Origin of the sequence: Parabacteroides sp. CH2-D42-20 (assembly GCF_003670185.1) — a bacterium.
GTDB lineage: Bacteria > Bacteroidota > Bacteroidia > Bacteroidales > Tannerellaceae > Parabacteroides > Parabacteroides distasonis.
In genome coordinates, this window is the sequence record NZ_RAYG01000007.1 from 57,672 (window position 1) to 115,342 (window position 57,671).

A 57,671-nucleotide genomic window follows, 5' to 3' on the forward strand; every position below is an offset into this window, starting at 1 on the left:
GAGTTCTTACGTGACGCTACGATGGAGATGCTGAACGAGGTAAAAGCGGATGTCAGCGCAGAGGATTACATGCGTGCCGAATATGTTATCGAGGAAATCCAACGTGTACTCGACGTATGTGCCGCTTTGGAGAAAGGCGACTATGAGACTGTCGGCGAAAAGATGTACGGCACGCATCAAGGTATGAGCAAGCTTTATGAAGTTAGCTGCGAGGAACTGGATTTCTTGAACGATATCGCCAAGGAATGTGGTGTAACGGGTTCTCGTGTCATGGGTGGAGGATTCGGCGGTTGTACGATCAACTTGGTTAAGGATGAGTTGTACGACGATTTCGTGAAGAAAGCCTTCTCCGCTTATAAAGAGAAGTTTGGCCGTGAACCTAAATTATATAATGTAGTAATCAGCGACGGAGCACGCAAGCTCTGTTAATCTTTAAAATCCATAAAACGATGTCAGCAGCTTTTTATCAAGACGAAGTAAAATTCTATGTTGCCGTAGATTGTATCATTCTAGGGTTTAACAATAAGGAGTTGAATGTTTTATTATACAAACGTTCGTTCGAGCCGATGAAAGGACAGTGGTCTCTTATGGGAGGCTTCGTGAAATCCGGGGAAAGCGTGGATGAAGCAGCATCACGGGTATTAACCGATTGCACGGGCATCGAGCATCTTTTTATGGAACAAATAGGGGCTTACGGAGATGTATCGCGTGACTTAGGGGAACGGGTTATCTCCGTAGCTTACTATTCCTTGGTGAATATGAATGATTTTAGTCCCGAGATCTTGGAAAACCATAACGCTACTTGGACCAAGATATCCGAGCTTCCTGACTTGATTTTCGACCATAACCAAATGATAAACGATACGTTGTCCGTCCTTAAAAAGAAAGCGGCAAGCCGCCCTATCGGTTTCAATTTGCTTCCCGAGCAATTTACCTTGCCCCAACTACAGACATTGTATGAGGCCATCTACCAAACCCTTTTAGACAAACGGAACTTCCGCAAAAAGCTAAACGCCATGGATATTCTGGAAAAACTGGATATCAAAGACAAGAAAAGTTCTAAACGAGGAGCTTTCCTCTACAAATTCAACGAGAAAAAATACAACAAATGGGTTGAACAGGGTTTCGACTTCTCGCTCTAATCCGAATGATGTATACCCGCAAGAATAAGGCGCTCAGCGGGCTATCTTAAATATCTCTCAATTTATCAAAAATATAAGAAGATAGGAACCTTTACCGAAAAGGAATTGTTTGATTGATATAACGGCTCTTACAAAGAGTTTGATTATCTTTGCAGTCAAATAAATAATTCATCTGATAAAATGAACGATATTCAAGTAATGAACAAAGCAGCTGATAACATCCGTATACTGGCTGCGTCAATGGTGGAGAAAGCGAACTCCGGGCACCCGGGTGGCGCTATGGGTGGTGCAGACTTTGTTAACGTACTGTTCTCAGAGTTCTTAATATACGATCCCAAGAATCCCAAATGGGAAGGACGCGATCGTTTCTTCCTTGACCCGGGGCATATGTCTCCGATGCTTTATTCCGTACTGGCTTTAAGCGGCAAATTCACATTGGATGAACTTCAACAGTTCCGCCAATGGGGAAGCGTTACTCCGGGACATCCTGAGGTAGACGTTATGCGTGGTATCGAAAACACGTCCGGCCCGTTGGGACAAGGACATACTTATGCGGTAGGTGCGGCTATCGCGGCTAAATTCTTGAAAGCACGTCTGGGTGAGGAAGTAATGAACCAGACTATTTACGCATATATTTCCGATGGAGGTATCCAAGAGGAAATCTCCCAAGGTGCCGGACGTATCGCCGGAACTTTAGGACTGGATAACTTGATCATGTTCTACGACGCTAACAACGTGCAGCTATCTACCAAGGTAGAAGACGTCGATGCGGAGAACGTAGCCATGAAATACGAGGCTTGGGGCTGGAAAGTCATTCAAATAAACGGTAACGACGTAAACGAGATCCGCAAGGCTTTAAAAGAGGCTAAGGCAGAGATCTCCAAACCGACTTTGATCATCGGTAACACCGTTATGGGGAAAGGTGCTGTCGGCGCTGATAACAGCTGTTACGAGAATAAGGTATCTACTCACGGACAACCTTTATCCGCGGCAGGAGCTTCCATCGCAGATACGATCAAGAACCTAGGAGGCGATCCGGAACATCCGTTCGCAATCCTTCCTGAGGTAGCCGAATTATATGCCAAACGTGCGAAAGAACTGGAAGTAATCGTCGCCGAGCGTTACGCCGTGAAAGACGTCTGGGCGAAAGCTCACCCGGACTTAGCGGCTAAGATGGAGCAATGGTTCTCCGGTAAGGCTCCTAAAATCGACTGGGCCGCAATCGAGCAGAAAGCGAACCAAGCGACCCGTGCCGCTTCCGCTACCGTATTAGGTATGCTTGCTACCCATGTAGAAAACATGATCGTAGCTTCCGCCGACCTTTCCAATTCCGATAAGACAGACGGCTTCTTGAAAAAGACCCATGCTTTCGTGAAAGGCGACTTTAGCGGAGCTTTCTTCCAAGCGGGTGTAGCCGAGCTTTCTATGGCTTGTATCTGTATCGGTATGTCTTTACATGGTGGCGTGATCGCCGCTTGCGGTACTTTCTTCGTATTCTCCGATTACATGAAGCCTGCGTTACGTATGGCCGCATTGATGGAGCAGCCCGTTAAGTTCATCTGGACACACGACGCTTTCCGTGTTGGAGAAGACGGACCTACGCACGAGCCGGTAGAGCAAGAAGCTCAAGTTCGTTTATTAGAGAAATTGAAGAATCATAAGGGACACAACTCCATGTTGGTACTTCGTCCGGCAGACGTTGTGGAGACAACAGTCGCATGGAAACTAGCGATGGAGAACGTTTACACTCCTACCGCATTGATTCTTTCCCGTCAGAATATCACAGATCTTCCCGCTAAGGAAAACCGCTATCAAGAGGCTTTGCAAGCAGAGAAGGGTGCCTATATCGTCAATGAAGACGCAAACGCGGATGTAATTCTTTTGGCTTCCGGTTCCGAGGTATCGACTTTGGTCGAGGGCGCTGCCCTGCTTCGTGCCGATGGCATAAAGGTTCGTATCGTTTCCGTTCCTTCCGAAGGTCTATTCCGTTCACAAAGCAAAGAGTACCAAGAATCCATTCTTCCCGCAGGAAGCAAGATTTTCGGCTTAACCGCTGGTCTTCCGGTTAATCTGGAAGGGTTGGTAGGTCCTAACGGCAAGGTATGGGGACTTGAATCCTTCGGTTTCTCCGCCCCTTACAAAGTATTGGACGAGAAATTAGGTTTCACGGCTAAGAACGTTTATAACCAAGTAAAAGAATTATTAGCATAAAGATGGGTATAGTAGGTTTGTGTAGCGATCACGCTGGTTTTGAGTTAAAAGAATATATAAAGACAATCCTCGATGAAAGGGGATTGTCTTATAAAGATTTTGGAACTTATTCCTCTGACAGTTGCGATTATCCGGATTTTGCCCATCTGATGGGCAAGGCCGTAGAAGCTGGTGAGGTTTATCCGGGAATAGCTGTCTGCGGTACAGGGAATGGCATTAGTATGACCTTGAACAAACATCGGGGTGTCCGTGCCGCCTTATGCTGGCGAGAGGATATCGCGAAACTGGCACGTGAGCATAACGACGCGAACGTGTTATCAATGCCCGGTCGTTTTATCAGCAAGGAAGAGGCTAAGAAAATCGTTGAGATATTCTTGGATACACCTTTTGAGGGTGGTCGCCACCAACGTCGTATAGACAAGATCCCTTTGTAAAGTCCGCGAAAAAGTCACTTTATAAAATAAAGAAGGCTCTCCCATGGTTCGCTTACCATTCGGAGAGCCTTTTCGTATCACCGTTTAAACGGCAACGTACATATAATAGATGACGGATGCCAAATTTGAAGACTTTCTACTATTAAACATTCGATCTCGCTTTTTGTTCTTTCCATTTAGTTAAAAATGTACGGGCTACCGTCGGGAATAACTCCAGCAACAGTATTTCTTTCTCATTCTCAGCCAATAACACATCCAAATCCTCCAATACAGGATTCTCTTGCATCACGTAATGGGAACCGTCGTAAGGCACCTCATTTTGTACGCCGGTGATTTTCAACCGAAACGCCGGATCTACCGGAATCGGCGTCTTGCCATACTCTCCTTTTACCAAGGCGATAAACTGGTTGGAAGGATTACTATACATCGGGCGGCCTTTCAGCTCATCCAGCGCACAGGAAACCGCTTGCGCCCCGATAATCTGGCTCGTAGGCGTCACCAACGGAGGTAAGCCGGCATCCATCCGTACTTGCGGAATGAGCGACATCGCCTTCTCCAACAAGTCGATCTGCCCCAATTGCTTCAACTGGGCAACCATATTTGTGTACATACCTCCCGGGATCTGCGCTTTTTTCACCAACTCGTTCGGCTCGGGGAAATCAAAATACTCCTCGATCGCACGGCAATAAAGCAGCAAATCGTCCTCCTTATCTTTCCGAGCGGCCTCGATGGCATCGTTGAAGAAGCGGTCGATCTCGGCGGGGAAACTATCCTCTACGGGATTAAAGGGTCTCGGGAATTTCTTAGCGGTATCGAATGCGGAAAGTTCCTTGCGGATCGTCAATAATTCCTTGTTGATCTTAGCGATCGCATCCATATCAAGATCCAGTTCTATACCCAATTTCTTGCAGAAGATATAGACCAGTTCCACAGCGGGAGCGGCTGGTCCTCCGGCGAAATTCCAGATATTCGTATCAACGATATCCACCCCATTGATAATGGCGGATACGACCGACGCCAATCCGTAACCGGGCGTACAATGCGTATGGAAATCCACCGGTACTTTCAAGCTCTTCTTGAACAATCGCACCAATTCCGCCGTACGAGCCGGAGGTATCAAACCACTCATATCCTTCAGGGTGATCATATCAGCGCCCAGCGACTCCAGTTGAAGGGCCTTGTTTAAGAAATACTCATTCGTAAAAACAGGCTTATGCAAGGGCCGTCCATGCAAGGCGGCTTTTATACGTTCTACCGGGGAATGGTGAGGATCTATCGTATAACAGATGGCACAGTCGGCCTTTCCCCCGAATTTCTTCACATAACGGATCGTGGATTTCACGTTATCCACGTCGTTCAAAGCATCGAAAATACGCATGATATCGATACCGGAACGAATCGAGTTCCGGCAAAAGCCTTCTATAATCTCGTCGGGATAAGGATTATAACCGAATAAATTACGCCCACGGGAAAGAGCGGATAGCTTTGAGGAATTACCTATTTCCGCTTTGATGATCTCTAAACGATCCCACGGATTCTCACCTAAATAACGCATCACGGAATCGGGAACCGCCCCACCCCATACTTCCATGGCATAAAAGCCTGCGTCTTTGTAGTAAGGAAGTACACGGTCTATTTGCGCTTGAGACATTCTTGTAGCGAATGCCGATTGCTGACCATCGCGAAGAGTCAAATCACGAATCAATAATTTACGTATCATACCAAATTTGTTTAGATCGTTTTAGTCAATATTCTGATTATATAACAGGATCTAAACAAATTTGATAAAGATTACGGGGTTAATAATAACCAATTTTTCTAAAACCTCAGTCTTTTACTTCCACAACGATCATTACGGGAAAGTGGTCGGAAGGAGTGCGGGCCTCGTATTTGCTCAATGACACCTCTTTCGGGAAATTACCGTTTTGCTCCTTCTGGGCGCTTTCTTTCACCTCGGAGCGATAGGTATCCGTTAAGATTCCATACTTCTTCACCTCAAACTCCTTGGTCAAGAAAAGATGGTCGATACGGCTATCGGTCTTGCGGTCCGGATGGAAACCGTTGAAGGTACCATTCGGGGCATAGCGGAAATCTGCGATCTCATAAGAGTCACGCATGATACCGGAACCATCTAACAACTTATACGACTCACTTGTTTGATCAACATTGAAATCTCCGGTCAGGATAGCGGGAAGTCTCTTCGGGAATTCCTTGATCTTCTTCAAGATCAACTTAGCGCTCTCGGCACGGGCTTGTACGCCGACATGGTCCATATGAAGGTTGAAGAACAAGAAAGTGAAGCCGGTCTGTTTGTCCCGAAACTCGCCCCACGTACAGATACGGGGCAGAACGGCGTCCCAGCCTTTGTTCGGACGGTCGGTGATCTCGGATAGCCAGAAATCACCATGTTCCAAGACCTCGAACTTATCCGTGCGGTAAAAGATAGCCGAATGCTCTCCCGCCTGCTTACCATCGTCACGTCCCACGCCGATATAATCATATCCGGGCATGGCTTGCTTTAAGTCCTGCAATTGCGGATATTTGCCCTCTTGGGTACCAAAGATATCGAACCCGTGAAACTGTACGATCTGGGCGATGTAAGGATAGCGTTGTCCCCAACCGTTACCGTTCGTGGAATCGCTACCGTTGGCGTTTCGCAAGTTATAGGTGGCCACCACCATCGTCTCCGCCTGTAACGTCATCAAGGCGCAAAAGATAAAAGCAAAAGTATAAAAGAATTTCTTCATGGTTTATATATTTAAAATGCGTGACAAAGATAACGTTTATGCCTCAAAAACACCTCACCTCGGTTTGCCAAATCGGGGTTATCGCTCGAATACTTTCAATAACGCCAGCCTATCCTCCTCCTTTTTCACCCGAAGATAATTCCGGTAACCACTGAAGCCTGCCATAAGTACCAGTTCCATATTAGTCTTGCCTGCATTCGCGGGAGATACCCGCAAGCGGTCGAGAGCCATCAGACGGCAACGGTTTATCAAGCGGCAGAAATTCATGCCATACTCCTTGTTGATAAAAGTCGACAGGTAGCTACGGTTGGTACTTAGCCCGGCGGCGAGGTCGGTGATCCGCAACTTGGGGTCCAGATAAGGTTTCTTCTCACGTAGGTAGCGTTCTAGGCGTTTACGGTCTAGAGCCGGGAGATTGGGAGGCATATCCTCCACTTTCAACGCCTCGGGCTGGACGATGAGATAATTCTTGTCGAGCATGTTATAACAGAGCATCATATAAAACACGAACGTTGGCAACACCCCCAGCCACACGAAATAGGAAAAGGAGAAAGTCTCCATATCGAGCAACAATCCCGCCAGCGGAACGGGTACGCAAGCCAAGATAAAAACTTGCACGGCCGCCAGCCAATCCAAGGAGATACGTTGCGCCTCCGACGAGTAATCTACGATGAACCGCCTGTAACGGTATATGTTCCGGAGGTTTAGCGCCGGGTAAAGCGTATTGTAGATAAAAAACACGAGACTTACCAGTATACCGCCCTCGAACGAGGCCCCCATAAGGAAGACAGGCACCACCCAGTGCCATCGATTCAGCCTCCGCCGCTCGCCGGTATCCGTTATCATGGATACCACCCAGAAAAACATCACCTGATCCAGCATCAACGTCAATAAAAAGACGGGATGGTAATACGAGAAAGCGCACGGGGCGACCGAATAAAGCACCAACCCGAGCCAACCCAGCGACGTCACCAAGTAAGTCAGCGCCAAGAGCGCCCTCAACCGCCTTTCCTGCCCGCCCCTTCCGTACCGGCAGGCGTCCAGCAACATCAATACCATACATACCATGGCGCAGACGATGGGAAGACTGAAAGCGAAAGCCTCCATAAGACCAAGGCTCATCATGCCGTGCCTCCTTCCTCCTTGGGCTCCCGCTTCCCGGCGGCCGCTTCCCGCTCGGCGACGACGGCACGGGAATAGGTACGGAAATCCTTGAAACCTACCTGCCCGATCAGCGAGCTCACGCTCTTGCCTTGGTTGGCGGGATGCGAGCGGAGCCTATCCAACTCCCTCAAGCGGAAACGGTTCAGGTAACGATTGAAGTTCATGCCATACGTCTGGTTGATAAAGGCAGATAGCACCGTGCGGTTCACGTCCAAGTCCTCCACCAGATCAGTCATCTTATAACCCGGCCTCAAAAAAGGCTTGTGTTCCCGGAAAAAACGCTCGAAACGTCTCTGGGTCAATTTCCCGGAATGGCTACGGCGGAGGCGCACGTCTCCCGCATCCGTTTCCCCGGAGGAAGAAGGCGGGGATTCACGGCGCAAGACGTAGAGGCAGTATTCCCGCCGTATGACATGGTACGATAGCAAAACGTGTTGGAGGGCGATGCCGCAAGACACGACTGCCGTCCAAAGGGAATAGTAGAACCGGCTCCGTGGTATGAACGTAGGCAGGACCGATGAGAGCAGCGAGGCGATGGACACACCTACCAAGAAGATCACCCAGCCCGCCGGCCCGCGAACCAGCGTATCCTTCCCTCTCGCCCTCTTATAATAAGATACCAGCAGCGCCAGCGTAAGGATATAATACAAGAGGCCAAAAACAACCCTCAGCAGGGGCTTGAGGGTAAAAAAGCGGGTATACCACTCGTACCCCGCGGGAATCACCTCCGCTTTCCCCCTCACGATCTCCAGCCGCACGTCGAAAGGCACGAAGCACGACCAGACCAACATCGCCAGCGCCAGCAGCCCGGGTACGAGATAATGGAGAGGCGGGAATTCCTCCGGCTCGCCCAGCCTCGTGAGGAAACGGACGATCCGGTAGAAGAAGATAGACGGCAAGACGAAACAAAGCAGGCAAACCACGTTGAGCCGGACAAACAACGAGGGATAAAACTGATAGCAAAACGTGACCAACCACCCGGTAGCCGAGACGGATAGGTAAACCAGCAATATCCTCTTCAAGTCACGCTCCTCCCGAGACAGGCAATCCTGCAAGGAAAGCCCCACCACCATCCCGCAAGACACGGCGGAATAGACGGGTACCAATACCATGATAGAGATCATATAAACAGTCAGGATATCCATGCCCCAAATATATCGCTTTTTTATCAAGGCCTGCCGCTTTTTGATAGAAAAGAGACATTTTTACCTTTTTGCGCGTGAATTACGATCTGTCCTATCAATAAAATCAGCTAATTACGATTTGTCCTAATAGATTCGGACGGATTGTCATGCGGGAAACCCGCTCCCTCCCATATCTTAGCGGCAACTAAAATACGAACATCATGAAAGAACAAATCATCCTAACAACAGGCGTCTTACTATTCCTTTCGCTCGTATCGGCATGGGGGCAAGGGACAAGCACAATAGATATAGATCTTAGTGACGATAGCCATAAAGGGGGAATTACCATTAGTCAAGACAATAGCGTATATCGTATTCACGGTACGTATGATGTCCAAAAACAAGGATTGCCATCACAAGAAACCGGATACGGCACAACAGATCAGAATAAATCGAAAGCCGTTATTGTGGTCGCCAGTGGCATACAGGTAAAGATCACGCTGGAGAATGTAAACATCGAGAATCTCCAAGAAGACGAACCTTATTGCGCCTTATACGCCGATGGAGCCAAGAAAGTAGAATTGACCCTAGCCGGAGATAACAGCTTAGCAGGTGGCCATGACCTACCCGCCATTTGCGCGCCTACAGGCGATGGTACCGAGCTTATAATAAAAGGTAAAGGAAAACTAACGGTCAAAGGAGGAAATGAAGCCGCCGGAATAGGCTCACGATACAGTAAAGATGCGAAAGGAACCATCACGATCGAGAACGGTACCATCATTGCCCATGGGAAAGGATATGGAGCCGGTATCGGAACAAGTGCTAATTCCAATGGTGGAACCGTCCGGATCAAAGACGGGAATATCACCGCCACAGGGGGTGATTCCGGGCCGGGTATCGGGGTATCGGGGACTCCCGCTCATGCTAATCCACCCATAACTTCCGGAACGATAGAGATCAGCGGGGGAATCGTAAATGCCACCGGATATAACGGTATGGGCGCAGGGGAAGGAAAGGTAGGGGAAACAGTCACGATAAGCGGGGGGATCATCTCCGCTATAACGAATAAAGATGGAGGCAAAGCTATAAACGCGTCATCTTATGTCCTCCCCTCCGGTCAGAATAGCGCTATCATATTTCTAAAGGAATATAATTATAGTAGCATTGAGGGTAGCATCAAGGGTAGCATGATAGATGGCAACAACGTCGACATTCCCCACTATACCATCGACCGGGATTACGAGATACCGCCCGGCTATACACTCCATATAAGAAGGAAACAGACATTGACGATCGCCGATGGCGTAACCCTCACCAATGAAGGGACGATCAGCAATGAAGATAGTGGAACCATCGACGGCAACGGAACGATAGAGAACAATGAGGATCTCAAGAGTGACAATACCAATATCAAGGTTCAGCTTAATGGTCAGAAGATAAAGTACAAAGTGAACTTTCAAACCAATTATCCCATCGACGACGGCACTAATAGCACAGAATACCTATCAGAAACTGACGCATTAAGGCAAGGTGAGCTCACCTATACATATTACACCCTAGTAGAAGGCTGGTACGACGATAGAGAAGGCGGGAATCAAATAACCAAGATCACCGGGCCTATGACCCTCTACGCCCATTGGACAGAGAACCTGATCAAGACCACCGCCTCCCCGGCCACGCTGGAAGGGACGTACGCCACGCCACTGGAGCCGAATGAGCTTTATGACCTGTCCGGGCTCCTCGCTCCCGATACCTACGGCGATAAGTCCGACTATAAGTTCGAAATCGACGGTGCAGCTTATGGCCTGACGGTAAACAATGATAACAAGCTATGCGGTTCCCCCAACAAGGCTACCGCAACATCCGGAGCTAAGATACGCATTGACATCAGCCATGTCAATTGCGAGAAGCCGGAGAGCGTAGACATCCCAATAACGATCCACCCGAGAACACTCACCGTCACCCCGCAGGCCGACCAAATACTGTATAAAGGCGAGGCCCCGAAATATGACACAAGCGGAGAAGCCAAAGGAGAAACAGCAGCCTTCTCCGGGCAACTGGCCATAGACTCCCCAACCAACCTTATCATTCCGGGAGATCTCAAGCTAATAGATAACGACAAGTTCCTAGCGTCCAACTACAAGCTGGAACTCACGCCGGATATCCCATGTACCTATACCGACAAGCTACCGGAAGAGGCCCGTGTAGAACTTGGTGGCGACAAGAAGGGGGAATGGTATGCCGGAGCCGTTACCTTCTCCGCTCCCCCCGGTTTCACCATCAAGCTGAAAGAAGCGGAAGAGACTGGCATACAAACCAAAGCGATTAGCCCGCTAATCGCTTCCGGCGAAGACTTCGCCGCCTCCTTCACCTTCAGCCAAGAGGGAACCTTCGACGTGGCCTACCTACTCAAACGTGACGACCCTTATACGCGAGAGTACGAGCATAAGGCCACGGATATCCGCCTCGACCTCAACGCCCCTACCGTAACCGTCTCCACCAATAACCTCGGCTATACGCTCACCGCCACCGATGGCAAGGGCAGCGGCGTAGCTTCCGTCCTCATCGACGGTGCTTCCGTGCAGCTTACCTCCGACCGCTATGACGGTTCCGGAAGCGAGGGCCTCCATACCTACAAGGTGACGGACCATGCGGGACACGAGAGCGCAGGCACGTTCAGCCTTGCCACTCCGTCGCCTCCGGTATACACGGTCGTAATCCCCGAGACCGCAAACGCGACCCTCACCCCCTCTCCCGGTACCTATTACTATGACGAGGGTGATCAATTGTTCCTCTACATTGAGCTAGACTCAACCTACAGCCAGTCTACCCCCGTGGTAAAGGCGAACGGCCGGACGATCACCCCCAACCGAGACAGCAGCTACACGATAGCCGTCTACGAAGATATCCGGATCACGATAGAGGATATCATCGTATCCACCGCCCGGATCACCGACAACAAGAGCCGTATCCGCTCCTCCGGCGGCATACTCTACATCAACACCTCCGCCCCGCTCGACGTATCGATAACGACAATGGCCGGAAAGCTGATCCGCCATTCTCCCCTCCCCGTCGGTAGCAACCACCTGCACGGCCTGCCTGCCGGCTTCTACGTCGTGAAGCTATCCGACGGCACGACAGCCAAAGTAGGAATCGCCCAGTGATAAACCAAAACGCCCCGGAAGAATCAATCCTTCCGGGGCGTTCCTGTATTCCAAAGCTAGCCTAGTCTGAGAACGCAGACATGATCGGACGAGCGATCCACACTTGCGGCTGCGGTACGTCCAACAGGTAGGCGATCGTACCGGCGATATCATATACCATCGTACTCTCCGGGATCTTGAAGCCTTTCTTTACGTTCTTTCCATAGAAAACGATCGGGGTTTGCATCTCGTTCATCGTCTTGCCACCGTGACCGGTCTCGATACCGCCGTGGTCGGCCGTCAGTATAACCACCGTATCATCCATGATACCCGCCTCACGAACGGCGTCCATCACTTGCGTCAAGCAACTGTCCAAATGATTCACCATGGCGAAATACTCCGGGGAGCTCCAACCCTTGCCATGTCCGGTACCATCCGGCTGATCGTATATGATCGCACAAAGGTTCGGCTTCTTCTCCTTGATATACTGAACGGCTACCGGGGTACATCCGTTCGGGTTCTCAGTCGACATCGGGGCATGCTTACGGAAGCTCATGGCCAAAGTATCCACCAGATAATTCATGCCTTCCCACTCATAGATATAGCCGATCTCGGCCTCGGGAGCCTTATCCCGGTACAGGCCGAAGATATTCGGGAAACGGTTGTCGCTATTCACGACACGCGAAGGAAGCTCCGGCGTACGAGATCCCCACTCCGTATATCCGTGCAACTCCGGTCCCGCTCCCATAAACATGGAAGCCCAATTACAAGCACTCGACGAAGGCAGGATCGAACGATTCTCTAACGTGGAGGCGCCTTCCGCCATCATCTTACGGAAAGTAGGCATATCCGCCCCATTATTCAAGCAATGGGCGCTCAAGCCGTCGAAACCGATCAAGATTACATGCTTTGGCAGATTCTTCTCTTTCAAAGGCGCTTGCTGAGGTGCCGTATTACAGGCGCTCAGGCAGTATGCGATTACCGCACAACAAATAAATAAGATTTGCTTTTTCATCTTACCGTGTTTTTCTTTTATGATTAATATTGAAGTATCTTAGATTCCGTCAGACAAAGGTACAAAGTTTAACTAAAGTTCAAAAAGATCATTTATCTTTGTGGCTTAATCTAATCTTATTTTCATAAATACGTATGTACAAACATTTCCTAACAAGCGTATTGCTTGTATTTTTCATGCTATCCTGTAGCAAACCTTCCCCTTTTGAGGGAAAGATGCGAGAAAGCGTACAAACCTCCCTAAGCTGGAGAAACGACACGACCGGTATCTGGGAAACAGCCGGCTGGTGGAACTCGGCGAACGTATTGACCGCCACCATTCGCTACGGCGCCGTAACCAAAGATCCGGCCATCCCATCTGTCATAGAGGATGTATTCGAGAAAGCCCGTCATTACCAAGTAGGCGTAGACTCAACCGGTACTCCCCGTTATTGCGACAACTTCATCAATGATTATTACGATGACGAGGGTTGGTGGGCATTGGCATGGATCGAGGCCTCCAAACTGACCGGAGAGAAAAAGTACCTAGATATGGCCGAGATCATATTCGATGATATGACAACTGGCTGGAGCGACGCTTGCGGAGGTGGCATCTTCTGGAAAAAGAACCCTTTGCATTACAAGAACTCCATAGCGAACAACCTGTTCTCCCTGACAGCTATCCGATTATATAAAGTGACCCAAAATCCGGCGTACCTCGACTGGTTCAAGAAGAACGTGGATTGGTATATGCGAACTGGCATGATCAATACGGACATCTACCAAATCGAGGACGGCACGAAAGACGATTGTACCCCCAACCGCAACGCCCACTACACGTATAACCAAGGCGTAGCCATCGCTGTCTTAGCCGAGATGTATCTCCAAACCAACGATAAATCTTACTTGGAGCTAGCGGAAAAGATCGCCGACGCTACCATTACCACGCAATTGGTAACCGACGAGGGTATACTTCGTGAGATGAAGCCCGAGATCGATGATAGCAACGACGGTGTCCAATTTAAGGGTATCTTCATCCGTCATTTAGCCTTCCTGTATGACCTAACCAAGAAACCAGCCTACAAGGATTTCATCTTGAAGAACGCCGAGTCCATCATCACGAGAGATTACGACCCGGCCTCCAAAAGCTTCGGTTGTTATTGGTACGGCCCTTTCCACAAGGAAAGCTCGGCAGCAAACGCCTGCGCTTTGGAGTGCGTGATAGAGGCTTATGAGTTAACGAAATAGGTATCCGGGGAGACGCAGCTTGTCATTATTCACACAGCCAGCGGGCGATATTCCGCTCTGGCTCCCCCGGAGCTGGAACGGATGTCACGTACAGCTCTGGCTCATTGACAAAAAAACAGGACGGCGGACATCTCCGCCGTCCCGCCCAAAAGAGACAGCCTTATCTCTGTTTGTATTCATGTCAAGGTTGGTTGTTTACTGATAACGGGGCCATATAAACCCTGTTTTTCATATCGTGCACAAACATAAGACTTCTTTTTCACAAAAGAACAAATTCCTTCTTCTTTCTAGAAATACATGCTTTATAACATACCACACTCCCTCTCGGTTGCTAGCGTGGACTTCTATTACAAAGGATAGGCGACGCAGCACGCTACGTCTCCCTCCGCTTTCTTTTTACCAATAATAGGTCTCCATAATCTCCTTCATCCTAGGAGTATTCGTGTCCTCATCCTTAACATCTTTCCGCAGCTTCAGCATCTCCTCCTTCATTTGCCGGATGATCTTGGCGTATTGGGGATCGTTGTAAGCGTTGTGATTCTCACGAGGATCGGATTGAAGGTCGTAAAACTCCCATGCTGGAGTCGTGGTCTTATCCTCCGAACCAGTCATATTCAGACGGTCGCCATAGAAAAACATCAGTTTATACCGCTCATTACGGATACCCATATGGGCCGGACGGTTCGAATGTTGGGTCCAATAACGATAATACATCTCCTTACGCCAATCCTTTGGGGTATTTCCTTTCAGATTATCGCGAAAACTATGGCCCTGCGATTCATTCGGGGTCTTCACGCCTGCGTAATCCGCCAACAAAGAGGCAAAATCCACGTTCAAGATCATATCCTTATTGCGGGTCCCCGCCGGGATCTCTTTCGGGTAACGGATCACGAAAGGCATACGTAGAGACTCCTCATACATCATACGCTTATCGAAGAAACCATGCTCTCCTAAAAAATAACCTTGGTCGGATACGTACACCACGATCGTATTATCGGCGATTCCCATATCGTCCAGCGCTTTCAATAACTTCCCGATATTATCGTCGATCGTAGCCCCGCAACGCAGATAGTCGCGCACCAATTTCTGGTAAGCGGCGCTACGGGCGGCAGATCGATGCATGCCCTTCGTCGTAAAAGGCAACTCCGGATACCGGCACCACCATTTATCAGGGTCTTGCGACGCCACGTCCCAACGACGGGCCAACTCCTCCAAAGGCTGTCCGGAGAAGGTACGTCCATTCGTCTCCGGCCCCCAATCAAATAAGTTCTCCGGTTCCGGGAAAACAACGCCGTCATACAAATGCCTCATCCGTTCTGGAAAATCCCAAGGTTCGTGTGTAGCCTTGAAATGACAACACATCATGAAAGGCCGGTCCTTATCGGCCTCTTTCATCCAACGGATCGCCTTATCCGTCACGATATCCGTGGAGAAACCTCGTACCCGCTCCCCGAAATTACGCTCACCCGGCCAAGGTTCCGTACAATTTATAAAAGTAGGGTCTCGGTACTCGCCTTGGTCATGAAACACGGAATAAAAGTCGAAACCTTGCGGTTGCGTTTTCAGATGCCATTTACCGACCAAAGCGGTCTGATAGCCTCCCGCCCGCATTTGCTTGGCGATATTATCCTGCTCCGGATCAAAGGAATCACTTAACGTGTAAACACCGTTCACGTGACTATAGGCTCCGGTCAAGATCGCCGCACGACTAGGGGAAGAGATCGAGTTCGTACAAAAACAATTATCTAACACGCAGCCCTCCGCAGCCAAGCGACGGATATTCTCGTTCCGGGCATAATCACCCAACACCCCCCCGTAAATGCCCCAAGACTGGGAAGTATGATCATCCGAAAGGATAAACAAGATATTGGGACGTTCCTCTTGCGCCGGTTTATCGGCGGCAAAAAGGAACTGCCCGTTCCCCGAAAGACAACAGGCAGTCATTCCGATACTTATGATCGATTGTTTCATAGGTCATGACGTTTTTTCCCTTGTACTAGACCCGGTTCCCTACGCTCCGTTCCCTTTACGCGCATTAGGTTATCCCCTAACTCATGACGTTTCAGGTCGGCGATCTTCATCAATTTCGCGGCTTCCTCAGGATACTGGGTGATCACGTTATAACGCTCTCCCGGATCACGGCGCAAGTCATACAACTCAGGTTTCATGATCTCCAGATTCGTCAACTTACCCGGCTGGCCGTCGTTTCCCGGCTCATAAGCCCCGTAAGTAACGTATTTATGAGGGAATACCAGCTTAAACATACCGTCCGTGACAGCCTCCAAGTCATTCTTGTTATAATAATAGACAAAGGATTCACGAGGATTCGCATCTTTCTTGCCCTCTATCAATGATAAGATACTAACGCCATCAATCTTGCGAGTAGGCAGCGGGGCCTGCGTGATCTCGGCAAACGTAGGAAGAAGGTCGATATTAGAAGCTAACTTATTACAAGTCGTGCCCGGTAACGTCTTACCTTTCCAGTACATGATACAAGGAACCCGGTTACCACCATCAAAGGTCGTAGCCTTTGCCTCACGTAACCCACCGGCTGAACCGGCATGATTCCCGTAATTGGTCCAAGGGCCATTATCGGAAGTCAAGATCACCAACGTATTATCTTCCAAGCCCAGCTCACGCAATGTCTTGAATATCTCACCTACACTCCAGTCGATCTCCATCATCACGTCGCCATATAAACCCTGCTCGCTCTTTCCCTTGAATTTATCGGAAACGGCCAACGGTACATGGGGCATATTATGAGCCAGATACAAGAAGAAAGGCTTATTCTTATTCTTCTTGATGAAATTAACAGAACGGGTGGTATAATCCGTAGTCAACCGTGTTTGGTCCGTATTATAACCGATAATCTCGTTTCCGTCATAAGTCGGCAAATCCGGGAAATTAAAGACCTCACCTTGTTGCGGGTGGAATGGCCACATATCGTTAGAATACGGCAAACCATAATACTCATCGAAGCCATTTTGCAAGGGAAGAAATTCCTTTTGGCTACCTAAATGCCATTTACCGAAGATAGCGGTACTATATCCTTTCTGTTTCAATACCTCTGCGATCGTCATCTCATCCGGATGGATTCCGTAGTTCGAATCCGGTCCCGGAGCGCCGGCGAAACCGATACGATTCGGATAGCAACCGGTCAACAAGCCGGCACGAGACGCTCCACTGATCGGCTGTCCCGCCAAGAAGTGTGTAAAACGAACGCCTTCCGCCGCCATTTTGTCGATATTCGGAGTGGTATATCCGTAAGCCCCATTAAAAGAAAAATCTCCGTACCCCACATCATCCAAATTAATCAGGACGATATTCGTGTAATCAGCGGCTATGCCTGCCATTGAAAAGGCTGAGGCGGCCGTCAGTAACATTAGTTTATTCTTCATGATATTATTTATTGATATATTGGCTTTTAATTAAACAAATATAAACATACATAATCAGACGTTCTTTCTTTTTACATTTTTTAAAGCAAGAATAGTCCTAGGATTATCACTTTTCTAAAGAACGCTCAAAAGCATCTCTCATCGCTTGCAACTCCTTTACTTTCTCGGGATATTGATCTTTGAAATTCATATGTTCCGTGTTATCCTTTTCTAAGTTGGAAAGGAACAACTCATTAAGGACCTTCTCTCCCTCCGGAGTCACGTCATGGGGATTCGCTATTAATTTCCATTCCCCGCAACGGACAGCCCATTGCTTCCCAAAATCAAAATGAAGTGCCTTATGAGGAGAAGGTTTGGAACTGTCTTTGATAAGTGGGAGTAAGCTCTTTCCATCCACATCCATCCCTTCCGCTGAAAGACCGCATAATTCGACCAAGGTAGGAAACCAATCGATATTCATCGCAACCTGATCACGTACCTCACCTTGTGGCAGCTCCTTGGGCCAGCAGATGATAGCCGGAACCCGGATACCTCCCTCAAACAAAGAGAATTTTCCGGCCCGGTAAGGACCGCTATAGCCTCCTCCTCTAAAAGTACGTTCCTCCATGCTATGCCCGTTATCCGATTGGAAGATCAAGATGGTATTATCAGCCAACCCCTCGGCAGCCAAGAAGGTACGTAACTCCCCTAAATAATCATCGAAAGTAGAGACAAACGCCGCATACATTCTTCTGGGATTAGGTAGGTCCGCATAATAATCCAACCATTTCTCGCTGGGCTGCAATGGGTAATGAGGGATATTTACCGCCCAATAGATAAAGAACGGTTTCTCTTTATCTTCCGTAGCGAATTTCTTGATCTCTTTCAGGTTCTCTGCGGCGAAAAAGTTGCCCGGAGAATAGATCTCCCTCTCATTCTGCCACAAATCATGCCGATTCGGGCCACCCCAATAATAGAAATGGGAATAATTATCCACACATCCTCCTCGTATTCCCCAAAAGTAATCGAAACCCTGTGCGTTCGGCCCCTGTTCTATACGGTCGCCCAAATGCCACTTTCCGATCAAGGCGGTACGGTAGCCATTCGATTTCATTCGCTCGGCTATAGTCTCTTTCTCTACCGGTAAGAAACTATTCCCTCCCGCATTCACTGTAAGTCCCGCACGTTTGGCGAATTGTCCCGTCAATAAGGAAGCCCTCGACACCGAGCTAACCGCCGCCCCATAAAACTGGGTAAAGCGAACGCCTTGATTTGCCAAGGCATCCATATGGGGAGTACATAAATCTTTCGCCCCAAAGCAGTTCACGTCCAGTGATCCATGATCGTCCGTATAGATCAAGATCACGTTCGGATGAGCCGACTGAGCCTCAACGATACCAGCGAGCAGAAGCCCGCTGGTAGTTAAAATGAGTTGTTTTATATTCATGATTTATTTTCAAATACGATGCCTCGCCTTAGTCCCAGTTCGGATTTTGCTCCAAATTTGGATTCAAGACTGTTTGATTATAAGGGATCGGCCATAAATAATCTCGTTTCGGATTAAAAGAACGTTTCACGACTTCTATTCCATCATAATTATGCATCATACCATTATTCTCTTTCTCGGCGGTTTTCCAACGCAAGATATCCGAATAGTAGAGTCCTTCAAAGGTCAACTCGATACGGCGTTCACGGCGGATTACCTCACGCATCTGATCTTTCGTCAAACCTTTTGGTACTTCCGGCATATTGATATCCGGACGCCTACGCAATTGGTTGATGGCATCATAAACTGACTGATCAGGACCACTCGCCTCATTCTGCGCCTCGGCATACGTCAACAGAACTTCCGCATAACGAATTAAAATGAAATTGAAAGCCGAACGTTCTACTAAAGGAATCGTTACATCATCCTCATAAGAAGTGTATTTCTTCACACCGAAACCCGTAGTCGCCACATCTTCTTTTGTGATCGTCTTTCCTAAATACGGATAACCGATGCAAACGATCGATTTCAATAAACGAGGATCTCTGTTCTCATACGGACGAGTCGGATCATAAAGCGGTGACTCTTCTATCGTCTTCCCGTCAATACAGAGATATGTATCAACCAGTTCCTTCAAGGGAGCCGGACGATTCAAGCGCCAGATATTCTGATCATAATCCGTTGGATACTCCGGCAATTTCGCTTCTATATCAAAGATTACCTCACAATTATATTTATTATCTTCGCTAAAGAAATGACGATAATCATTGAATAATTGATAAACGCCAGACTCCATTACCTGCTTAGCAGCTTGGGCCGCCTCCGCCCAACGAGAATTATATAATAAAGTACGGGCTTTTAACGCTAATGCGGCACCTTTTGTCGCACGTCCCAAGTCTGAGCTAGCATAGGTGTCCGGTAGCACGGCAGCGGCCTCCTCCAAATCCTTGACAATCTGATTCACTACCTCTTCCTTGGAATTGCGAGGTAATTCGGCTTGCTCATCCGCATTGGGAGCATCTATAATCAGCGGTACACCTCCGAATTTATCGACCAGACTTAAATAATAGAAAGCTCGTAAGAACTTGGCTTCACCCACCATCTTCGCCTTCTCCGACTCATCCATATCGACACCTCCGACATTAGCGATGAAAGTATTCGTACGGCCAATACCAACGTAACAGTTCTTCCATAAACTTCCGATTAGAGCCGTAGTAGACAAATGTTCACCCTTTCCAATCGCTTGCGTACCATTCGCCTCGTTATAAGGCATCGCATTCGCTGTCAACATATCGAATTCCATCGTATGCAATGAACGCCAAGGTTTCAATGCGTTGTAACATCCCATTATACCGGCGCTCGCATGCTCTTTTGTCTTCCAGAATGTTTCCGTGGAATATTGATCGGAAGGATCTACATCCAACCAGCTATCGCAAGCGATTAAACTCATACAAGCGACAGCGACACATATCATCTTATATATTTTACGTCTCATATTATTATTCCTTATTATTTAAAATGTGACATTAACACCTGCCGTATAAGTCCGTACAGACGGATAGGCATACCAGTTGCTTCCCTTCAAGTTCTTCTCCGGATCAAAATCCTTCATCGGAGAGAACGTGAATAAGTTTTGCGCATTGACAAAGACCTTTAATCTCTTAACCACACCGCTTTTCAAGAAAGAGGCCGGTACGTTATAAGAAAGTTGCAAGTTCTTCAAACGTAAATAAGAGGCATTTCTCAACCAGAAATCATTTGTACGGAAATTCTCGTTCAAGCATCCTTCATACGTAGTCAAGATAGGCAATGTAGCGCTGGTTCCCCGCTCGGGAGTCCAAGCATCCGTCAACCATTGTTCCGGCAAACCACAGCCAAACCATAAAGGAGTAGCACCAATGCGGTCTCCATATGTATAGACATCAGTTACACCTTGGAAGAATGCGCTCAGATCCCAATCCTTATATCCTAAGTTGATATTGAATCCATAAGTTATCTTTGGAATCACACCACCACGTATCTGGCGGTCATCTTCGGTAATTTTCCCATCGCCATTCGTATCCTCAAACTTCAGATATCCCGGTTTAGTAGCCGCGGTTTGATACGGACTATTCTTGATTTCCTCCTCAGATTGGAAAATACCGATAGCATGAAGCATATAATAAGAATCGATAGGCTTTCCTTCTTCCAAGATAAACATTCCATCAATGATTGTTTGCCCCTTCAAGCTAACGATCTTATTCTTGATAAAGGTCATATTTCCATTTACCTCGTAACGGAAGTCCCCGATATTGTTCCGATACCCCATATTCAACTCGAAACCTTTATTGCTCACCTCGCCGATATTACGGATCGGGCCATCCAGACCACCTACTTGATCCGGCAAAGTAACCTTTCGCAAGATGTCGGAAGTACGTTTATCAAAGAACTCGAAAGAGAAATCTAAGTTTCCGTTTAACAAGCTAGCGTCAATACCGACATTCGTCATGGTCGTTGTCTCCCATGTGATGTTCGGATCGTTATAGGCGGTAATAGCCGCTCCGGATTGCATCGCTCCATTCAACGGGTAGTTATAATCCGTAATTGAACCATCATTTTTTATCACCTTCAAGTTCATTAGGTCCACGTAACGGAACAAATCGATACGCTCGTTACCCAATTGTCCCCAAGAAGCTCTCAATTTCAGATTGTAGATCCAAGGAATATCTTTCATAAACTCTTCCTCGCTCAAACGCCATCCGGCAGAGAATGATGGGAAAATACCCCAACGATTTCCTTTGGCAAAACGAGACGAACCATCATAACGAAAGTTACCCTCAAATAAATAACGATCCTTATAACCATAATTCACCCTACCAAAGTAAGACATCAAGACTGATCTCGAGGAAGTACCCGCTACACTCGGATTACTAGAACCTGCGTTTAATTCGTGCAACTCGTTCCCTAAGAAACCTTCTACCTTAGCGGAAAACTCAGTCTTATCATCGCTCTCAAAACTATAGCCAGCCAATACTTTTACGTCATGGGCATCATTGAACTTCTTGCCCCAAGATAAAGTATTGAATACTGTAACTGCCAAGTCATTCTTATCACCTTTATAGGCATGGCGTGTATTCTGACCGTCATAAACCACTCGTTTCTCCTCATTGGTCTTCAACTGATATTCGTATACATCAGGCGCAAAACGAGATTGCAGATAATCATATTTGTTTAAACCGACATTCAGGTTATAAACGATATCAAACGGAAGCTTATATTCCGCAGACAAATTCGCCAACATACGCAAGGACTTATGCTTGTTCTCGCCCTCATCGGCCAACGCCAACGGATGGCGATAGATATTATGCCCAGGAGTACGGATAAAGGTATCCGCATAGCGACCATCGGCCGTATAAGTCGGGTGGAAAGCCTGCGCTTTATAAGTCATCTCCACTAAGTTTGCCACACCCGCTACCGGCTCATTATAGATCTGATAATGCGCATTGATATTAGCGCCGATCTTCAAACGGCTATTTACCTGAGCAGTCGTATTCACAGCTAAGGTATATTTATTGGAATCCGTTCCACGCAATACTCCATTTTGATCACCATAGCCTAAAGATACGGAATACGTATATTTATCATCACCTCCGGAGAAACGCATGTTATGCTCCATAATAAAGGCATTATTATACATGATATCCAACCAATTATTCTGCGGATACATAATCGGGTCTGTTAACATGCCTTGTTTGTACTCCTCGATTAACGCGTCAGAATAATCCACCGTTAGTTTACCTTCGTTCCGTTGCGCTTGGTTTCTCATTTCCATAAACACGACCGGATCATATACGAAGTTAGGCAGATAGGTAGCCTGCTGCACTCCGAAATAGTTATTATAATCGACGGTAAACTTACCTTTCTTTCCCCCCTTTGTCTTTACCAAGACAACGCCATTCGCCGCACGAGAACCGTAGATAGCGGAAGAAGCCGCATCTTTCAATACGGAAATACTCTCAATATCATTCGGATTTACCGCTTCCAACGGGAACTCGATACCATCCACCAAAATCAATGGGTTATTATCGTTCAAGGTTCCCTGACCACGAATACGAATCGTCGCCCCGTCCGCTCCCGGCTGAGCACCCGCTTGATTTACGTAAACACCTTGCGTACCTTGCAACGCTTGGGTTGAGTTGGTGATCGGGCGATTCTCCAACGTCTCCGCATCCAAAGAGGAGATCGCTCCTGTTAAATTCACTTTCTTTTGCGTTCCGTAACCTACGACCACAACCTCATCCAACTTCTGGGTATCCTCGGACAGGCTGACCATTACTTTCGAAGAATTACCAATCTCGACCGTACGATCCGTATAACCAATAAAAGAAACTACCAAGATCGCATTGTCCGGTACTTCCAGACTGAAGTTTCCATCAATATCCGTAATCGTTCCGTTCGTAGTGCCTTTAACGACAACATTCGCCCCGATAATGGGTTCTCCCAAGGCATCTTTTACTTGCCCGGTAATCTTTCGTGGCGAAGACTGGAATAAGGCATTCGGATGTGAGACACTTGAAACACTCTTTGACTTAATTATAATCTGCCGGTCTACAATCTCATATTGGTATCCCGTATTTTTCAAGGCTTGCTCTAAGACCTCCTCTAACGAAGCATTATTTGCTTTTACACTCGTTTTCCTATTTACATTTACTTGATTATCATTCAAGAAGAACGTGTACTCACTATTTTTCTCTATTTCTTTTAGCACTTCCGATATACTGCAATCCTGTTTATTCATGGAAAGCTTATAATTCTGTCCATAGGTAGAAGCGGATACAGTGCATGCGAAAGCCAAGGATAACAACGCACTTATCTTCATGACTCGGTTTACTTTTCTGATTTTTTTCATAACTTTGTAATGTTTCTGATGAATAAATTAGCAGGTGTGTCGGCCTCTCAACTCCTAACGCCTGCCGTCAAGAACATTTGATCAGGAGGAGAAACCTAGTTTTCCTCCTGTTTTTTTATTAGACTCAAGAACTGTTAACAAGCATATCTCTTAGAATTTAACGTTAGACACTCATTTATCTCCCTTTATATATAGTTCATATTCATTGTCTTTCTCTCTGTATTTAATGGGCGACGTATTGCTCAGCATAAACAGGATTCGCTCCAAGGACTCATCCCGTACCTTAAACGTAAACCGATATTTCTCCGCTATCTCCTTCGGACACTTTATCTCCCGCCCGTACCAAGGCTCCAGACGGGTAAGGATCATACTCAAGCGTTCGTTCTCAAAACTGAGGACACCGTTACGCCAACCCGAATACTCCTCGGCATTAACCGTCTTAACTCTAACGGTATTCGCTTGTTTGTCGAAAACCAACATCTCGTTCGGGTTCAATATCACCTCACGCCTGTTCTTCACATTGGGACCTCCCAAGCCAATCTTCACCTTACCGTTTAACAGGATCGTCTCCAACTTGCTCTCGGAATCATAGTTGAAAACCTCGAAGGCCGTGCCCAAGGCCGTTACATCCATGTTCTTGGTATGCACGGTAAATGGTCTTTCCCGATCTTTCGCTACGTCGAAGAAGGCTTGCCCTTTTAATTCCACATCACGGGTCTTGCCATCGAAACTCTTTGGGTAAATCAACTGGCTATTCGGCCCCATTCTCACGGTCGTACCGTCCGATAAGGAAACCGGCTCTATGCAACGGACACCGGAGGCCATTACATATATATATTGATCTTCTTTCGTATGAGACCAATAAACTACGCTTCCTACACCTAAAAGTAGCAATATGGAGGCGGCTATCGCCGTAATCTTATAGACCCAGAGTTTACGGACACCGTTTGTCGCCATTGTCCGGGCTATGATTCGTTCCCACATGCGATTCCCCACCACGGGATTCACGCGATCCGCAACCTCGTCCCATTGGGAACGCATACGCTCTTCCACTTTGGGGTCACACAGCAAACGTTGCCGATCTTTCTCATCCAGAGCATCTCGCATCAACTTCTTCAATATCGTTCTCGTATCTTCGCTCATGTTTATTATTCTTGTTCTATTTATAAATACACGCCACGACTCCCTCCCCCCTATTGGAAGATAAAAAAATTCGCTTAGGTTAATCAAATTCAGATAAGATACCCAAATACGATTGAAAAATAATCATGCCTAAAGCCTCAAGTACAATTAAATGTCTATTACTTATAGGTACTCTTTAAAATTATCTTTACGAAATTGTATTTTATCAGTATCTTCCTTGCTTTCCATCCTTATATTTCCGTCCTTTGTATTCAATGAAATTGGTTGCCGACGGTGTCGGCAGTATTTCCGACGCCGTCAGCAATATTTCCGACAGCGTCAGCAGCATTGCCGAGGGCGTCGGCAACCGATTTCATCAAATAGAAACGCCAAAGAGATAAACGTTAAATATCCGAGGCATCCTATACATTATCCATTTAAATAACGAGAAAATCATGGGTAAACCAAGAAGTGGCATCCAAGTCAGTATTTATAATACACCGGGCAATGAACAACGCGGGCCAACATCCTGCGCACGAGTCATCACCAGAGATACCAAACGCATGAACGATATATGTGAGTATATTTCCGAATGCTCATCCGTCACCTCCGCCGACATAAAAGGTGTATTGGAGGCGCTTACTTCCTATATCGGCAGGGAATTATCCTATGGGTACAGCGTGGAACTGGAAGGATTGGGACATTTCTCGCCATCGGTAAAAAGCAAAGAAGTAACGGACCAGAAAGGAAATACTAAATCAAGCGCTAGCATACACGGCGTTAACTTCCGCTGCTCTCCCCGACTGAAGGAGATGGTAAAAAAGAACGCCCCCATCTTGGTTAAACGGGAAAATCTGCCCAAAACGGGAATCGAGGGAAGGAAGGCTAAGATGTTATCTTATCTAGAAAGAAACTCATATATAAATCTCACCGATTACGCCGGCTTGAACAATTGTACCCGCTACCGTGCGAGCGAGGATATCAAGCAATTTATCAAGGATAACGTAATAGCCAGCGTAGGATATCGAACACACCGGATTTATGTGCTGCCTGAAAAAGAAGACGAGCAAAACTAAAACTTAAGACGCAGTGGCACTTCCGGACTCTATAAATACGTGACCTAGGAAAGCGCTAGATAAACCAGATAAGTAACATGATATTTTTCTTCAAGAACTTCAAGGCTTCGCTGATCTGGTTCTCAACGGTCTTCTCCGAAATATTGAGTTGGAAGGCTATCTCTTTATAGCTTTTATGCTCCTTCCGGCTTAGATTAAAGATAACCCGGCGTCTTTCCGGCAATTCCTCTATCAAATGATCGATATACTCCCCCAAGTTATAGGCGGTGATCTCTTCCTCTAAGTCGTAGGAGGTCTCCATAGCGGACAAGACCGTCATTTTATAAAAGTCCTCGTTCACGTTCTTCCGGTGCTGATTAAAGATCAAGTTACGGCTGATGACAAACAGAAGCCCCTTGAAGTTATCATCCTCCCGGATGAATTCCCTCGACTCCCAGACCTTGATAAACACCTCTTGTACCACATCCTCGGCCACATCCCGATTATTCAAATAAAGCCCGCAGAAATGATAAACCTTTTCCCAATATTGTTTATACAACATCGAAAAAGCCTCCCTATCTCCTTCTTTCAACGACTTTATAATTTGTCTCTCTTTCATTTAGCATCACATATCGTTTCGCGAAGATAATAAAATCATATACTAATAAAAGTTAATGATATCCCAGTTCTCCCGGACTTCTTTGTACTATTAATATAGCACGAGAAATAATGGAAGAAGAAAACAAACATATAAGCGATTTATTAATCCGATACGTAAATGGACTCTATACACGGAACGATATAGAGACCTTGCGGAAGTTAGCCTCATCCATAACGGAGCGAGCAGAATTAGAAAGCGAAATGGACCGGGTCTGGAGCGAAGCGCAGGACTTACCTCAATCCGATTCCCATAATCATCTGCTTTATAAGAAGGAGGCGCAAGACCTGTTGGATAAGACACGTAAAAGAGAAAGAAGAATCTCCCTATCCACTTTCATCAAGTATGCGGCGAGCATAGCGATTATCGTTTCCATCGGATTCGGAGCGAAACTATACCTAAATCATTCAGCGAAGCAGCATACATCTGCCAGCGACCATCTCCTAACGGAAATAAGCGTCAATCATGGCGAACATAAGCAAGTCACCCTTCCCGATGGCACGGTCGTTCATCTAAACGCCGGTACCGTCATGCGATACCCAACGGAATTTACCTCTGACATCCGTTTGGTAGAAATGGAAGGAGAAGCTTTTTTCAATGTCATGAGAGACGAGGGCAAGCCCTTCATCGTCCGTACCCGACAAGCCGACGTAAAAGTACTCGGAACCTCTTTCAACGTAAAAGCCTATCAAGAGGATGAGTTGATGGCCGTCAGCGTTCGGACCGGAAAAGTTGAGGTGGATATGCCCGAAAGCGTAATGCGCCTATTACCGAACGAGCAAGTAATCGTGAATAACGCAAATGGAGAGATCCTTAAAAAGAACGAGGACGTCCAAAAAGTAACGGCATGGTTGCAAGGCGGCCTTTATTTTAACCGGACACCTATTAGTAGCGTTGTACATGATCTGGAACGGATGTATAATCAAGCGATCGTACTCGATCCGAATAGCGTATTCGACGATTACATCTATGGCGAGCACGACAATAAAAGTCTGGAAGCCGTACTGAACGCGATTCAATATTCAACCGGCATCCGATACCGGACGGAAAGAAACCGGATCGTGTTATACAAAACGAGTTATTAACCTTAAAATCGATTTGTCATGAAAGATACGACCTAAGCATAGCCACATAAAAAAGGGAAACCGACCTCTGACCTTCGATCTCCCTTTATCTTTCCCGATATGTACACCCTTGGATTGGACCCCCTTGGAGATTACAGAAATCGGACTGTTTTTAAAAGTGTATAAAAACAACCTTTAAACATACAAAATTATGAACTTTCCAACTATTACTAGGTATAATTGGATGTGTTGTTCTATTATTTTAGTTTTTTTAGCGTTAAGCTCCCCTAAGCCTCTGCAAGCCCAAGAAAATCAAAAAGAAAGAATAACGATTCAAGTAAAAAACCAACCCATACAAAAAGTCTTCGATGATTTGTCGAAGCAGACAGGATTAAAGTTTTTCTATGGAGAAGCCATCGCGAACCGGAACGTACAAGTTAACCTAAAGTTCAAGAACGCTCCCATCAACAGCGTATTGAACGAGATCACCCGGCAAGCCAATCTTTATTTTAAGCGAGAGAATAACACGATAGCCGTCAGTCTCGGAAACGCGGGCAACGCCTCCGTTCCAGTGACGCAAGACCGGAAAGTGACCGGTATCATTACAGATGAACGGGGCGAACCGATCATCGGGGCGAACGTCGTGGTAAAAGGTACGTCCAAAGGGACAGTTACCGACCTGAACGGTGAGTATAGCATCGAGGCGAACGGTAAATCGATCCTGCTCATATCTTACATCGGCTATTTATCGGAAGAAGTGGCCGTAGGCAACAACAAAACCCTCAATATCCAGCTAAAGGAAGACACCCAGAAGCTTGATGAGGTAGTCGTGATCGGTTACGGAACACAGAAACGAAGCAATCTTTCCGGAGCGATCTCGAAAGTCACCTCCGAGGTTATCGAATCTAAGCCCGTGACCAACGTGCTATCCGCCTTGCAGGGAGAAATACCGGGGATGGTTATCCAACGAAGCTCCGGCCAGCCGGGTAACGAGGACTTTAAGATGAACATACGTGGAGTCTCATCCGCTAACGGAGACAGTGCCCCGCTGGTTTTAGTAGATGGTATTCCCGGTGATATCAATATGATCAATCCGCAGGATATCGATGCCATCTCCGTCTTAAAAGATGCCTCTGCCTCTATTTACGGAGCACGGGCCGCAGGCGGCGTTGTCTTGATTACGACCAAGAAGGGAGCGACCGGCGCACCTAAGATCACTTACAATGGAAACTTGTCGATCTCCAAGATGACCGGTATGATGAAAGCGCCAACCAATTATGAGATGGCGATCATGGACAACGAGGCCAATATCCATAACGGCTCCGCCCCTATGTATACGCAAGAGCTTCTGGATAGGATCTTGTCCAACGACCCGAATCCGATCGATCACCCGTTGTATGGAGGATGGAAATTGTTCTTTACGAACACGGACTGGATGGACGAGTTGTTGAACAACGGCGTTCAGCATAAGCACAATCTCACTATCTCCGGTGGCGGCGAGAAATCCAATTATTATTTATCCGCCGGTTATAGCAAGCAATTCGGAGTCGTAAAATATGCCGACGACAATAACACCAAGTATAATCTACGTATGAACTACGATTATAGGATCACGGATTGGTTAAAGCTGGAAACCAAAGTAGCCTTGGACAATAATAGACGTACCGATGTAGGCAGCAACGGAGCGTGGGTAATCGGTGAGGCGATTCTGGATATGCCTAACCACCCGGTCTATAATGCCGAAGGTAACTTCTTCACCCAAGGAGGCTGGAGCAATGCCGTAGCGTTGGCCAAAGAGAGCGAGACCGCCACGTTCAAGACCCGGGAGATGAATGGTAATTTCAGGTTAATCGCCAACATTATCGACGGACTGACCTTAACCGCCCAAGCCGGTGTTAATTATAAGAACAAAAACAATGAGGACATAGCGAAAGCGATCCCTCTTTATACATGGGACAATAATATCACCTACTACACCGGAGCGGGAAGTCCGGAGCAGTCTGCCGTGGATCGCACGACAGAAGAGACCGTTTACCAAAATTACACGGCCTACTTGAATTACGATAAGAACTTCGGCCCGGACCACCATCTGGACGCCATGTTAGGTATGGCCTACGAGACGGAGGAAGTCCGCATGTTCATGGCACGCCGTGATAACTTCATCTCGGATGAGCTGTGGGAGCTTAACCTCGGAGGCACGGGAAATATGAAGAACGACGCCAAAGCCGAGCATTGGGCTACCGGCTCTACCTTCGCCCGCCTAGGCTACAGCTTTAAGAACAAGTACATTCTGGAGACAAACTTCCGTTATGACGGTAGTTCCCGTTTCGCCCCCGGCAACCGGTGGAGGATGTTTCCCGGAGTCTCCGCCAGCTGGCGTATCTCGCAAGAAAACTTCTTGAAAAACTCCAAGGTATTCAATGAGCTGAAGTTAAGAGCATCATACGGACAGACCGGAAACCAAGAAGGTATCCGCCTGTATGACTATATCCAGTTGCTAAAGTTTAGGGACGATGGCTGGGGAACTAAATTAATCTATCCGTTCGGAAACGGTTCCCAAAGCCAAGCCATGGGCTTAGACGTATTGGCCGGGGTAGACCGGACATGGGAAATTCTGGAGAATGTCAACGTGGGTGTCGATGCCGCTTTCCTTGATTCCCGCCTCGGCTTCTCGTTTGATTATTTCGTGAAGATGAATAATAATATGTTAATTCCGGTAACTTATCCCAGCATGTTAGGTGCGGAGGCACCCTATTCGAACTCGGGTAAATTACGCACGAACGGTTTCGAGTTGACATTGAACTGGACCGACAAGATCGGCAACGTTGAATACTCTGCCCAATTCCAGTTGACCGACGCCGTGAACAAATTAGTTGAATACGGAGGTGCCGATACCTATAAACTAGGATTGAACGAGACCCGGGAAGGTTATCCCATGAATTCCTATTTCGCTTACGTATACGATGGCGTGATCAAGGACCAAGCGGATCTCGACGCTTATAAGAAACTAGAGGGCGTACCTTCCAATATCGGCATCGGAGACGCGAAGTTCAAGGATTTGAACGGCGACGGTAAGATCTCCACCTACGGTGATAAAGATGGGGATGACGGCGACGCCGAATACGTTGGCTCCACCACTCCCCGCTATTCCTTCGGATTGAATCTGGGCGCTAAATGGAACAACTTCGATATCAGCGTATTCTTCCAAGGAGTTGCCAAGCGCACCTTGTTCCGTGAAGGAGACTTCGCCATGCCTTGGAGCGACTGGTGGAGATACCCGCCCCAGTTCTACTACGGCCAGACATGGAACGAGGATCGCCCGGACGCCTATTATCCCCGCTTGACGCATGGAGAAATCCGGCATTGGAATTATCAGGCATCCACCCTGCAAAAGATCAACGCCGCCTACATTCGCCTAAAGAATATCCAGATAGGCTACACGCTCCCCAAAGGCGCGTTACAGAAACTAGGCATCGAACGGACACGCTTTTACGTAAGCGGACAGGATCTATTCGAGATACATAACGTAAAAGGAGGATGGGACCCCGAGTCGGACAAAGCCGGATTCAATTATCCGTTCCAACGTTATTATTCTTTCGGTATTGACTTAACTTTCTAAGGTTCCACGAAAAAACAAATTAGCAGTATGAGACGATTTAATATAATTATAGCGCTATCAGCCACACTCGGGCTATCTAGTTGCGACTTGGATATGACACCTATGGATCAAGTGTCCGACGCCGTATTTTGGCAAAAGCCTTCCGATTTCGAGTTGGCCGCCAATGATTTCTACTTCAGCCTGATGGAGGCCTCCCAATATATAGATAAGAACTCGGATATCGCTTTCGGTTCGGGGGCGGACGACGTAAGCGATGGTTCTTATTTAGCACCGGTCAATTCGGATGATTGGGATGAGCCTTGGAAATTCATCCAATCCACTTCCTATCTGCTCAAGAAAGCGGAGGAGTCTGGATTGACCGACGACGAGATCGGACGCTGGAAAGCCGAGGCCCATTTCTTCCGGGCCTACAACTACTGGAAACTGGTCAAGTTCTACGGAGGGGTTCCCAAGATAGAGATTCCCTTGAATACCTCCTCGGAACAGCTTTACACGCCTCGCTCCTCCCAGCAGGAGATCATTGATTTTATCATCGACGATCTCGATAAGGCGATTCCTTTGCTTCCCAAGCAAAGCCAGTTGACTACCGAGGAATTGGGCCGTACCACGCAAGGGGCCGCCTTAGCGTTAAAAGCCCGCGTATCCTTGTACGAGGGAACTTGGGAGAAATACCATCAAGGCTCCAACGCCGATATGTATATCCAATCGGCCATCGATGCCGCCCAAGCCTTAGTGGATTCCAAGGAATACGCCTTGTTCCGGGATAAAGGGAAGGAAAGCTATAAATATCTACATATCTTAGAGGGGGATGATAGCAAGGAGGTCTTATTGGCAAGGCGTTATTATAAATTGAGAGTGACCCATAACTGGACACGGGAACTTTGGTTCGGTGCCATGGTTCCTACAAAAAACCTTGCGGATATGTATTTATGTAACGATGGTCTGCCCATCGACAAATCCCCTTTATTTAAGGGATTCCAATACCAGACGAGTGAATTCGAGAACCGGGACTCCCGTATGGAGCAGACGTTTATCGTTCCCGGTAGCGAGGTCTTTTTCGAGGGAGGTCTCTGGACACCTACCTATCCGGGATTTGTAGGGAATAGCGCTACACGCACAGGCTATATGATCCGTAAGTTCTTGGATGAGACATTGGATGCCGCTCAATTCATCGGCGAATACGACTTCAAGGAGTTTCGTTACGCCGAAGTCCTGCTGATCCTCGCCGAGGCTTTATACGAGAAGAACGGACAAATCACGGACGATCAGTTAGACATCACCATCAATGATCTGAGAAACCGGGCGAATATGCCTCACCTAACCAACGCTTTTGTCTCCGCCAACGGACTGAATATGCTGGAAGAGATCCGGCGTGAGAGAACCGTGGAACTGGCATTCGAAGGATATCGCCGGGACGACCTACGTCGTTGGGGCACGGCGGAAACGGTTCTTCCCCTTGCGATCCGTGGCGTGAAATTCGTGGGTACGGAGTATCAACAGAAATTCCCGGAGTTGGTGATCGGGCAGGATATACAGGTGGATAGCGATGGCTTTATCATCGCCCAACCCGCATCCGCCCGCAAGTTCCAGACACCGAAGCATTGGCTATCCCCGATCCCTTTGCAACAGGTACAATTGTCGAAAGGAACCTTGGAACAGAATCCGGGCTGGTAAGGGTTTTTCCAAGAATAAGCGACTATATATATGGAGGTAGGTCCGACCTATACGGGAGGGTAGGCCCTACCTATACGAGAAGGGAGGGCCTACTTATCCGGGAAGGGAATCCCATTTAAATATGAATTATCTTAAATTTTTATAGCATGAAGAAATACTTTTTAGCGGTAGCTAGTTTTTTTATTTATTCTCATATCAGTCTAGGCCAAGTGTATCCGGGGCAGATGGATTCCACGTTTGTCCCTGTACGGAGTCACCACTATGACCCGGAGTTAACATTTGATTTTTGCGTGAATGAACCCGCTTGGAGCAATCAGGCGGGTATCCATTCCGCCTTCGGATCGACCGACCGGCTTTATTTCCGGAAGGAAGTACCCGTAAACCATGACAACGATTTATCATCTTCCTACTCTACGACCGTTTGGAGGGGGGAAAGAGCGAATGCCCTGATATTGGTATGGTCGTCAGAAGCGTTGGAACAAGTACGTGTCTCTACGCAGGACTTGAGGAGCGCCGAGGGAAACATCATCCCGAAAGATCGGATTACCTTCGAGTTGGTGCGTTACGTATTGTCCAATTATCCGTATGCCGAGAAAAAAGCCATCTGCGGGGAATCTCCCTACAAATCCGGCTTCTTGATGCCAGACCGTTTCGAGACGCTGGACCGCTTCGATCTCCCTTCCCAAACCACCCGTCCGGTATGGATGATGGTGGATGTGCCGAGAGGAACCGCTCCCGGTACGTATAAAGGCAAAGTGGAGGTACGGGCGAAAGGCAAGGCTCCTCAACTATTGAATCTGGAGATCGTGGTGCAAAACCAGTTGCTCCCCTATCCGAAAGACTGGAAATACCGTCTGGACCTATGGCAGAACCCGTGGGCCGTGGCATGGTACAATCACGTGGAACCGTGGTCACCAGAACATAAAATGCTTCTCAAGCAGCATTTGAAGCATTATGCCGATGCGGGTGGTACCTACATCACGACTTATGGAGTACATTCTCCTTGGTCCGATAACTCCTATATGATCGAGGGGGGTATGATCGAGTGGATCAAGAAAGCAGACGGCACATGGGCCTTCGACTACAAGATCTTCGACGAGTACGTAGAATTAGCGATGGAATGTGGCATCGACGAGGCAATCACCCTCTATACCCCGATTCCTTGGGGATTCCGTCACCGCTATAAGGACGAGGCTACGGGCGATTATTCTTATATCAACTGGGCGCCAAGCTCGGAGGAATTCAAGAAGATGTGGAATATCTTCCTCACGGATTTCAAGTTCCATCTAGAAGCTAAAAGCTGGTTGGACATCACCTATATCGGAATCAACGAGAATCCGATGGAAGAGACCTTAGCGGCTATCAATGTCGTGCGCAACCATGATAAATGCTGGAAGATCACTTACGCCGGCAATTGGCATAAGGAATTGGACGGACTGCTGGACGATTATTCTTTCCTTTACGGAGAGGAACCTACCATCGCCGAGCAAAAGGCACGGGCCGCCACCGGACGCACGTCCACCGTATACGTATGCTGTAACCCGCCGATCCCGAACAACTTCGTGTTCTCTCCTCCTATCGAGGGACGTTGGATCAGTTGGTATGTAATGGCGTATGGTTATGACGGCTTCTTGCGATGGGCTTACGACGCTTGGCCGGAAGATGCCGATCGCGACGCACGTCATGGCTCTTGGGCAGCAGGCGATTGCTACATGGTATATCCGGGAGGCAAAAGTTGCATCCGCTTCGAGAAAATGAGAGAAGGTATCGTGGATTTCGAGAAGGTCCGTATCTTACGGGAACTGACCGCCCAATCGGGTAACGCTCAAGCTCAAGGCTTATTGAAGCAGCTAGACCAACATTTGTCTATCTTCCCGAAAGAGAAAGAGTTCGATGAGAACAAGATCTCGGCGGATGTACGTAAGGGTAACCTCATCATCCGTCAACTGTCCGATCTTTTGGCGAAATAATGGGCTTATATAGCAGGAAAGACATGAAAGCATATCGTTTAATCCTATCACTCATGGCAAGCGTAGCCGTAGGGACAGCATTCTCGCAGACAACAGGTGTTGTTTGCGAGGAGTTCGACCAGATACAGCTGACGCACGTATTGACGCCCGCCGGCCCGCTACCGACCGCCTTGGACCCGAATGGCGTATACCCCTATATGAGTTATAGCGAGACCTCAAATCGTCCGGTGCCTAAAAGGTACCGGATGATCTCGCTAGAGAACGAGAAAGTCAAGGCTATCATCTGCCCCGATCTTTGCGGGAAAGTAATATCCCTCACTCACAAGGAGAGCGGCAAGGAGGTCTTGTACAGACCGGACGTAATCAAATACACACGGATATTACCCCGTTTCTATTTCGTGGCCGGGGGGATCGAGGTCAGTTTCCCGATCTCCCACTCTCCCACGCAAAATGAGCCGGTGCTTTATCAGATCGATCATACGGGAGACCGCACATATGTAACATGCGGAGAACGGGAATCTCATTACGGTATGCAATGGTCTGTAGAATATTCCTTAGGAGATAAGGACGAATGCCTTACCCAAAGGGTTGTTTACTACAACCCGGGAAAGCAAGCCTATCCATGGATGTCATGGTCCAACGCCGCCCTTCCTTGCGCACCGGATACCCAATACGATTTCCCGAACGGGACCGTATTATCCCATGCCTCCACGTTGGACACGATCGACTGGAAAACCGAAGGAACCCATCATGAACGGGATATCAAAGAGATGACCGGCTACTTCTGGAAAACGAAAGACGTGAATGCTTTCGGGGCCTACACTCCCTCCTTGGGCAGCGGGCTCTATCATATCGCCGACGAATCCAGTACGCCCGGTATCAAGCTATGGAGTTATGGCGTAGCCGGCGACAAGGAATGGTCCATGCTCAGTACCCCCGACCGGCAGCCTTACGTAGAAATCCAAGGTGGCCCGATCAGCGACCAATCTATCAAGCTCGAATTGCGTCCCGGCGAGAAAAAGAATCACGTAGAATATTGGATACCGACAGATCATCCTTTGGATATCTATTCCTTAAAGGTTCCGGCATTAAGGCTTCGCCCGATCGATCGCATCCCGCTATTCGACTGGGCCCGGAAGAATGAATCTTCCATCTGGATCGCCTTAGCCGATGCCTATAAGAATAAGTCCACGCTTCCCGCCGCCCCCTATCCGGAAGACGGGCAGTGGGCTCCATCCGGCATGGAAGATCTGGACGATGCTTTTCGTTGGGCGATCCAAATATCTCCCCGGCCGGAACGGGATTATTGGCAATTCCACTATGGGACTTGGTTGGCTGGAAGAGAACGTGTAGAGGAGGCGATCGAACAACTATCCATTCCGGATATCGATCTGGCGAAAGCTTTATTGGCAAGGCTATATGTTCGTCGGCAGGCGTGGGAAAAGGCGAGAGATACTTACGCCGCTATCCCCGAGACCTCGTGGTTGAACCTACATCCCCAGTTGGTTATCGAGCGGGATAAAGTATTAAAGAAGTTTGGAACAGAGGCTTTACCGGAACGGGAAAAATGGTTGGATAAGATAAACGCGTCCTCTGATGAATGGGTGGTCGAGCGAAAGGTACAGCTACTGATTGATAAGAAGCAATATCAAGAAGCCAAGGATTTATTACTATCCACCCATTTCCAGAAAGTGCATCAAACTTACACCCGTACGGGACTTTGGGAACAGATCAACGAAGGCTTGGGCCTCTCCCCGCAACCTGTACCGGAACAACTCGGCGAGGATCGCTTAGCCCGGTTCGGTGCCTATCGGGAATATGAATAAAGGGAGGTGTGTTTTTAGAGCAGTAGCTTCATATAAGTCTCCGCATATTTAGCCAGAAACGCCCGGATCACTTTCAAGGCCGTAGAGATATGTTGTTGTACCGTATATACCGAGATACCCAAACTGTCGGCTATCTCCTTATGGGATTTCATATCTTTACGGCTCATATCAAAAACCCTTTTTTGTTGTGGACTCAACGTTTCAAGCGCCTTATCCAACAATGCGTTTAAATCCGTATCCAATACCGAATCCTCCGTCTCGTTCGTGCTATCCAATGAGGCGGACCGTATCTTATCCCTCAGCTCCAACTCACGCTCCAGTCCCGCCAACAGGTTTAAGATCCGATTTTTCACGATCGTATACACATACGGGCCAAAAGGTACATTCGGGTTCAAGAAACGGCGATTTTGCCAAATAGAGGCGAAAGCATCCTGAAAAACATCTTCCGCCATATCCCGGGATTTAAGGAATTTCAAGGAAAACCACATCAAGCGATCCTTATACAGGGCATATAATTCACAAAAGGCCGACTCGTCCCCTTCTAGCAAGTCCGCCACAAGCCTTCTTTCTTTCTCTGAATCAATGTCTGCCATTCGACTTATTCTCCCACTTCGATTACATAGGTTCAAATGTATGCAAAATTCCCAAAGGTAAAAACAAATTGAACCAAAATCAGCAACTCCATCATACAGCTTTATAAACTCGCGATAACAAACATCTTTGCTCATTCGGAAATAATCATGTATTTTTGTCTGTTCATTTAAGAAAGGATGATGTATTGATGAAAGTTTGTATCGCCGAAAAGCCGAGTGTGGCCCGGGAAATCGCGGAAGTATTAGGGGCAACCCAACGAATGAATGGGTATATCGAAGGAAACGGATATCAGGTAACTTGGACATTCGGGCATTTGTGTACCCTGAAAGAACCGCATGAATACGCGGAGAACTGGAAACGCTGGAGTCTGGGGTCGCTACCTATGATCCCTCCCCGGTTCGGTATCAAACTAATCGAGAATCCTACGTATGAGCAACAATTCAAGGTAATCGAGAGCCTGATGCAAAATGCCGAGATGGTCATTAACTGCGGTGATGCCGGCCAAGAGGGAGAGCTGATCCAACGCTGGGTCATGCAAAAGGCAGGTTGTAAATGCCCGGTCTACCGCCTTTGGATCTCCTCGCTTACGGAGGAGGCGATCCGGGAAGGTTTCCAAAAACTCAAAGAACAGACGGAATTCAATAAGTTATATGAGGCTGGGCTATCCCGTGCCATCGGCGACTGGTTGCTGGGGATGAACGCCACCCGCCTTTATACCTTGCGCTACGGGCAGAACCGGCAGGTATTATCGATCGGCCGTGTGCAAACCCCGACGCTCGCCTTGATCGTAAACCGGCAAGCCGAGATCGACAATTTCAAGCCGGAACCCTATTGGGAATTAAAGACCATTTACAGGAATACGACTTTCTCCGCCACGAAAGGTAAGTTCACGAAGAAAGAGGAAGGCGAGGCTTTTCTGGAGAAGGTAAAGGAACAGGATTTTACTGTAACCAGTATCACCGAGAAGAAAGGGAAGGAATTCGCCCCCCGCCTATTCGACTTGACCTCGTTGCAGGTGGAATGTAATAAGAAATTCGCGTTTACGGCGGACGATACGCTAAAGTTGATCCAATCGCTCTACGAGAAGAAGGTGACAACCTACCCACGTGTAGACACGACTTTCCTTAGTGATGATATCTATCCGAAAGTTCCCAATACCTTGAAAGGGTTGGTGGATTATACGGAGCTTACCGCTCCTTTGATGAATCAGAAATTGCCGAAGAGCAAGAAAGTGTTTGATAACTCGAAGGTTACCGATCACCATGCGATCATCCCTACCGGAGTCCCCGCCCGCAATCTTACGGATACGGAACGGAAGGTGTACGATTTGGTAGCCCGTCGTTTTATCGCCGCCTTTTATCCGGATTGCGAGATATCGACCACTACGGTCTTGGGTCAAGTGGATAAGGTAGAATTCAAGGTGACTGGAAAGCAAATCCTCAAACCGGGTTGGCGTGTCGTATTCGGAGCCGAGCAGAAAGATCCGGAGGCTGAACCTACCGAGGAAGAAGGCGTATTGCCCGATTTCGTGAAAGGAGAAAGCGGCCCGCATAAACCGATCTTGAAAGAGACTTGGACCCAGCCTCCGAAACCCTATACGGAAGCAACTTTATTGCGGGCGATGGAAACCGCCGGTAAATTAGTGGATAATGACGAGCTGCGGGATGCCTTAAAGGAAAACGGCATCGGCCGTCCTTCTACCCGTGCGGCGATCATCGAGACTTTATTTAAGCGTAATTATATACGAAAGGAACGTAAGAATCTTTATCCCACCGCTACCGGCGCGGAATTGATCGGCACGATCCATGAGGAACTGCTGAAAAGCGCAGAGTTGACGGGGCTTTGGGAAAAGAAACTACGCCAGATTGAACGAGGGACTTATGAGGCCCGTACTTTTCTGGATGAGTTGAAGCAGATGGTAAACGAGGTCGTCATAAACGTCCTTTCCGACCAAACCCGGCGAACGATTACGATTGAGGATACGTCTAAAGCAGCTAAAGAAACTCCCAAAGACGAACCCAAGGAGAAAAAGGAAAAGAAACCTCGTAAGCCTCGTGCCAAGAAAGAGAAAGAGAAAGAGAAAGCAGAGGCTACTCCTGAATTGGAGCTTCCATCAACGGATAAGCCCGTTTGCCCCATCTGTCACAAAGGCTCTATCCTCCGGGGCAAAACCGCTTATGGTTGCTCCGAATACAAGAATGGATGTACGTTCCGCTTGGATTACGCTACGTATGGAAATAATTTAACGGATGAGGAGTTAGGTACGGTTATCAGTAAATTAAAGTCTATTTAAAATATGAGAACAGAATGGTTTCCTCTGGTAAACGAGGAAGGTGAGACGATCGGAAAGGCTACTCGCAAGGAATGTCATAGTGGAAGTAAGTTGCTACATCCCGTAATCCATTTACATATCTTTAATAAGGATGGAGATCTATATCTCCAAAAACGTTCCATGAACAAGGATATACAACCGGGTAAATGGGACACGGCCGTAGGTGGGCATATTGATTATGGAGAAAGCGTGGAAGAGGCCCTGCGCCGTGAGGTTCGTGAGGAATTGGGTATTACTGATTTTACGCCTGTCTTCATCAAACGTTATATATTCGAGTCTTCCATTGAGAAGGAATTGGTAAACACCTTCCGGACCACTTACGATGGCCCCATCACCCCCGATCCCGAGGAACTGGACGGAGGACGTTTCTGGCCGATCGAGGAGATCAAAGAGAATCTGGGGAAAGGCATATTCACGCCTAATTTCGAGAAAGAATTCACCGCTATTTTCTCATAATCAGCCCAGAAGCCGAGGTTAACCAGCAAACTTTGTCTTTCAGCTAAAAATAAAAATATTTCACCACTATTGGCGTAAGCCGTAAGCACTAGTGCTTAGGGGCTACGCAAGTAGTCCTTCCAGCCAATGCCAGTAGTCGTAACAAAGATAAAGCCGTACATGAGGATTAAGACAAGATATACTGCAAGTGCCATAGGATATATACTTCAAGCGACATAGGATACATACTCCATCGACCAAGTAAGTACTACTGCTCTTTACAACATTACACGAACTGAGAATTATCCAAAAGAAAAGGGTTCAGTCAAATCAACAGAGTATAAATAGCTTACCTCAGCTGAAGACTGAACCCAATATTTTAAAACGCCCCGAAAGGGTGTTATTTACACATCTCGTTGATGATCTGTATTAATTGACCGCCTAATTCCTCGGCTTCCTCCATCGTATGGGCCTCAGAGTAGATACGGATGATCGGTTCCGTATTGCTTTTACGCAAATGAACCCATTTATCCGGGAAATCGATCTTCACTCCGTCGATATCCGTAATATCATATTGAGAGAACTTCTCTTTTACTTTCGCTAAGATAGCGTCCACGTCGATCTCCGGCGTTAACTGGACTTTTTGCTTGGAGATAAAATACGGAGGATAGGAAGCCTTCAACTCGCTCGTCTTCATCTTCTTCTTTGCCAGATGAGTCAGGAACAAGGCGATACCTACCAAAGCATCGCGTCCGTAATGGCTGGCCGGATAGATCACTCCACCGTTGCCCTCACCACCGATCACGGCATTCGTAGCCTTCATCTTGGTAACCACATTTACCTCGCCTACAGCGGCGGCATTATATTCGCAGCCATGAGCACGGGTAACGTCACGAAGCGCACGGCTGGAACTCAGGTTACTTACCGTATTACCCGGAGTATGGCTTAATACGTAATCACTGACAGCGACCAAGGTGTATTCCTCGTTGAACATCTCGCCATTCTCGCAGATAATCGCCAAACGGTCTACGTCCGGATCTACTACGAAACCGACATCCGCTTTCGCATGTCCCATCAAATCGGAGATCTCTGTCAAGTTTTCCGGAATGGGTTCCGGATTATGAGAGAAGTTTCCATGAGGAGCGCAATGCAGCTTGAAGATTTCCTTCACGCCCAACGCATATAATAAATCAGGGATCACGATACCACCTACGGAGTTCACGCAATCGATAGCTACACGGAAATTAGCGGCCTTAATAGCCTCCACGTCCACGAGATCCAGATTCAAGACGCTCTCAATATGTTTTTGCTTATAAGTCGCATTCGGGATTACCTTGCCCAAATGATCCACGTCGGCGAACTCGAAGTCCTCGGCGGCAGCTATGCGTAATACCTCAGCCCCCTCAGCGGCATTCAAGAACTCACCTTTCTCATTCAAAAGCTTCAAGGCATTCCATTGCTTCGGGTTATGACTGGCGGTAAGGATAATACCTCCGCAAGCCCCTTCCATAGCTACGGCTAACTCGGTTGTCGGGGTCGTGGCCAGATCGATATCCACCACATCGAATCCCATGCCGGTAAGCGTTCCCAGGACGACTTGTTTTACCATCAGACCGGAGATACGTGCGTCACGCCCTACAACGATCTTATTGGTCTCCACTTTTGTGTTTTTTCGGATGAATGTAGCATAAGCGGCTACAAACTTAACAATAGCTAACGGATTCAATCCGTCTTCCGGGCTACCGCCTATTGTACCGCGAATACCGGAAATAGATTTAATTAGTGTCATAAGTTTTCTTCAAATATATATTCTAGAATTTCGTAATATACAGGTTGACCGTTTGATTGATCATTATAGGCTCCTCTTTTGAAAGGCACTATCATTTTCACTTTAGCCCGATCTCCAACATACTTCAAAGGCTCTTGCATTCCCTCACTTACATAATAATAAGAGGGATCATAAGGTGAATTCTTCGAATAATCCCCATATGTAAAAGCGATAGGAGAAGTTCCATTACTATGCGGGCCATAGTTCTCAATAGCGACAATAGTAGAATCCATGAAGTAACTCATCTTACAACGGTACAACATTTTCGTCTTATATTGCACCGCTCTCTGATCGCTTCCCTTATCAATAATATTCAAATAGACACCATTATCCAAGAGCACAAACTGATTTTCCTTAAATACGCTATCAGCAGGAAAATCATCTAAGATCTCAAGGCCCTTATCATCGATAAAACGCTCGATTGCCTTTTTCTCATCTTTCAACATATCCGTGTACGACTTTGTCTTGCTACAAGAGATAGCAACTAATGCGGCACACAGAATCAACAGGATATTAAAACCTTTCTTCATTTGTTAGTCTTTAATTGAATGAATCGCAAATGTAAATAATCTTCGTCAAACCTTACGCATGTTTGCCTAAATCTTCTGATTTATTAGGATTAAATTCCTGTAAACCTTTCTCAAACACGGCTACGGCCTCAGATAAAGAGCCATAGAACTCACCTCCGGACGCATTTTTATGTCCACCTCCGTTGAAATAAGTAGAAGCAAACTGATTGCAAGGAAAATCGCCCACGGAGCGAAGCGATACCTTTATGTAATCGCTGTCCTCACGAATAAAGACACTAAAGCTTACGTTCTCTATGCTTAACGGCAAGTTCACGAAACCTTCCGTATCTCCAGTCTGGTACTGAAAACGATCCAGTTCCTCTTTCGATAATGTGATAAGAGCCGCCTGTTGTTCCGGATAGACCCTCATCTTCTCATACAACACATATCCCATCATACGTAAACGGCACTCGGAATAGACCTGATTCACCTTACGATAGATCAAATCCTTATCAATCCCCTTCTTGATCAATTCGCTGACGATCGTATAAATCTCCGGTTTATTCGAATTATAGGTGAACGATCCCGTATCCGTCATCATACCCGTATAGATACAAGCGGCGGCATCCCGATTCAATAAATCGAACATCCCCATACGACAAATAAAACGGAAGATCATCTCACTGGTAGAAGACATCTCCGGATACGACATCGTCACACGACAAAAATCCGCGGGGTTCAAATGATGATCAATCATCACCTTGCGGCCTTCTGAGGCGATCACCGCCGGAGCCAGTTTCTCGATACGTTTGGGTTCATTGAAATCGAGGCAGAAAATAACATCCGCTTCCTTGATCAATTTCTCGGCGAAATCCGGATATTTCTCATGTATCACGACATCCTTAGCGCCCGGCATCCATCTATAAAAAGAGGGAAATGCGTTCGGTACCACTACCGCTACATTATCCTTACCGTAAGTGGATAGGAAATGATATAAACCAAGGGATGAACCTAATGCGTCGCCGTCTGGTGAGACATGCGTCACGATAACAAAACTCTCGCCTTTCTCTACATATTTTTTGGCTTTCTGAATCTTCTCTTCTTGAATGATTTTAGTGATCATATAATCTTTTTGTTTTCACCCCAAAGGTACGACTTTTTTAGTTTCCGGCTATCAAAAAAAGTTCAATAAGGATCTTTACTGATATTATTAACAAAAGGGTTAAGGCGGCCAACAAAACTTTTGGTTCCCGTATCTTCATATATATCAAGCATAAAACAAGAAAACCATAACCTCCTAGCATCTCAAAGAAGCTAAAACGCCCCGTAATCGTCGCATAAGGCAGGGCGCTAAACACGTCCACTACCCTTACCATGCCATGAACCAGCCCTTCTACGATCTTCTGTATCCAGTCATATCCACAGAAATCCACCGGATAGCCTAACCACAAAAAGGCAAAAGGAATCAAAAACATAGCCAAGAGAGTGACCGGTAGATTCGTAAACAAGAAAACTGTCGAAAATTGTCCAAAATAATAAAAACAGAGCAAAGCAGTCCCTATCTGCGCAGCTATAGACACCGTAATCCATTCCCAAGGCATGGCCAACAAAGGATTTCTCACCACTATCCATTCCTTGAAACGAGGCACTAGGAATAAAATAAAAAACACGGCCAAATAGCTTAACTGAAAACCGACATCAAACAGATAATACGGATTATAGGCCAGCATACAGAAAGCGGCAGCGGCCAATGTATTATATCCATCCGTAACACGCCTAAGCGCCCTTCCTGTTAAATATAAAGATAGCATCAAGGCGGCCCGTACCGCCGAGGGCGCTAATCCTGTGATAAAGACAAACCCCCAAAGACTTCCCACCAGAATGATATAACGAACCCAACGTCCTATCCCCCATTTTGGCATAAACGAGCAAAAGAAAGATAAGAATCCACAAATCACGGCAACATGAAAACCGCTCACCGCTAATATATGAGACACGCCCGCCAAAGAGAAGCGCCTTTTCGTTTCCCGACTCATCGCTTTCTTATATCCCAATGTCAATGTAGCCAAAATAGATTTCTCCTCATCAGACAAACGCAAACGATCAAATGTATTTACCAAAGAATATTGAGCCTTGGTAGCCAATAAATCTAAAGAAGAAGCAGGCTCATTTACAAGCGCTATACGCCGGTCACTATACCAACAGACCTCAACCGCCAAACATACAATCAAAACAGAGATCACAGCTCCCCATATCCAACGGGAATCGTATCGCAACTCCGCATGCCCTCGCCCCCACGAGAACCCCAGAAAAAGAAAAACCAGAGCAGATAAAACCCCTAAAACATATAAGAGCAAAGAGGTAGGTAAAAACGCATAGCATAAAATTCCGGTTATCCATAAAAAAAGCGGCCGTACAAAAGGCCGCTTTTGTATTTCCTCAATCATGATAGTTAGGTTTTGTGATATATTAATGTGTTCTACAAAGCTTTCAAGTCTTTAATTGTTTGTATCGGATCTGGAGATTTGAATACGAAGTTACCGGCGACTAATACATCGGCACCTGCGTCAACCAAACGCTTTCCCGTCTCTAAATTCACCCCGCCATCTACCTCGATCATAGTACTCAATCCCTTCCGGTCTATCATTTCTCGTAAACGGGCCACCTTATCTACGGAATGCTCAATGAAACGTTGACCACCAAATCCCGGATTCACGGACATCAATAAAACCATGTCCACATCTTGGATAATATCTTCTAATAAGCAGATGGGCGTATGCGGATTCAAGGTAACACCCGCTTTCATGCCCGTTTCCTTAATAGCCGCTACCGTCCGATGCAAATGGGTACATGCCTCATAATGCACGTTCATCATATAGGCTCCCGTAGCCGCGACCTCAGGGATAAACTTCTGGGGCTCCACGATCATCAAGTGCACATCCATCGGCTTCTGGCATATAGGCTTTAATGCGTTAAGTACCGGGAAACCAAACGAGATATTCGGCACGAATACCCCATCCATAATATCCAGATGCAACCAATCGGCGTCACTTTTATTTATCATCTCCACCTCCTTCCGCAAATCCAGAAAATTAGCGGAAAGCAGGGAAGGTGCTATCAAATGCTTCATAATCTTGTCTTTTGTTTTTACAAAAGTACACAAAAAAAGAAAGAGAACCTAATAATATAGATTCTCTTTCCGTAATTCTTAGTTCAACACATACCCGCAGAGCTCCGGACGTACAGCCGGTTCCGCTTGATAAGCCCTCGCAAACTGTTTCAAGAAATCCATCGTTTGCTTCCGAGGCGAACTTTTCGCCTCCGGGGCACTTTTCACTTTTTTCTCCAAATCATCCATGCATTGCGTAGAAAGCTTCCTCATAGGCACCTTTATTTTTATCTTGTTTGCTAATAAAACGTAGGGACCTAAGACTTATTGCATGGAAAGAAAATTATTTTACACCATAGATAGCTCGATACGGTTCTCATCGGCCATACGGCGCATATTCAAGATAGCGTAACGCATACGCCCTAAGGCCGTATTGATGCTAACCCCCGTGATATCGGCGATTTCCTTAAAACTAAGATCTTGATAGTAACGCATCTCCAACACCTCACGCTGGTTATCCGGCAAATGCTTTACCAATTTCTTCACGTCAGACAATACTTGATGGCGCACGATATTATCCTCTATCGTACCATCGCAAAGCTTGATGTTATTAAATAAGTCGATTTCTACCTCATCATTCGAGATCGTGTTCTCGCTACGTTCCTGACGGAAATTATCTATAATCAAGTTATGGGCAATACGAGTAATCCATGCCTTAAACTTGCCGTTCTCGGTATAGCGACCTTGTTTTATAGTCATGATAACCTTCACGAAGGTCTCTTGAAAGATATCCTCCGTAAGCTCTTTGTTACGTACTATGAAATAAATGTAAGAATGAATGCTACTTTTGTATCGATTTAATAAAATATCGAAAGCGGCATTATTACCTTCTGCATAAAGGACAACCAATTCCTCGTCGGTCATCATTTTTAAAGTCTTCATTACTTTCACATTTTTAGTTTATTCGAGTAATGTTTATGCTATAGGCGATGGGGTTTAACTGTTATACAATGTTATTTATGAAAGCAAAAGAACGAAAAATATTTTAAACCAACAAACATTTTATTTCAAATTATAAAAAGAATGTCCCCTGCCCGCACCTTTAACGTACGAACAGGGGACTTTACTGATCTAAAATATATGTATATTAGAACTTGTATCCCAATGTCAAAGCTACACGAGTCGTGTTTGTTTTCATCGTGGCGGGTTGGGCTTCGAGGAATGGCTTCGGATCATCTCCCGCAAACATATTAGAGAACGCATAAACATCTTCCTTATGCGTACGGAATACACAAGCCAAGTCCGTATAGAAGTTCGGGGTGAAGCGATAGCCGATACCTACCGTATAATTCATGACCCCTTTATCGATCGTATAATTAGGAATCGTACCAACCGTAAAGACCTCTTTCTCTCCATTCTTCAGTTTATCCTTGATCGGACTATCGCTGTAGGCGACACCTGCTCTTACGGCAAATTGAGGAGTAACCTTTACCTCCGCACCTACACGGATCGTATTCATTGACTTGAAATTATCCGTTATATCTTGGTTAGTATACACGTTGCTGCTACCATCCGTTTGATACATACGCATATTCTTATAATTCATCAACTCGTAATCAACGCTTATCAAAGCGGTCGTACCCAAGATTGCGGCGGCACTAAAAATCCATTTATCCGGAGAACGGAATTCATAGTCATAATAAGCATTATTAGGAGTAGCCGCATCCAGTTTACGCTCCTTCATCTCCCCTTTATCCATAAAGGTCAGATAAGAACCGGCCTCTCCATAATAACGATCTGTCATCTTATACCACGTAGGTGAATTATAAGCTACACCTAAACGAAGAAAATCAGTAGGACGAACGATAGCACCCACATTAAATGAATACCCGGTACCATCCGTATCCAAGTAATTATCTAAGTATAAATTATTGCCGTTCGTAAATTCCTCATCATACGATGACTGATATCTATAGTTCAGATCCGTAATCGCAACCGTAGCGCCAAGCATCACAAGTTCCGATATATTTATACCGAAAGCCAAGTCATATTGATCCACGGAACCTCGCTCTGAAACTTTTAATTGACCTCCTTGCAATAAATACGGACTCCATTGCCCATCCGCATCTTTATCCCCGAACGCACTATAATACTCTTTATCATTATCGTTATATGAATCCATATAACCGGCATTGTATCCTAGAATAGATAGCCAATCACCTAAGTCTTGGTTATTATAAGGGTTATAGTCTTTACCCTCCCCCAACAGTCCGCTAGGCATTCCTGCCGCACGCATGGCCACATAATCAGAAAGAGAAGTATTCAAATCACCTCCTGTAGCCATCGTATAGTTCCGGTTATAATTCTTCAAGCGATTATAAGAGAAACCAACGTTCCAGCTCACGATACCCTCATCATTCGCTGTCGGGAAATATCCTACGTAAGCGATATTATCGAAACTCACCTTCGTACGGCTGTTGTCCACCTTCGAACCAAGCCAATCGGTCTTCGCGGAGGCCGAAGACAAACTCAATGTCGTAACCACCTCCGAGCTTTTATAAATCGCCAAGCCTGCCGGGTTCGTATTCATAGCGGAAATATCACCACCTAACGCACCAAAAGCACCACCCATTCCTAAATAACGAGCCGTACCATTCAACTCCGTCTGGGAATACTTAAAGGCATCCAACTGTGACTGCGAAAAAGCGGTGCCGCCACACAGGGCAAGCACCGACATTATAATTCCTATCCTTTTCATCGTATCTCTAATTTTATCAACCTAACACTTTTACCTGCGACCACCACCGGCACGGCCACCTCCGCCACCAACAGAGCCTCCACTAGAACGACCTCCACCGAAGCTACCGGAAGAAGAACCTACCGAACTACTACGAGAAGGAGAGGAACTTCTAAATTGACTGGAAGAAGAGCGACTATTTGAGAAATCGCTACTGCTTCTGGAAGAAGAACGTGTTACCGGAGCTGAATATTGACGTCCGGAAGAAGATGCGGCTCCAGAACTACTTCTGGAAATCCTTGTTCTCGCCGAGCCATTTATGCCCGAGCTACTTCTTGTCGTTGCCGAATTTCTAACAGAAGAAGAGGAACGACGTCCCGCACCAGAGGAAATAGCAGATTCCCTACGGGTAGATCCCGCACGTCCATTGCTCAAGGAACTTGAAGACGAAGGTCTTGTAGTCGATCCGGAATTTCTCAAGGAAGAAGAGCCACTGCTCCGCCCACCTGTATAACCGGAACCTCTGCCACTCGCATAAGAGCGATTATCTCGATAAGAGGAACGTCCGTTTGAATAATGTCTACTTGGAGTCGAGTAGTAACCGGGATAGTAATGATGGTGATGTCCCCAATGGCCACCCCAATAGCCTCCACCCCAGCCCCAAGACGGGCCATACCATGGATCGTACCACGGACTATAATAGCCGGCATAAAAGCCTCCCCAGCCCCAGCCGAATCCCCAAGACGGGCCGTAGAAGCGAGATGAATAAGTCCACCAAGGGCTATAACTATAGAACCAAGGATCGTACCAACCTGTATACCAAGGCGAGCCCCAACCGTTGCCGACATTGATATTAAAATTCACGTTCGCGCTACCGTTCGAATAATCCGTATCATAGCCGTAACCATAATATCCGTCACTCAGATACAAATCGACTTGATCCGCTCCGGCGATCGTAATCTTACTCGGCGAATGATAACGAATGATACGTTCCGTATATTCAGTATCCGAACGACGCTCGGAAGAAGACTCATTCTCATCGCTATCCTCATAGATAACGGAATCATCCTCACGATAAGGCTCCTCCACCTCGACTGATGTATAACGACGGTTATATTCATCCACATCCCGGCTGTCTGAAGAAGCTTGGCTCTTGGCTGTAGCGACCAGGGTCCTAGACTCCTGTTTCGGCTGAACAACCTTTTTCTCTTCAACCTGTTCTTTCTTTTTCTTGTTTTTGGAAGAGAAATACACATCATCAAAGAACTCCTCCTGAGCCGCGGCACTAAACGCGATCAGAAGCATCATCACTAAAGATGTTAATTTCATGGGTTTCATATTTGTTTCTCCTCTACATTAAATAAATATTTTTCTCTTTTCATGTTTGACACCCTTTTATGCAAAGGGTTTAAACGCTTTTTAGTTTTATAACAATAAACTCAATGCAATGTATGTACAAATATAATCGGTTCACGTTAATGTCCCAAGATTTACATATACTTTAACTTATAAAACTCACACATTTATTGTTATCTATAAAAGAAGATGCAAAGTTGGCGTAAACGCTGCAATCTCCGCAAATTCTTATTATTTTTGTTTCAAATTATAACGAAAAAATTACGCATATGGTATTAGCCTCGACAATAGATTTCACATTGCCCTTAGCGGACCCGGTATTAAAATTTCTCTTGATTCTTTTAATTATCCTGGCCGCTCCCCTTTTATTAAACAAGCTGAGAATCCCTCACCTGCTTGGACTGATCATTGCCGGCGCAATTATCGGACCGCACGGCTTTAATCTCGTATTACGGGATAGCAGCATTATCTTGTCCGGGACGGCGGGCTTGCTTTATATCATGTTTCTCGCCGGATTGGAAATCGATATGGCGGATTTTAAGAGAAATAGTACGAAAAGCCTAGCTTTCGGCATGTACACATTCCTCATTCCGATGATCCTAGGAACGGTTGTCGGGATATGGGTCCTGCGATTCAACGTATTGACCTCCGTTTTACTCGCCAGTATGTTCGCCTCCCATACATTGATCGCCTATCCGATTATCAGTAAACTGGGTATCAGCAAAAACAAAGCCGTCAGTATCACCGTAGGAGGAACGATGATCACTGATACCTTGGCATTGCTCGTCCTAACGATCATTGTCGGCATGGCCACCGGACAGGTCAACGATATGTTTTGGATTCGTCTGGGGGTTTCCATCTTGATATTCGCGTTAATCGTATTATTCGGTTTCCCTTTCATTGGGCGTTGGTTCTTTAAGCATGTACACGATAATATATCACAGTATATATTCGTGCTGGTGATGGTATTTCTGGGATCTTTCCTAGCTCAGGTAGCGGGTATGGAGGCGATCATCGGGGCGTTCTTATCCGGACTAGCCTTAAATCGCCTTATCCCGCAAAGCTCACCCTTGATGAATCGTGTCGAGTTCGTAGGAAATGCCATATTCATCCCATTCTTCTTGTTGGGCGTAGGTATGTTAATAGATTATCGTACGTTCTTTACCAGTTTCGAGACCATTAAAGTAGGGCTTATCATGATTATCGTAGCTACGGCCGCCAAATACATAGCCGCTTGGATGACCCAAAAGACTTTCCATCTGTCCACGGATCAGCGAAGCGTTATTTTCGGCCTAAGTAACGCACAAGCCGCCGCTACATTGGCCGCCGTGATGGTCGGATATAACGTAATCACCGGAACAGACGCTAATGGGGAACCAATCCGGTTATTAAATGAGAGCGTGTTGAACGGTACGATCCTGATGATACTTGTCACTTGCACCATCGCCTCTTTCGCCGCCCAAAAAGGCGCTCATAACATAGCGGCCCAAGATATATCCGACAAGGAGGAAAACAAAAAAGAATCAGAGCATATCTTGATACCGGTCAGCAATGAAGAGACCGTGGAAGAGCTGGTCAACCTCAGCTTGGCGATCAAATCTCCCCAAAACAAGAACGGCTTGTTTGCCCTAAAAGTGATAGATAACCATCATTCAGACGAGAAAGCGTTAAAACAATCCCGCAGGGTTCTACAGACCGCAGTCAATACGGCTGCCGCCACGGATACCCGGATGAAGGATTTATTAAGATATGACTTAAGCGTATCGAATGCTATCGCCAGCGTGGTAAAAGAGCGGGAGATCACAGATCTGGTAGTGGGATTGCACAAGGAAAAAGATATACCGGCGGCCTTCCTTGGCCATATCGTGGAAAGCGTATTGGCGGAAAGTAGTGTAAGTACATTCATATACAAGCCCGCACAACCCATCTCTACCGTTAGACGGCATCTGATCATCATCCCGGAATTGGCCGAAAAAGAAATCGGTTTCAACCAAATCATCTTCCGGCTACGAAACGTGACCCAGAACACAGGTGCAGCGACAGTCTTTTACGGTTCGGAAGCGACCTTGAATGCCTTAAAGAAATTATTAGCCAAGAAAAGCGGAGAAGCCAGTTATATCGAATTCAACGACTGGGATGACTTCCTGATCGTTTTCCGGGATATAAAACCGGACGACACGATGTGGATTATCCTTAGCCGCAAGGAAGGACTTTCCTACGCTCCCGCCATGGCCCGTATCCCCAAGTACCTCAACAAATACTTTCAGGCAAACAGTTTCGTCTTGGCATATCCCGTGCAAGCTGGCATGAACGAGGGCACTCGCTATCTGACTTAACCATTACGGAACCAGCCTCTCACGCCAAGACTTTCGAGGTGAGTACGGCATTTTCCGCTTAGCGTATCCCAGACGGAGGATCAAGGCAGGAATCTCGTTGGTGAAAGACAAGTCTTTCGCCAGCAAACCGGAAAGATCACGCACCTCACAAGGCTGGTTCAAAAAGGCGAAAGCGATATTCTTTTCCGTAGCTCTCAAAAGAAAACGTTGCAAACTCCGGCCTAGCGCAAACCATTCCGGTAGCGTATTTGTCCGTAAGGCAAACAAGGCTAAATGAGAAGAAGAGTCCAGCTTCTTCTTGTCTCCCCTATTTTGTATGCCGGCTTTCAAGACACTTCCCATGATTGTCTCTGAGATAAGACGGGGAAGATTCGGCGCCCCGAACACCGCATAACTCAGGCCGTCCGATGTAGCTCGTACATGATTCTTATTAAAACGCATCCATGATTTCAGCTCTCGTTTAAACAGATGATCGTTCATTTGCCGGTTATTCCCCGCAAATATATAAGAAGAAAGCGTATCGAACTCCCACTCTCCTTTCGACCACAAATGCAGACTGATATTTTCCTCCAAAGGCGTATTCCTCAAATAGCTCAATTGATCCGATGGAATCATTTCCCCGGAATATATGCCTCGATTCGTCTGTCTGACCGAAATTTCCTCGATAAGCCCACTCGTCTCCTTAATCATCGATGCCTCCGACAAGAGTACGGTGATCTCCCCCGATCCTGAAAAAACCGGTAGCGGAGCATATCCTTTTGCCTCAGCCGCAATGCAAAGATTCTCGGTGGCACATCCTAAGCTAATAAATAACTCACGGTTATCCGGATCTACGGCCGGAAGGGACTTACTCATATCCGGAAGAATCTGTATCCTATCCTTTTGCACACGAAACAACCAAGGTTGGGTATTATGCCCCGATGGGGCTTTCACGGCTTGTTCCATCATATAGATAAAATCCGGCCGTATATCACTTATCCGCAATGATCCTGTTTCCATATTATTATACACTTTCTCATTCTAGCGATGCCCGCTACCTCTTTCCGTTTGTGCCCGGACAAACGCCTCAAAAACAAAAAATCCCGTAAAGCTTTCGCCTTACAGGACTCTCTGCGGAAAGACAGGGATTCGAACCCCGGGAACCTCTCAGTTCAACGGTTTTCAAGACCGCCGCAATCGACCACTCTGCCATCTTTCCAATAAGTAAATCGTGTGACCTGGGAGGGGCTCGAACCCTCGACCCAATGATTAAGAGTCATTTGCTCTACCAGCTGAGCTACCAAGTCAACATGTTATTTGTTTGAGTGACCTGGGAGGGGCTCGAACCCTCGACCCAATGATTAAGAGTCATTTGCTCTACCAACTGAGCTACCAAGTCATTCTGTTTTGCTATCGTTACTTTTTCAAACCACCGTTTGTTTCTCGATTGCGGGTGCAAAGATAGAGGTTTTATTTTTCCCCGCAAACTTTTCGACTACTTTTTTTCTTAAAATTTTAATCAAACTCGTAAATATCCGAGGGTGTAGTCCGCTTCAACGCTACCAATGAGACATCTTTCCCTACCCTTATGCCCTCTTGGAAAAGACGTATATCCACTGTCTTATAGGCCAGTTCGGGATGGTTATTGTCCCGGCTGAGATGGCAAAGCCAGATATTCTTCAAACCGGTATTATAATGGGTCGCCAAGAACTCTGCGGCCTCCCTATTACTCAAATGCCCGGTGGGGCTCGCCACCCGCTCTTTCAAGAAAGCGGGATATGTACCGAAACGAAGCATCTCCTCGTCATAGTTCGCTTCCAATATTAAATGGTTCGCCATGCAGATATATTTCCCCACCGTGTCCGTGATATGGCCTACGTCGGTAGCGAAAGTGAATTTATGATTACCATACTCGATATGGTACCCCACATTATCAGTACTATCGTGAGGCACCTCGAAAGCCGTGATACGGAAATCACGGATAAGGAATGGAACTTCTTTTTCTATAACCTTGCGGGAGACACATAAGGTCTCCTCCACATACCGGCTCTTATCAATCCCCCGGTGCACGTCGGCTGTCGCATAGACAGGAATGCAAAGCTTCTCGCCCAAATACCCGACCGTCTTGATATGATCCGCATGATCGTGGGTAATCAACACGGCCACGATCTTGGTAAAATCGATCGACCGGTCCTTCAATACTTTCTTTATGGTCCGGATTCCGATACCTGCGTCAATCAGCATACCGAATTCCGAAGTCCCCAAATAATAGCAGTTCCCACTGCTCCCACTCGCTAAACTCAGAAATGATAGTTTCATACTCTCCTATTCCGCAACACTGCTTTTTTTCTGTTTTACATAGTATACACTAGGGGCGGAACGTCTCAGGGATCGATACCTCCCCGATCAACGAGCAGTTCATATGCTCCTTCACCTCGTCGGGTGTCAGCCCATGGCCGAAGAGGAACATTAGCTTCGTCACGGCGCTCTCCGTCGTACTATCGAAGCCGCTCGTCACGCCTGCCTCCAACAATTTGTGCCCCGTCTCATAACGGTGCATCTCCACACTTCCGGCCCTACACTGAGTAACATTCACGATGACGATACCACGGTCTACAGCCTCCTTCAACATATTCAAGAACCATTCCTCGCACGGAGCATTTCCGCTTCCGAATGTTTCCATCACCACGCCTTTCAGACCCGGGATATTCAGGATACTTTCCACTACTTGCGGAGAAATTCCGGGGAATAGTTTTAGTATAGCGATATTTCGGTCCAACAAATAATGCGGCTTCAGCGGCTTACGCGATACCGGATGATATACCTGCGGCAGATCATACTTGATATAGATACCCGCATGAGCCAAAGCCGGGTAATTGTACGAACGGAACGCGTTAAAATTATCTGCGTTTATCTTACTCGTACGATTCCCCCTCAATAAATCATTCTCAAAAAAGATACAGACCTCCGGGACCAACGGTAAGCCGTTCTCCTTGGCGGCCGCTATCTCGATCGCCGTAATCAAGTTCTCCTTCCCATCGGTACGCAACATCCCGATCGGTAATTGCGATCCCGTAAGGATCACCGGCTTACTCAGGTTCTCGAGCATAAAACTCAATGCCGATGCCGTATACGACATTGTATCCGTGCCATGCAGTACCACAAAGCCGTCGTATTTCTGATAATTATCGGCGATGATTTTCACGATCTTCATCCACGAGTCCGGCCCCATCTCCGAGGAGTCCATCGGAGGATCGAACTGTATCGTGGCCACCGAATACCCCAGTTTCTTCAACTCCGGCATATTGTCCTTCAAATGCTGGAAATTAAACGACTCTAACACTCCAGTCTCCGGATTCTCGATCATACCTATCGTCCCACCCGTATATATCAACAGGATGGAAGCCTTTTCTTGTTGAGTATGCATGTCCATATAATTATGCAAAGTTAATAAATTATTCTTCTCCTTTCAACACCGGAACACTTATATGATATTTTACGGCGATTATACGTGCGAGGAACACGCTCAACGCCGATACGAACTGTATCATCGCCGCCGACATAGAAGTTTGCATACATATATAATATATCAAACCGCCAAAGACACAAGCCAACGCATAAATATCTTTCCGGAATATCAAAGGCTCCTCATTAATCAATATATCCCTCATCATACCGCCAAACGAGCCGGTTATGGTTCCCATCACGATCGCCACCCACATGGGAAACCCGAAATCCAAGGTCTTGGCGATACCTACCACCACAAACAACCCCAATCCGATAGCATCGAATATAAAAAATGTATTGTTCAAACGGATCACGTATTTTCGGAAAGCGATAACGAACAACAAAGCCAAGGCCGAGACAATCAAATAAGAGGCTTGTTCCATCCAAAAAGGCACCGCATTCAATAAAATATCACGAATCGTACCTCCTCCTACAGCGGTCACGACACCCACCACATAGGCGCCAAACCAATCAAATTGTTTCGCAGAAGCCAATCTTATGCCACTTATGGCAAACGCAAAGGTCCCTGTATAGTCACAAAAGGTGATAAAATCTATCATTTTGTTTTTTTCGCAAAAATACGGAATAGTTCGCAAATAACAGCATTTATAGAAAGAATACCTAACAATAATTTAAACCAAACGAATCCCTTAATGTTTATTATATATAAGTTTGCGGAGTGGTTATAACCGTAACCTATTGATTTTTATTTACAAAAGAGAATTGAGTTAGATGAGGATGAAAAAATGCATGTTGATCGGGTTGATCTGTCTGCTATCCAGCCAATGGATGTGGGGGCAACACTTCCCTCAGATGGATGCCCGCAATTACGTGAGCGACACGGCCCTTTTCATTCCACGCCGCTCTTGGTTGGCAGCAAGCGAGGTATTCGGAATGAACATGGCCGTCTGGACTTTCGACCGTTTCTTAATGAACGAGGATTTCGCGAAGATAAACGGACATACGATTAAGCAAAACTTCAAGACGGGGCCTGTTTGGGACACGGATAAGTTCTCTACCAATCTGGTGGCCCATCCCTATCACGGATCGTTATATTTCAACGCGGCCCGTAGCAATGGACTGAATTTCTGGCAATCCATTCCATTCGCGGCGGGAGGCAGCCTAATGTGGGAATTCTTTATGGAAACGGAACCGCCCTCCATCAATGACATGCTTGCCACCTCTTTCGGTGGTATAGAATTAGGTGAGATTACCTACCGGCTCTCCGACTTATTCATCGACAACCGCTCCCACGGGGCGGAACGTGTGGGACGGGAGATCTTATCCGGTTTGATATCTCCGATGCGGGCGATCAATCGTATCATCACGGGAGAAGCTTGGAGACACAGCAGCTCCAAGGGGCGTGTCTACACCTCGGTTCCCGTAAACTTCATCGTGGGGGTTGGTCCTCGCTTCCTTGCCGAGCAGGAAGGCTCCAAGCATGGCACTACGAGCATGCACGTATCCTTCAGGTTGGATTATGGAGATCCTTTCAATGATGATTTCTATTCGCCCTATGAATGGTTTCAGTTGAAGGCCGGGTTCGATTTCTTTTCGAGCCAGCCGCTCATCAGCCAAGTCAATGCCGTTGGGGCTATCTGGGGGAAACAGGTCTGGAGTAAAGGCCCTCGTAGTCTGGCCGCTGGAATCTTTCAGCATTTCGACTACTATGATTCCGAGTTAAAATCCAATAGTTCCCAAACGGTAGCTCCCTACCGCATATCGGAAGCGGCGGCAGTCGGTGGTGGATTGATCTATTACAAAAGAGGCACGCCGGACAATAAGGTAGATGTTTACGCCGAATTATACGGAACAGGAGTCGCCTTGGGCGCAAGCATCTCCGATTACCTCCGGCTGGAAGAGAGAGATTATAATCTGGGAAGCGGTTATAGCGTGAAAGCGTTTACCGGATTGGCCTACGATAAACGCTGGGCGTTCTTGATCGATTTGGAGAACTACCATATCTTCACATGGAAAGGATACGAGCCGGATATAGACTGGAAT

General features: G+C 46.8%; 42 protein-coding genes and 3 tRNA genes (2 of these 45 cut by a window edge). 16 read left to right on the top strand and 29 right to left on the bottom strand.

Annotated features, from left to right (window positions below; translation table 11 throughout):
* The 4 genes from galK to rpiB form a co-directional block, all read left to right on the top strand.
* Positions 1-429 carry the 3' portion of a galactokinase gene (gene galK, locus D7V92_RS05975; protein WP_005858095.1) on the top strand. It extends 717 nt beyond the left edge of the window, so 429 of the gene's 1,146 nt are visible here — the last part of the coding sequence; the start codon falls outside the window, past its left edge; it ends in the stop codon at positions 427-429.
* A gap of 20 nt (positions 430-449) precedes the next feature.
* Entirely contained in the window at positions 450-1,142 is a 693-nt protein-coding gene (locus D7V92_RS05980) for an NUDIX domain-containing protein (protein ID WP_036610602.1), read from the top strand.
* 180 nt (positions 1,143-1,322) lie between these two features.
* A complete protein-coding gene (locus tag D7V92_RS05985) occupies positions 1,323-3,353 on the top strand; it encodes a transketolase (protein WP_087345310.1) in 2,031 nt (676 codons plus the stop codon).
* 2 nt (positions 3,354-3,355) lie between these two features.
* Positions 3,356-3,787 (top strand): ribose 5-phosphate isomerase B, encoded by a 432-nt coding sequence (gene rpiB, locus D7V92_RS05990; protein ID WP_005866347.1) that lies wholly within the window; start codon positions 3,356-3,358, stop codon positions 3,785-3,787.
* 142 nt (positions 3,788-3,929) lie between these two features.
* Here the strand turns inward: rpiB and D7V92_RS05995 are convergent, their stop codons facing one another.
* From D7V92_RS05995 to D7V92_RS06010, 4 genes are all read right to left on the bottom strand, one after another.
* The gene (locus D7V92_RS05995; RefSeq protein WP_121772496.1) at positions 3,930-5,507 is read right to left on the bottom strand and encodes a carboxylase; all 1,578 of its coding nucleotides are present in this window, start codon (positions 5,505-5,507) and stop codon (positions 3,930-3,932) included.
* 106 nt (positions 5,508-5,613) lie between these two features.
* On the bottom strand, positions 5,614-6,534 hold the full coding sequence (locus tag D7V92_RS06000) for an endonuclease/exonuclease/phosphatase family protein (RefSeq protein ID WP_121772497.1): 921 nt from the start codon (positions 6,532-6,534) through the stop codon (positions 5,614-5,616).
* 78 nt (positions 6,535-6,612) lie between these two features.
* Positions 6,613-7,659 carry an AraC family transcriptional regulator gene (locus D7V92_RS06005; RefSeq protein ID WP_233572802.1) on the bottom strand — a complete coding sequence of 349 codons (1,047 nt, stop codon included), beginning with the start codon at positions 7,657-7,659 and terminating at the stop codon, positions 6,613-6,615.
* Positions 7,656-8,870: an AraC family transcriptional regulator gene (locus tag D7V92_RS06010; RefSeq protein WP_048927800.1), complete on the bottom strand. Its 1,215-nt coding sequence runs from the start codon at positions 8,868-8,870 to the stop codon at positions 7,656-7,658. Before D7V92_RS06010 ends, D7V92_RS06005 begins: the two co-directional genes overlap by 4 nt.
* 173 nt (positions 8,871-9,043) lie before the next feature.
* Between D7V92_RS06010 and D7V92_RS06015 the strand changes: the two genes are divergently transcribed.
* Positions 9,044-11,986 (top strand): hypothetical protein, encoded by a 2,943-nt coding sequence (locus D7V92_RS06015; protein WP_121772498.1) that lies wholly within the window; start codon positions 9,044-9,046, stop codon positions 11,984-11,986.
* 61 nt (positions 11,987-12,047) lie between these two features.
* Here D7V92_RS06015 and D7V92_RS06020 read toward each other — a convergent pair whose 3' ends face one another.
* The gene (locus tag D7V92_RS06020) at positions 12,048-12,980 is read right to left on the bottom strand and encodes an alkaline phosphatase (RefSeq protein ID WP_005866335.1); all 933 of its coding nucleotides are present in this window, start codon (positions 12,978-12,980) and stop codon (positions 12,048-12,050) included.
* A gap of 134 nt (positions 12,981-13,114) precedes the next feature.
* Between D7V92_RS06020 and D7V92_RS06025 the strand changes: the two genes are divergently transcribed.
* On the top strand, positions 13,115-14,206 hold the full coding sequence (locus D7V92_RS06025) for a glycoside hydrolase family 76 protein (protein WP_008774249.1): 1,092 nt from the start codon (positions 13,115-13,117) through the stop codon (positions 14,204-14,206).
* Between the two features lie 396 nt (positions 14,207-14,602).
* Here D7V92_RS06025 and D7V92_RS06035 read toward each other — a convergent pair whose 3' ends face one another.
* The 6 genes from D7V92_RS06035 to D7V92_RS06060 form a co-directional block, all read right to left on the bottom strand.
* Entirely contained in the window at positions 14,603-16,177 is a 1,575-nt protein-coding gene (locus tag D7V92_RS06035; RefSeq protein WP_121772499.1) for a sulfatase, read from the bottom strand.
* Entirely contained in the window at positions 16,174-17,604 is a 1,431-nt protein-coding gene (locus D7V92_RS06040; RefSeq protein WP_121772500.1) for a sulfatase, read from the bottom strand. Before D7V92_RS06040 ends, D7V92_RS06035 begins: the two co-directional genes overlap by 4 nt.
* A gap of 106 nt (positions 17,605-17,710) precedes the next feature.
* The gene (locus D7V92_RS06045; RefSeq protein WP_008774246.1) at positions 17,711-19,030 is read right to left on the bottom strand and encodes a sulfatase; all 1,320 of its coding nucleotides are present in this window, start codon (positions 19,028-19,030) and stop codon (positions 17,711-17,713) included.
* A gap of 28 nt (positions 19,031-19,058) precedes the next feature.
* Positions 19,059-20,564, bottom strand: coding sequence for a RagB/SusD family nutrient uptake outer membrane protein (locus tag D7V92_RS06050; protein ID WP_036610559.1), 1,506 nt, complete (start codon positions 20,562-20,564; stop codon positions 19,059-19,061).
* 18 nt (positions 20,565-20,582) lie between these two features.
* Complete coding sequence (locus D7V92_RS06055; RefSeq protein ID WP_233572803.1) at positions 20,583-23,957, bottom strand: TonB-dependent receptor; 3,375 nt, start codon at positions 23,955-23,957, stop codon at positions 20,583-20,585.
* A gap of 171 nt (positions 23,958-24,128) precedes the next feature.
* A complete protein-coding gene (locus tag D7V92_RS06060; protein WP_121772502.1) occupies positions 24,129-25,100 on the bottom strand; it encodes a FecR family protein in 972 nt (323 codons plus the stop codon).
* A 434-nt stretch (positions 25,101-25,534) separates the two neighbouring features.
* Between D7V92_RS06060 and D7V92_RS06065 the strand changes: the two genes are divergently transcribed.
* Complete coding sequence (locus D7V92_RS06065) at positions 25,535-26,155, top strand: HU family DNA-binding protein (protein WP_005866317.1); 621 nt, start codon at positions 25,535-25,537, stop codon at positions 26,153-26,155.
* 55 nt (positions 26,156-26,210) lie between these two features.
* On the opposite strand, the gene D7V92_RS06070 is transcribed toward D7V92_RS06065, so the two are convergent.
* Positions 26,211-26,753, bottom strand: coding sequence for an RNA polymerase sigma-70 factor (locus D7V92_RS06070; RefSeq protein WP_036610548.1), 543 nt, complete (start codon positions 26,751-26,753; stop codon positions 26,211-26,213).
* A gap of 110 nt (positions 26,754-26,863) precedes the next feature.
* Between D7V92_RS06070 and D7V92_RS06075 the strand changes: the two genes are divergently transcribed.
* The 5 genes from D7V92_RS06075 (at position 26,864) to D7V92_RS06095 (ending at position 36,945) form a co-directional block, all read left to right on the top strand.
* Positions 26,864-27,877, top strand: coding sequence for a FecR family protein (locus D7V92_RS06075; protein ID WP_121772503.1), 1,014 nt, complete (start codon positions 26,864-26,866; stop codon positions 27,875-27,877).
* A 190-nt stretch (positions 27,878-28,067) separates the two neighbouring features.
* Entirely contained in the window at positions 28,068-31,475 is a 3,408-nt protein-coding gene (locus D7V92_RS06080) for a TonB-dependent receptor (RefSeq protein ID WP_121772504.1), read from the top strand.
* 27 nt (positions 31,476-31,502) lie between these two features.
* Positions 31,503-33,149, top strand: a complete 1,647-nt coding sequence (locus tag D7V92_RS06085) for a RagB/SusD family nutrient uptake outer membrane protein (RefSeq protein WP_044544964.1) — start codon at positions 31,503-31,505, stop codon at positions 33,147-33,149.
* Positions 33,150-33,295: 146 nt separating this feature from the next.
* A complete protein-coding gene (locus tag D7V92_RS06090; protein ID WP_121772505.1) occupies positions 33,296-35,119 on the top strand; it encodes a DUF4091 domain-containing protein in 1,824 nt (607 codons plus the stop codon).
* 23 nt (positions 35,120-35,142) lie between these two features.
* Positions 35,143-36,945 (top strand): DUF5107 domain-containing protein, encoded by a 1,803-nt coding sequence (locus tag D7V92_RS06095; RefSeq protein WP_121772506.1) that lies wholly within the window; start codon positions 35,143-35,145, stop codon positions 36,943-36,945.
* Between the two features lie 14 nt (positions 36,946-36,959).
* On the opposite strand, the gene D7V92_RS06100 is transcribed toward D7V92_RS06095, so the two are convergent.
* A complete protein-coding gene (locus tag D7V92_RS06100) occupies positions 36,960-37,538 on the bottom strand; it encodes an RNA polymerase sigma-70 factor (protein WP_036610533.1) in 579 nt (192 codons plus the stop codon).
* A gap of 188 nt (positions 37,539-37,726) precedes the next feature.
* Between D7V92_RS06100 and D7V92_RS06105 the strand changes: the two genes are divergently transcribed.
* The gene (locus D7V92_RS06105) at positions 37,727-39,832 is read left to right on the top strand and encodes a DNA topoisomerase 3 (RefSeq protein WP_036610710.1); all 2,106 of its coding nucleotides are present in this window, start codon (positions 37,727-37,729) and stop codon (positions 39,830-39,832) included.
* Positions 39,833-39,835: 3 nt separating this feature from the next.
* A complete protein-coding gene (locus tag D7V92_RS06110; RefSeq protein WP_036610530.1) occupies positions 39,836-40,327 on the top strand; it encodes an NUDIX domain-containing protein in 492 nt (163 codons plus the stop codon).
* Positions 40,328-40,706: 379 nt separating this feature from the next.
* Here the strand turns inward: D7V92_RS06110 and glmM are convergent, their stop codons facing one another.
* From glmM to D7V92_RS06150, 9 genes are all read right to left on the bottom strand, one after another.
* A complete protein-coding gene (glmM, locus tag D7V92_RS06115; RefSeq protein ID WP_121772507.1) occupies positions 40,707-42,095 on the bottom strand; it encodes a phosphoglucosamine mutase in 1,389 nt (462 codons plus the stop codon).
* Positions 42,092-42,664 carry a DUF4827 family protein gene (locus D7V92_RS06120; RefSeq protein WP_005858151.1) on the bottom strand — a complete coding sequence of 191 codons (573 nt, stop codon included), beginning with the start codon at positions 42,662-42,664 and terminating at the stop codon, positions 42,092-42,094. Before D7V92_RS06120 ends, glmM begins: the two co-directional genes overlap by 4 nt.
* 52 nt (positions 42,665-42,716) lie before the next feature.
* Positions 42,717-43,766 carry a bifunctional oligoribonuclease/PAP phosphatase NrnA gene (locus tag D7V92_RS06125; RefSeq protein ID WP_057329132.1) on the bottom strand — a complete coding sequence of 350 codons (1,050 nt, stop codon included), beginning with the start codon at positions 43,764-43,766 and terminating at the stop codon, positions 42,717-42,719.
* 37 nt (positions 43,767-43,803) lie between these two features.
* Positions 43,804-45,090, bottom strand: a complete 1,287-nt coding sequence (locus D7V92_RS06130; protein WP_121772508.1) for a ComEC/Rec2 family competence protein — start codon at positions 45,088-45,090, stop codon at positions 43,804-43,806.
* Positions 45,091-45,122: 32 nt separating this feature from the next.
* Positions 45,123-45,773 carry a ribulose-phosphate 3-epimerase gene (gene rpe / locus D7V92_RS06135; RefSeq protein ID WP_008774230.1) on the bottom strand — a complete coding sequence of 217 codons (651 nt, stop codon included), beginning with the start codon at positions 45,771-45,773 and terminating at the stop codon, positions 45,123-45,125.
* A 78-nt stretch (positions 45,774-45,851) separates the two neighbouring features.
* Positions 45,852-46,025, bottom strand: coding sequence for a hypothetical protein (locus D7V92_RS22200; protein WP_005858156.1), 174 nt, complete (start codon positions 46,023-46,025; stop codon positions 45,852-45,854).
* 75 nt (positions 46,026-46,100) lie between these two features.
* Complete coding sequence (locus tag D7V92_RS06140) at positions 46,101-46,694, bottom strand: RNA polymerase sigma factor (protein WP_008774229.1); 594 nt, start codon at positions 46,692-46,694, stop codon at positions 46,101-46,103.
* A gap of 205 nt (positions 46,695-46,899) precedes the next feature.
* Positions 46,900-48,510, bottom strand: coding sequence for an OmpP1/FadL family transporter (locus D7V92_RS06145; RefSeq protein ID WP_005866281.1), 1,611 nt, complete (start codon positions 48,508-48,510; stop codon positions 46,900-46,902).
* Between the two features lie 30 nt (positions 48,511-48,540).
* Positions 48,541-49,827 carry a hypothetical protein gene (locus D7V92_RS06150; RefSeq protein ID WP_121772509.1) on the bottom strand — a complete coding sequence of 429 codons (1,287 nt, stop codon included), beginning with the start codon at positions 49,825-49,827 and terminating at the stop codon, positions 48,541-48,543.
* A gap of 287 nt (positions 49,828-50,114) precedes the next feature.
* Between D7V92_RS06150 and D7V92_RS06155 the strand changes: the two genes are divergently transcribed.
* Positions 50,115-52,181, top strand: coding sequence for a cation:proton antiporter (locus D7V92_RS06155; RefSeq protein WP_005858160.1), 2,067 nt, complete (start codon positions 50,115-50,117; stop codon positions 52,179-52,181).
* A gap of 3 nt (positions 52,182-52,184) precedes the next feature.
* On the opposite strand, the gene D7V92_RS06160 is transcribed toward D7V92_RS06155, so the two are convergent.
* From D7V92_RS06160 to D7V92_RS06190, 7 genes are all read right to left on the bottom strand, one after another.
* The gene (locus D7V92_RS06160) at positions 52,185-53,180 is read right to left on the bottom strand and encodes a nitroreductase (RefSeq protein ID WP_044544614.1); all 996 of its coding nucleotides are present in this window, start codon (positions 53,178-53,180) and stop codon (positions 52,185-52,187) included.
* Positions 53,181-53,294: 114 nt separating this feature from the next.
* Positions 53,295-53,379: transfer RNA gene (locus D7V92_RS06165), tRNA-Ser, on the bottom strand.
* A gap of 15 nt (positions 53,380-53,394) precedes the next feature.
* Positions 53,395-53,467: transfer RNA gene (locus D7V92_RS06170), tRNA-Lys, on the bottom strand.
* A 19-nt stretch (positions 53,468-53,486) separates the two neighbouring features.
* A tRNA-Lys gene (locus tag D7V92_RS06175) sits at positions 53,487-53,559 on the bottom strand.
* A 116-nt stretch (positions 53,560-53,675) separates the two neighbouring features.
* Complete coding sequence (locus tag D7V92_RS06180) at positions 53,676-54,479, bottom strand: MBL fold metallo-hydrolase (RefSeq protein WP_005858162.1); 804 nt, start codon at positions 54,477-54,479, stop codon at positions 53,676-53,678.
* 49 nt (positions 54,480-54,528) lie between these two features.
* A complete protein-coding gene (locus D7V92_RS06185; protein ID WP_005858163.1) occupies positions 54,529-55,593 on the bottom strand; it encodes an asparaginase in 1,065 nt (354 codons plus the stop codon).
* 22 nt (positions 55,594-55,615) lie between these two features.
* Positions 55,616-56,227, bottom strand: coding sequence for a trimeric intracellular cation channel family protein (locus tag D7V92_RS06190; protein WP_005858164.1), 612 nt, complete (start codon positions 56,225-56,227; stop codon positions 55,616-55,618).
* Between the two features lie 172 nt (positions 56,228-56,399).
* Between D7V92_RS06190 and D7V92_RS06195 the strand changes: the two genes are divergently transcribed.
* On the top strand, positions 56,400-57,671 hold the 5' portion of the coding sequence (locus tag D7V92_RS06195; protein WP_121772510.1) for a DUF3943 domain-containing protein. The gene runs 210 nt beyond the window's last position; the window shows 1,272 of its 1,482 coding nt (coding positions 1-1,272); it begins with the start codon at positions 56,400-56,402; the stop codon falls past the right edge of the window.

Bases quoted from the DNA above. Each gene is read 5' to 3' on its own strand.
- D7V92_RS05980 (WP_036610602.1), top strand. From the start codon at position 450: ATGTCAGCAGCTTTTTATCAAGACGAAGTAAAATTCTATGTTGCCGTA.
- D7V92_RS05985 (WP_087345310.1), top strand. From the start codon at position 1,323: ATGAACGATATTCAAGTAATGAACAAAGCAGCTGATAACATCCGTATA.
- rpiB (WP_005866347.1), top strand. From the start codon at position 3,356: ATGGGTATAGTAGGTTTGTGTAGCGATCACGCTGGTTTTGAGTTAAAA.
- D7V92_RS05995 (WP_121772496.1), bottom strand. From the start codon at position 5,507: ATGATACGTAAATTATTGATTCGTGATTTGACTCTTCGCGATGGTCAG.
- D7V92_RS06000 (WP_121772497.1), bottom strand. From the start codon at position 6,534: ATGAAGAAATTCTTTTATACTTTTGCTTTTATCTTTTGCGCCTTGATG.
- D7V92_RS06005 (WP_233572802.1), bottom strand. From the start codon at position 7,659: ATGATGAGCCTTGGTCTTATGGAGGCTTTCGCTTTCAGTCTTCCCATC.
- D7V92_RS06015 (WP_121772498.1), top strand. From the start codon at position 9,044: ATGAAAGAACAAATCATCCTAACAACAGGCGTCTTACTATTCCTTTCG.
- D7V92_RS06020 (WP_005866335.1), bottom strand. From the start codon at position 12,980: ATGAAAAAGCAAATCTTATTTATTTGTTGTGCGGTAATCGCATACTGC.
- D7V92_RS06025 (WP_008774249.1), top strand. From the start codon at position 13,115: ATGTACAAACATTTCCTAACAAGCGTATTGCTTGTATTTTTCATGCTA.
- D7V92_RS06035 (WP_121772499.1), bottom strand. From the start codon at position 16,177: ATGAAACAATCGATCATAAGTATCGGAATGACTGCCTGTTGTCTTTCG.
- D7V92_RS06040 (WP_121772500.1), bottom strand. From the start codon at position 17,604: ATGAAGAATAAACTAATGTTACTGACGGCCGCCTCAGCCTTTTCAATG.
- D7V92_RS06045 (WP_008774246.1), bottom strand. From the start codon at position 19,030: ATGAATATAAAACAACTCATTTTAACTACCAGCGGGCTTCTGCTCGCT.
- D7V92_RS06050 (WP_036610559.1), bottom strand. From the start codon at position 20,564: ATGAGACGTAAAATATATAAGATGATATGTGTCGCTGTCGCTTGTATG.
- D7V92_RS06055 (WP_233572803.1), bottom strand. From the start codon at position 23,957: ATGAAAAAAATCAGAAAAGTAAACCGAGTCATGAAGATAAGTGCGTTG.
- D7V92_RS06060 (WP_121772502.1), bottom strand. From the start codon at position 25,100: ATGAGCGAAGATACGAGAACGATATTGAAGAAGTTGATGCGAGATGCT.
- D7V92_RS06065 (WP_005866317.1), top strand. From the start codon at position 25,535: ATGGGTAAACCAAGAAGTGGCATCCAAGTCAGTATTTATAATACACCG.
- D7V92_RS06070 (WP_036610548.1), bottom strand. From the start codon at position 26,753: ATGAAAGAGAGACAAATTATAAAGTCGTTGAAAGAAGGAGATAGGGAG.
- D7V92_RS06075 (WP_121772503.1), top strand. From the start codon at position 26,864: ATGGAAGAAGAAAACAAACATATAAGCGATTTATTAATCCGATACGTA.
- D7V92_RS06080 (WP_121772504.1), top strand. From the start codon at position 28,068: ATGAACTTTCCAACTATTACTAGGTATAATTGGATGTGTTGTTCTATT.
- D7V92_RS06085 (WP_044544964.1), top strand. From the start codon at position 31,503: ATGAGACGATTTAATATAATTATAGCGCTATCAGCCACACTCGGGCTA.
- D7V92_RS06090 (WP_121772505.1), top strand. From the start codon at position 33,296: ATGAAGAAATACTTTTTAGCGGTAGCTAGTTTTTTTATTTATTCTCAT.
- D7V92_RS06095 (WP_121772506.1), top strand. From the start codon at position 35,143: ATGAAAGCATATCGTTTAATCCTATCACTCATGGCAAGCGTAGCCGTA.
- D7V92_RS06100 (WP_036610533.1), bottom strand. From the start codon at position 37,538: ATGGCAGACATTGATTCAGAGAAAGAAAGAAGGCTTGTGGCGGACTTG.
- D7V92_RS06105 (WP_036610710.1), top strand. From the start codon at position 37,727: ATGAAAGTTTGTATCGCCGAAAAGCCGAGTGTGGCCCGGGAAATCGCG.
- D7V92_RS06110 (WP_036610530.1), top strand. From the start codon at position 39,836: ATGAGAACAGAATGGTTTCCTCTGGTAAACGAGGAAGGTGAGACGATC.
- glmM (WP_121772507.1), bottom strand. From the start codon at position 42,095: ATGACACTAATTAAATCTATTTCCGGTATTCGCGGTACAATAGGCGGT.
- D7V92_RS06120 (WP_005858151.1), bottom strand. From the start codon at position 42,664: ATGAAGAAAGGTTTTAATATCCTGTTGATTCTGTGTGCCGCATTAGTT.
- D7V92_RS06125 (WP_057329132.1), bottom strand. From the start codon at position 43,766: ATGATCACTAAAATCATTCAAGAAGAGAAGATTCAGAAAGCCAAAAAA.
- D7V92_RS06130 (WP_121772508.1), bottom strand. From the start codon at position 45,090: ATGATTGAGGAAATACAAAAGCGGCCTTTTGTACGGCCGCTTTTTTTA.
- rpe (WP_008774230.1), bottom strand. From the start codon at position 45,773: ATGAAGCATTTGATAGCACCTTCCCTGCTTTCCGCTAATTTTCTGGAT.
- D7V92_RS22200 (WP_005858156.1), bottom strand. From the start codon at position 46,025: ATGAGGAAGCTTTCTACGCAATGCATGGATGATTTGGAGAAAAAAGTG.
- D7V92_RS06140 (WP_008774229.1), bottom strand. From the start codon at position 46,694: ATGAAGACTTTAAAAATGATGACCGACGAGGAATTGGTTGTCCTTTAT.
- D7V92_RS06145 (WP_005866281.1), bottom strand. From the start codon at position 48,510: ATGAAAAGGATAGGAATTATAATGTCGGTGCTTGCCCTGTGTGGCGGC.
- D7V92_RS06150 (WP_121772509.1), bottom strand. From the start codon at position 49,827: ATGAAACCCATGAAATTAACATCTTTAGTGATGATGCTTCTGATCGCG.
- D7V92_RS06155 (WP_005858160.1), top strand. From the start codon at position 50,115: ATGGTATTAGCCTCGACAATAGATTTCACATTGCCCTTAGCGGACCCG.
- D7V92_RS06160 (WP_044544614.1), bottom strand. From the start codon at position 53,180: ATGGAAACAGGATCATTGCGGATAAGTGATATACGGCCGGATTTTATC.
- D7V92_RS06180 (WP_005858162.1), bottom strand. From the start codon at position 54,479: ATGAAACTATCATTTCTGAGTTTAGCGAGTGGGAGCAGTGGGAACTGC.
- D7V92_RS06185 (WP_005858163.1), bottom strand. From the start codon at position 55,593: ATGGACATGCATACTCAACAAGAAAAGGCTTCCATCCTGTTGATATAT.
- D7V92_RS06190 (WP_005858164.1), bottom strand. From the start codon at position 56,227: ATGATAGATTTTATCACCTTTTGTGACTATACAGGGACCTTTGCGTTT.